The 56,454-nt window shown below is 63.6% G+C and carries 54 protein-coding genes and 1 riboswitch (2 of these 55 only partly in view); of the genes, 41 read left to right on the plus strand and 13 right to left on the minus strand.

All coding sequences use genetic code 11. The annotated features are described in order from the left end of the window. A protein-coding gene (locus GJ695_RS14045; RefSeq protein ID WP_154365714.1) for an AraC family transcriptional regulator crosses the window boundary here: on the minus strand, positions 1-338 show its start. The gene continues 550 nt to the left of window position 1, outside the view; only the first 338 of its 888 coding nucleotides appear in the window; it begins with the start codon at positions 336-338; its stop codon lies beyond the left edge, outside the window. 137 nt (positions 339-475) lie between these two features. Between GJ695_RS14045 and GJ695_RS14050 the strand changes: the two genes are divergently transcribed. Together GJ695_RS14050 and GJ695_RS14055 are read left to right on the plus strand one after the other, a co-directional pair. Further along, positions 476-1,459: a saccharopine dehydrogenase NADP-binding domain-containing protein gene (locus GJ695_RS14050; protein WP_154365716.1), complete on the plus strand. Its 984-nt coding sequence runs from the start codon at positions 476-478 to the stop codon at positions 1,457-1,459. 10 nt (positions 1,460-1,469) lie between these two features. Beyond that, positions 1,470-1,934: a nuclear transport factor 2 family protein gene (locus GJ695_RS14055; RefSeq protein ID WP_154365718.1), complete on the plus strand. Its 465-nt coding sequence runs from the start codon at positions 1,470-1,472 to the stop codon at positions 1,932-1,934. 7 nt (positions 1,935-1,941) lie between these two features. Here GJ695_RS14055 and GJ695_RS14060 read toward each other — a convergent pair whose 3' ends face one another. Continuing rightward, positions 1,942-2,367 (minus strand): OsmC family protein, encoded by a 426-nt coding sequence (locus GJ695_RS14060; RefSeq protein ID WP_154365720.1) that lies wholly within the window; start codon positions 2,365-2,367, stop codon positions 1,942-1,944. A 222-nt stretch (positions 2,368-2,589) separates the two neighbouring features. Between GJ695_RS14060 and rplM the strand changes: the two genes are divergently transcribed. The 4 genes from rplM (at position 2,590) to erpA (ending at position 5,043) form a co-directional block, all read left to right on the plus strand. Next, entirely contained in the window at positions 2,590-3,018 is a 429-nt protein-coding gene (gene rplM / locus GJ695_RS14065; RefSeq protein WP_056157909.1) for a 50S ribosomal protein L13, read from the plus strand. 9 nt (positions 3,019-3,027) lie between these two features. Further along, positions 3,028-3,420 carry a 30S ribosomal protein S9 gene (rpsI, locus tag GJ695_RS14070; protein WP_154356681.1) on the plus strand — a complete coding sequence of 131 codons (393 nt, stop codon included), beginning with the start codon at positions 3,028-3,030 and terminating at the stop codon, positions 3,418-3,420. A gap of 149 nt (positions 3,421-3,569) precedes the next feature. After that, positions 3,570-4,607: an N-acetyl-gamma-glutamyl-phosphate reductase gene (argC, locus tag GJ695_RS14075; RefSeq protein WP_154365722.1), complete on the plus strand. Its 1,038-nt coding sequence runs from the start codon at positions 3,570-3,572 to the stop codon at positions 4,605-4,607. Between the two features lie 85 nt (positions 4,608-4,692). Continuing rightward, complete coding sequence (gene erpA / locus GJ695_RS14080) at positions 4,693-5,043, plus strand: iron-sulfur cluster insertion protein ErpA (RefSeq protein ID WP_154356679.1); 351 nt, start codon at positions 4,693-4,695, stop codon at positions 5,041-5,043. 44 nt (positions 5,044-5,087) lie between these two features. Here erpA and GJ695_RS14085 read toward each other — a convergent pair whose 3' ends face one another. Continuing rightward, positions 5,088-6,170: an FAD-dependent oxidoreductase gene (locus GJ695_RS14085; protein WP_154365724.1), complete on the minus strand. Its 1,083-nt coding sequence runs from the start codon at positions 6,168-6,170 to the stop codon at positions 5,088-5,090. A gap of 84 nt (positions 6,171-6,254) precedes the next feature. Between GJ695_RS14085 and GJ695_RS14090 the strand changes: the two genes are divergently transcribed. Continuing rightward, complete coding sequence (locus tag GJ695_RS14090) at positions 6,255-6,917, plus strand: TetR/AcrR family transcriptional regulator (protein ID WP_154365726.1); 663 nt, start codon at positions 6,255-6,257, stop codon at positions 6,915-6,917. Here GJ695_RS14090 and GJ695_RS14095 read toward each other — a convergent pair. Next, a complete protein-coding gene (locus GJ695_RS14095) occupies positions 6,905-8,002 on the minus strand; it encodes an anhydro-N-acetylmuramic acid kinase (protein ID WP_154365728.1) in 1,098 nt (365 codons plus the stop codon). The genes GJ695_RS14090 and GJ695_RS14095 overlap by 13 nt on opposite strands. 102 nt (positions 8,003-8,104) lie before the next feature. Then, positions 8,105-9,499, minus strand: coding sequence for a M23 family metallopeptidase (locus GJ695_RS14100; protein WP_154365730.1), 1,395 nt, complete (start codon positions 9,497-9,499; stop codon positions 8,105-8,107). A 159-nt stretch (positions 9,500-9,658) separates the two neighbouring features. On the opposite strand from GJ695_RS14100, the gene tyrS reads away from it, so the two are divergent. The 15 genes from tyrS (at position 9,659) to GJ695_RS14170 (ending at position 21,109) form a co-directional block, all read left to right on the plus strand. Further along, positions 9,659-10,912, plus strand: a complete 1,254-nt coding sequence (gene tyrS / locus GJ695_RS14105; protein ID WP_154365732.1) for a tyrosine--tRNA ligase — start codon at positions 9,659-9,661, stop codon at positions 10,910-10,912. Continuing rightward, positions 10,909-11,355 carry a D-aminoacyl-tRNA deacylase gene (gene dtd, locus GJ695_RS14110; RefSeq protein ID WP_154365734.1) on the plus strand — a complete coding sequence of 149 codons (447 nt, stop codon included), beginning with the start codon at positions 10,909-10,911 and terminating at the stop codon, positions 11,353-11,355. Before tyrS ends, dtd begins: the two co-directional genes overlap by 4 nt. Then, complete coding sequence (locus GJ695_RS14115; protein ID WP_154365736.1) at positions 11,356-11,802, plus strand: YbhB/YbcL family Raf kinase inhibitor-like protein; 447 nt, start codon at positions 11,356-11,358, stop codon at positions 11,800-11,802. After that, positions 11,799-12,449 (plus strand): histidine phosphatase family protein, encoded by a 651-nt coding sequence (locus tag GJ695_RS14120; protein WP_154365738.1) that lies wholly within the window; start codon positions 11,799-11,801, stop codon positions 12,447-12,449. Before GJ695_RS14115 ends, GJ695_RS14120 begins: the two co-directional genes overlap by 4 nt. A 119-nt stretch (positions 12,450-12,568) precedes the next feature. Continuing rightward, positions 12,569-13,585 (plus strand): tRNA dihydrouridine synthase DusB, encoded by a 1,017-nt coding sequence (gene dusB / locus GJ695_RS14125; protein WP_166455219.1) that lies wholly within the window; start codon positions 12,569-12,571, stop codon positions 13,583-13,585. A gap of 110 nt (positions 13,586-13,695) precedes the next feature. Next, positions 13,696-13,929: a helix-turn-helix domain-containing protein gene (locus GJ695_RS14130; RefSeq protein WP_072788986.1), complete on the plus strand. Its 234-nt coding sequence runs from the start codon at positions 13,696-13,698 to the stop codon at positions 13,927-13,929. Positions 13,930-14,013: 84 nt separating this feature from the next. Continuing rightward, complete coding sequence (gene purH, locus GJ695_RS14135; protein WP_154365739.1) at positions 14,014-15,600, plus strand: bifunctional phosphoribosylaminoimidazolecarboxamide formyltransferase/IMP cyclohydrolase; 1,587 nt, start codon at positions 14,014-14,016, stop codon at positions 15,598-15,600. A 108-nt stretch (positions 15,601-15,708) separates the two neighbouring features. Then, a complete protein-coding gene (gene ruvC, locus GJ695_RS14140; protein ID WP_154365740.1) occupies positions 15,709-16,266 on the plus strand; it encodes a crossover junction endodeoxyribonuclease RuvC in 558 nt (185 codons plus the stop codon). A 27-nt stretch (positions 16,267-16,293) separates the two neighbouring features. Further along, entirely contained in the window at positions 16,294-16,872 is a 579-nt protein-coding gene (gene ruvA / locus GJ695_RS14145; RefSeq protein ID WP_154356668.1) for a Holliday junction branch migration protein RuvA, read from the plus strand. 67 nt (positions 16,873-16,939) lie between these two features. Next, the gene (locus GJ695_RS30110) at positions 16,940-17,227 is read left to right on the plus strand and encodes a hypothetical protein (RefSeq protein WP_229260526.1); all 288 of its coding nucleotides are present in this window, start codon (positions 16,940-16,942) and stop codon (positions 17,225-17,227) included. A gap of 283 nt (positions 17,228-17,510) precedes the next feature. Further along, positions 17,511-17,813, plus strand: coding sequence for a hypothetical protein (locus GJ695_RS30115; protein WP_229260527.1), 303 nt, complete (start codon positions 17,511-17,513; stop codon positions 17,811-17,813). Between the two features lie 31 nt (positions 17,814-17,844). Continuing rightward, positions 17,845-18,903, plus strand: coding sequence for a Holliday junction branch migration DNA helicase RuvB (gene ruvB, locus GJ695_RS14155; RefSeq protein ID WP_154365741.1), 1,059 nt, complete (start codon positions 17,845-17,847; stop codon positions 18,901-18,903). Next, the gene (locus GJ695_RS14160) at positions 18,903-19,364 is read left to right on the plus strand and encodes a YaiI/YqxD family protein (RefSeq protein WP_154365742.1); all 462 of its coding nucleotides are present in this window, start codon (positions 18,903-18,905) and stop codon (positions 19,362-19,364) included. The genes ruvB and GJ695_RS14160 overlap by 1 nt, the downstream gene beginning before the upstream one ends. Further along, positions 19,357-20,283: a LysR family transcriptional regulator gene (locus tag GJ695_RS14165; protein WP_154365743.1), complete on the plus strand. Its 927-nt coding sequence runs from the start codon at positions 19,357-19,359 to the stop codon at positions 20,281-20,283. The genes GJ695_RS14160 and GJ695_RS14165 overlap by 8 nt, the downstream gene beginning before the upstream one ends. Before the next feature lie 76 nt (positions 20,284-20,359). Further along, positions 20,360-21,109: an SDR family oxidoreductase gene (locus GJ695_RS14170; RefSeq protein ID WP_154365744.1), complete on the plus strand. Its 750-nt coding sequence runs from the start codon at positions 20,360-20,362 to the stop codon at positions 21,107-21,109. On the opposite strand, the gene GJ695_RS14175 is transcribed toward GJ695_RS14170, so the two are convergent. Further along, on the minus strand, positions 21,110-21,481 hold the full coding sequence (locus GJ695_RS14175) for a YbaN family protein (protein WP_154365745.1): 372 nt from the start codon (positions 21,479-21,481) through the stop codon (positions 21,110-21,112). Positions 21,482-21,551: 70 nt separating this feature from the next. Between GJ695_RS14175 and GJ695_RS14180 the strand changes: the two genes are divergently transcribed. Further along, a complete protein-coding gene (locus GJ695_RS14180) occupies positions 21,552-22,313 on the plus strand; it encodes a ThuA domain-containing protein (protein ID WP_154365746.1) in 762 nt (253 codons plus the stop codon). Here the strand turns inward: GJ695_RS14180 and GJ695_RS14185 are convergent, their stop codons facing one another. Both GJ695_RS14185 and GJ695_RS14190 read right to left on the minus strand, forming a co-directional pair. Continuing rightward, complete coding sequence (locus GJ695_RS14185; RefSeq protein WP_154356661.1) at positions 22,314-22,754, minus strand: DUF2147 domain-containing protein; 441 nt, start codon at positions 22,752-22,754, stop codon at positions 22,314-22,316. A 76-nt stretch (positions 22,755-22,830) separates the two neighbouring features. After that, positions 22,831-25,476, minus strand: coding sequence for a M1 family metallopeptidase (locus GJ695_RS14190; protein ID WP_154365747.1), 2,646 nt, complete (start codon positions 25,474-25,476; stop codon positions 22,831-22,833). A 255-nt stretch (positions 25,477-25,731) separates the two neighbouring features. Between GJ695_RS14190 and GJ695_RS14195 the strand changes: the two genes are divergently transcribed. From GJ695_RS14195 to GJ695_RS14205, 3 genes are read left to right on the plus strand one after another with little or no spacing between them, the layout of a single operon-like run. Continuing rightward, complete coding sequence (locus GJ695_RS14195) at positions 25,732-28,569, plus strand: TonB-dependent receptor (protein WP_154365749.1); 2,838 nt, start codon at positions 25,732-25,734, stop codon at positions 28,567-28,569. Between the two features lie 52 nt (positions 28,570-28,621). Beyond that, positions 28,622-29,248, plus strand: coding sequence for a helix-turn-helix transcriptional regulator (locus GJ695_RS14200; protein WP_154365751.1), 627 nt, complete (start codon positions 28,622-28,624; stop codon positions 29,246-29,248). Positions 29,249-29,266: 18 nt separating this feature from the next. Next, the gene (locus GJ695_RS14205; protein WP_154365753.1) at positions 29,267-30,232 is read left to right on the plus strand and encodes a threo-3-hydroxy-L-aspartate ammonia-lyase; all 966 of its coding nucleotides are present in this window, start codon (positions 29,267-29,269) and stop codon (positions 30,230-30,232) included. A gap of 81 nt (positions 30,233-30,313) precedes the next feature. On the opposite strand, the gene GJ695_RS14210 is transcribed toward GJ695_RS14205, so the two are convergent. Then, the gene (locus GJ695_RS14210) at positions 30,314-33,106 is read right to left on the minus strand and encodes a valine--tRNA ligase (RefSeq protein ID WP_154365754.1); all 2,793 of its coding nucleotides are present in this window, start codon (positions 33,104-33,106) and stop codon (positions 30,314-30,316) included. A 121-nt stretch (positions 33,107-33,227) separates the two neighbouring features. On the opposite strand from GJ695_RS14210, the gene GJ695_RS14215 reads away from it, so the two are divergent. Continuing rightward, the gene (locus tag GJ695_RS14215; RefSeq protein WP_154365756.1) at positions 33,228-34,043 is read left to right on the plus strand and encodes a crotonase/enoyl-CoA hydratase family protein; all 816 of its coding nucleotides are present in this window, start codon (positions 33,228-33,230) and stop codon (positions 34,041-34,043) included. Here the strand turns inward: GJ695_RS14215 and GJ695_RS14220 are convergent. Next, the gene (locus GJ695_RS14220; RefSeq protein WP_154365758.1) at positions 34,040-37,081 is read right to left on the minus strand and encodes a ligand-binding sensor domain-containing diguanylate cyclase; all 3,042 of its coding nucleotides are present in this window, start codon (positions 37,079-37,081) and stop codon (positions 34,040-34,042) included. The genes GJ695_RS14215 and GJ695_RS14220 overlap by 4 nt on opposite strands. Before the next feature lie 92 nt (positions 37,082-37,173). Continuing rightward, positions 37,174-37,287: riboswitch (TPP riboswitch) on the plus strand. 69 nt (positions 37,288-37,356) lie between these two features. On the opposite strand from GJ695_RS14220, the gene thiC reads away from it, so the two are divergent. From thiC to GJ695_RS14275, 11 genes are all read left to right on the plus strand, one after another. Continuing rightward, entirely contained in the window at positions 37,357-39,240 is a 1,884-nt protein-coding gene (gene thiC, locus GJ695_RS14225; RefSeq protein WP_154365760.1) for a phosphomethylpyrimidine synthase ThiC, read from the plus strand. A 2-nt stretch (positions 39,241-39,242) separates the two neighbouring features. Next, entirely contained in the window at positions 39,243-39,446 is a 204-nt protein-coding gene (gene thiS, locus GJ695_RS14230; RefSeq protein ID WP_154365762.1) for a sulfur carrier protein ThiS, read from the plus strand. 117 nt (positions 39,447-39,563) lie between these two features. After that, complete coding sequence (locus GJ695_RS14235; RefSeq protein ID WP_166455220.1) at positions 39,564-40,343, plus strand: thiazole synthase; 780 nt, start codon at positions 39,564-39,566, stop codon at positions 40,341-40,343. Beyond that, positions 40,340-41,290 (plus strand): bifunctional hydroxymethylpyrimidine kinase/phosphomethylpyrimidine kinase, encoded by a 951-nt coding sequence (gene thiD / locus GJ695_RS14240; protein WP_154365765.1) that lies wholly within the window; start codon positions 40,340-40,342, stop codon positions 41,288-41,290. Before GJ695_RS14235 ends, thiD begins: the two co-directional genes overlap by 4 nt. A 15-nt stretch (positions 41,291-41,305) precedes the next feature. Further along, complete coding sequence (gene thiE / locus GJ695_RS14245) at positions 41,306-41,923, plus strand: thiamine phosphate synthase (protein ID WP_154365766.1); 618 nt, start codon at positions 41,306-41,308, stop codon at positions 41,921-41,923. Positions 41,924-41,994: 71 nt separating this feature from the next. Beyond that, positions 41,995-42,627, plus strand: coding sequence for an ANTAR domain-containing response regulator (locus tag GJ695_RS14250; RefSeq protein WP_154365767.1), 633 nt, complete (start codon positions 41,995-41,997; stop codon positions 42,625-42,627). 207 nt (positions 42,628-42,834) lie between these two features. Further along, a complete protein-coding gene (locus GJ695_RS14255; RefSeq protein ID WP_154365768.1) occupies positions 42,835-43,287 on the plus strand; it encodes a response regulator in 453 nt (150 codons plus the stop codon). A 100-nt stretch (positions 43,288-43,387) separates the two neighbouring features. Then, a complete protein-coding gene (locus tag GJ695_RS14260; RefSeq protein ID WP_154365769.1) occupies positions 43,388-44,317 on the plus strand; it encodes a Gfo/Idh/MocA family protein in 930 nt (309 codons plus the stop codon). A gap of 36 nt (positions 44,318-44,353) precedes the next feature. Beyond that, positions 44,354-45,460, plus strand: a complete 1,107-nt coding sequence (locus GJ695_RS14265) for an S-(hydroxymethyl)glutathione dehydrogenase/class III alcohol dehydrogenase (protein ID WP_154356645.1) — start codon at positions 44,354-44,356, stop codon at positions 45,458-45,460. An 88-nt stretch (positions 45,461-45,548) separates the two neighbouring features. After that, positions 45,549-47,627 (plus strand): M56 family metallopeptidase, encoded by a 2,079-nt coding sequence (locus tag GJ695_RS14270; RefSeq protein ID WP_154365771.1) that lies wholly within the window; start codon positions 45,549-45,551, stop codon positions 47,625-47,627. 28 nt (positions 47,628-47,655) lie between these two features. Next, a complete protein-coding gene (locus GJ695_RS14275) occupies positions 47,656-49,956 on the plus strand; it encodes a UvrD-helicase domain-containing protein (RefSeq protein WP_154365773.1) in 2,301 nt (766 codons plus the stop codon). Here GJ695_RS14275 and GJ695_RS14280 read toward each other — a convergent pair. Genes GJ695_RS14280 through GJ695_RS14290 form a run of 3 tightly spaced genes read right to left on the minus strand, consistent with a single transcriptional unit; the run spans position 49,953 to position 52,149 of the window. Next, positions 49,953-50,735 carry a BPSS1780 family membrane protein gene (locus GJ695_RS14280; protein WP_154365775.1) on the minus strand — a complete coding sequence of 261 codons (783 nt, stop codon included), beginning with the start codon at positions 50,733-50,735 and terminating at the stop codon, positions 49,953-49,955. The two genes, GJ695_RS14275 and GJ695_RS14280, sit on opposite strands and share 4 nt — an antisense overlap. Beyond that, entirely contained in the window at positions 50,735-51,703 is a 969-nt protein-coding gene (locus GJ695_RS14285; protein ID WP_154365777.1) for a homoserine kinase, read from the minus strand. The genes GJ695_RS14280 and GJ695_RS14285 overlap by 1 nt, the downstream gene beginning before the upstream one ends. Before the next feature lie 35 nt (positions 51,704-51,738). Beyond that, positions 51,739-52,149 carry a hypothetical protein gene (locus tag GJ695_RS14290; RefSeq protein ID WP_154365779.1) on the minus strand — a complete coding sequence of 137 codons (411 nt, stop codon included), beginning with the start codon at positions 52,147-52,149 and terminating at the stop codon, positions 51,739-51,741. A 164-nt stretch (positions 52,150-52,313) separates the two neighbouring features. On the opposite strand from GJ695_RS14290, the gene polA reads away from it, so the two are divergent. The 3 genes from polA to GJ695_RS14305 form a co-directional block, all read left to right on the plus strand. After that, complete coding sequence (gene polA / locus GJ695_RS14295; RefSeq protein ID WP_154365781.1) at positions 52,314-55,073, plus strand: DNA polymerase I; 2,760 nt, start codon at positions 52,314-52,316, stop codon at positions 55,071-55,073. A gap of 12 nt (positions 55,074-55,085) precedes the next feature. Continuing rightward, on the plus strand, positions 55,086-55,970 hold the full coding sequence (locus GJ695_RS14300) for a dienelactone hydrolase family protein (RefSeq protein ID WP_154365782.1): 885 nt from the start codon (positions 55,086-55,088) through the stop codon (positions 55,968-55,970). Between the two features lie 172 nt (positions 55,971-56,142). Further along, positions 56,143-56,454 carry the start of a ZIP family metal transporter gene (locus tag GJ695_RS14305; protein ID WP_166455224.1) on the plus strand. The gene runs 393 nt beyond the window's last position, so 312 of the gene's 705 nt are visible here — the first part of the coding sequence; its start codon is at positions 56,143-56,145; its stop codon lies off the right edge, out of view.

The following is a 56,454-nucleotide window of genomic DNA, read 5'->3' on the forward strand; positions in this document are numbered from 1 at the left end:
GGCAGGTCGCGGATCAGCGCGCCGATGATCGCGGCGTCGAGCGTCAGGCTGACGGCAAGGTAAGGCTCGCCCGTCGCGGCTGGATGGACCGTACCCACGGCGGGCAGATCCACGGACATGACGAAGTAGGTCGCCGGGTCGTAGTGAAAGGTGCGGTCGCCCACCGTCATCGTCTTCGATCCCGTCAGGATCAGGTTGACCATCGGATCGTAGACGGCCGATAGCAGGTGCTCAGGGATCTCGCCCTGGACCATTGCGACGCGCGGGATGCCGGTTTCGGTGCGGCTGTTTCCGGCCCGCGAGGCCAGTCGCCTCAGTTCCTGCATTTGCTGTTCCATCTTCAGACACTAACAGAGGCTCCGTGTGCGTGCAATGCGCGAGCAGGAATAGGCAAGCTTTGAGGAGGATCCGGTGGGTGCGCCGTCGGCCACAGCCATATCATCCGGACTCCTCTACAAAGAACGGCGGCACGGACATGAAGAAACTAATGATTTACGGCGCGGCGGGCTACACCGGCCGCATGGCGGCGCAACATGCCGCGACAGCGGGCACGCCGCTGATCGTCGCAGGACGCGATGAAGCGGCGCTGGCAGCGCTTGCCACCAGTCTCGGCGTCGAGTATCGCGTCTTTGCGCTTGACGACAGTGCCGCGATCGATCAATCGCTGGCCGGCGTCGGCGTGCTCCTCAATTGTGCTGGACCGTTCGCCGGCACGGCCCGCGTGCTGATGAAAGCCGCCATCCGCAATGGCGTGCACTATCTCGACGTCGCGGCGGAGTTGGACGGCTACCGCCTGGCCGACGTGCTGGATGCGGAAGCCAAGGCGGCAGGAGTGATGCTGCTGCCAGGCAGCGGCGGCAGCGTCGCGATGCTTGGTTGCCTGGCCGGACACACCGTGGCGCGAACCAGCAATCCAGCCAGCATCCGCGTGGCCATGCATGTTTCAGGCGGGCTGTCGCGCGGCTCGGCGATCAGCGCGATGGGCAGCGTCACCGCTGAAACGCTGGCGTGCGCCGGCGGCAGTCTGGTTGCCCGGCCTGCCGGAGCGATACGGAAACTCGACTTCGGCAAGGGCGCTGTTGATTGCTTCCAGGTGACGCTGCCCGATCTCATCACGATATGGCGGTCGACCGGCGTTCCCGATATTGAAACCTTCGTCCATGTGACCGGTGACGGATTTCCGCAAGGCGACCTGTCGGCGTTGCCGGACGGGCCGAGCGAGCAGGAACGACTGGCTCACAGGTATCAGGCCGTGGCCGAGGTTACCAGCGCAGATGGCGCCGTGATCCGCTCGGTTCTCGATACGGTGAACGGCTACACCTTCACGGCCACTGCCGCCGCCGAGGCGGGCCGGCGCGTGCTGGCCGGCGAGCAACGTCCAGGCTTCCTGACCCCGGCTGCACTGTTCGGCAACGGCTTCGCCGAAACCATTGCCGATACCACCATCATCAACTTTTAAGGAGTCACTTATGTCATCCACACTCATCAACGCCGCCGCAGACCAACTGGCGGTCATCGATGCGCTGTATCGCTTTGCCGCCGGCATCGATCTGCGCGACCAGGATCTGCTGGCGTCTTCGCTGGCGGAAAACGCCGTATCGGACTTTCGTCCCGCCGCAGCGAAAGCCGGATTCGACTATCCGGTGATCGAGGGCAGGGCGATGATTGTGGCCGCGCTGACGGCGTCGCTGGCGACGCTGGATACCTCGCACTCGGTGTCCAATCCGCGTGTCGCCATCGACGGCGACACGGCGCGTCTGGATGCGCTGGTGGAAGCCCAGCACGTTCCGCGCAGCGATCCCGCGCGCCATTACATGATGAAGAACCGCTACGACGTCGAGCTGCAACGGGCGGGCGACGTCTGGCTCATTACCCGGAATACCGTCGATAACATCTGGCGCGCCGGCGATCCTGCGGTTCTGTCCGTCGTCTAGCCGCGTATCAGTCGACTTCGACGATCTCGAACGAGTGGGTGATCTCGGCGGTCTTGCCGAGCATGATGGAGGCCGAGCAGTATTTGTCGTGCGACAGGGTGATGGCGCGTTCCACCGCTTCCGGCTTCAGGCCCTTGCCGGTGACGACAAAGTGAAAGTTGATCTTGGTGAACACCTTCGGTTCGGTGTCGGCGCGGTCGGCTTTCAGCACGCACTCGCAGCCGCGGATGTCGGCGCGGCCTTTTTTCAGGATCAGCACCACGTCATAGGCGGTGCAGCCGCCGGTGCCGAGCAGCACCATTTCCATCGGACGCGGCGCCAGATTGTGGCCGCCGCCTTCGGGGGCGCCGTCCATGGTGACCAGGTGGCCGGAGCCGGTCTGGGCCAGGAAACTCATGCCCGACGGGCCATTCCAGCTAACTTTGCATTCCATCGCTCATTCTCCGTGTAAAAACTTTGTCCATATTGTAATGGACCGCGCAAACCCTGTGTTTTAGCGGTCTGCGCGCCAAACCATGCTTGACGGGGTTGGCCGTTGCCGTTTATACTTGTCGGCTTTCCATTCGCTCAGGAAAGTAAATAAAAAGGCCGAGTCCGCTGTAACAATAGCGGAACCACCATATGAGCGTGTATTTCTTAATTTGAAAGTCATCACATGAAAACTTTTTCCGCTAAAGGACATGAAGTCCAGCGCGACTGGTTCGTGATTGACGCGACGGACAAAGTCCTCGGACGTGTTGCCAGCGAAGTGGCACTCCGACTGCGCGGCAAGCACAAACCTGAGTTCACCCCTCACGTCGATACCGGCGATTTCATCGTCATCATCAACGCAGGCAAACTGCGCGTGACCGGCACCAAAGCAACCGAGAAGACCTACTACCGTCACTCGGGCTACCCAGGTGGCATCTACGAGACCAACTTCCTGAAAATGCAACAGCGTTTCCCAGGTCGCGCTCTGGAAAAAGCCGTCAAGGGCATGCTGCCAAAAGGCCCACTGGGCTACGCAATGATCAAGAAGCTGAAAGTGTACGCCGAAGGTTCGCACCCGCACGCTGCCCAGCAACCTAAAGCACTCGAAATCTAAGGAACTGACATGATCGGTAACTACAACTACGGCACCGGCCGTCGCAAGAGTGCAGTGGCTCGTGTGTTCATCAAATCGGGCACTGGCCAAATCATCGTTAACGGCAAGCCAGCGTCGGAATACTTCTCGCGCGAAACCGGCCTGATGGTTATTCGTCAACCACTGGAACTGACCGGCAACGTTGAGCGCTTTGACATCAAAGTCAACGTGCACGGCGGCGGCGAGTCCGGCCAGGCAGGTGCAGTTCGTCACGGCATCACCCGCGCTCTGATCGACTACGATTCGGGCCTGAAAGGTGATCTGGCACGCGCTGGCTTCGTAACCCGCGATGCACGTGAAGTTGAACGTAAAAAAGTTGGTCTGCGCAAAGCACGTCGCGCAAAACAATTCTCGAAACGTTAATTTTTACGCTCTGGTGCGCTGCTTGCGGCGCATCACCGAAAAAGCCGCCGGCCTTGTGTCGGGCGGCTTTTTTTCCATCTGGGCTACTGTCATACAGACGTAGCCGTTGCCTGATAAAATGGCACCTCACTCTCAATTAAGGAAGAACAATGATCAAAGTTGGCATCGTCGGCGGCACCGGATACACCGGGGTAGAACTGCTGCGTTTGTTGGCAGTCCACCCGGATGTGGAACTGACGGCAATCACCTCGCGCAAAGAGGACGGCTTGCCAGTCGCTGATATGTTCCCATCATTGCGCGGCCGCGTGAACCTGAAATTCTCGTCGCCGGAAAACGCCGACCTGACCAAGTGCGACGTAGTGTTCTTCGCCACCCCGCACGGCGTCGCCATGGCCCAGGCGCCCGCGCTGCTGAAGGCCGGCGTCAAGGTGATCGACCTGGCGGCCGACTTCCGCATCCAGGAAAAAGCCGTCTTCGAAAAATGGTACAAGATCGAGCACACCTGCCCGGACCTGCTGGAACATGCAGCCTACGGCCTGGCCGAACTGAACCGCGAAGACATCAAGAAGGCCAACCTGGTCGCCAATCCGGGCTGCTACCCGACCACCATGCAGCTGGGCTACTACCCACTGCTGAAAAACGGTTTGGTCGATGCCGGTTCGCTGATCGCCGACTGCAAGTCGGGCGTGTCGGGCGCCGGCCGCAAGGCGGAAATCGGCACCCTGTTCTCGGAAGCGTCGGATAACTTCAAGGCCTACGGCGTGGCCGGCCACCGCCACACGCCGGAAACCTCGGCCCAGTTGCAACGTTTCACTTCGGACAAGGTCAGCCTGATCTTCACGCCGCACCTGGTGCCGATGATCCGCGGCATGCACTCGACGCTGTACGCGCGCCTGACCAAGGACATCAGCAACGAAGACTTGCAGAAGCTGTTCGAGGACCAATATAAGGACAGCGCCTTCGTCGACGTGATGCCGTTCGGCTCGCATCCTGAAACCCGCTCGACCCGTGGCTCGAACATGCTGCGCCTGGCGCTGCACCGTCCGGACAACGGCAACACCGTCATCGTGCTGGTGGTGCAGGACAACCTGGTCAAGGGCGCATCCGGCCAGGCAGTCCAGTGCATGAACCTGATGTTTGGCCTGGAAGAGACGACCGGCTTGATGCAGATTGCCCTGTTGCCATAAAACCCGCTGTTTTTGCGGGGTCCGCAGCAGAACTTATGTTCAGGGTCTATAATGGACCCTAATTGTTTTCTCGTAGGAGTTAGAAATGAATGCTGTTGCCGAAATGCCAGCCCCTATCATTTTCACTGATAGCGCTGCTGATAAGGTCGCCCAACTGATCGAAGAAGAAGGCAATCCGGACCTGAAACTGCGCGTATTCGTGCAGGGTGGCGGCTGCTCTGGCTTCCAGTATGGTTTCACCTTCGATGAAATCGTCAACGAAGACGACACCACCATGGTCAAGAACGGCGTCCAGCTGTTGATCGATTCGATGAGCTACCAGTACCTGGTTGGCGCGGAAATCGACTACAAGGACGACCTGGAAGGCGCCCAATTCGTGATCAAGAACCCAAGCGCAACCTCGACCTGCGGCTGCGGTTCCTCGTTCTCGGTCTAAGCTGTTCCAGCTTTGCCCATGACGGCGGCCTTGTGCCGCCGTTTTTATTTGGTGAACATCTCGACCAGACTGTGCGGCGACTGCTCGCCGTAGAGGATGCCGTGCAGTTCCTCGGCCTCGGCGGCCGCCTGCGCGCTGCGTGGGAATAATTCCCCTTCATACGTTGTGAGCGCCGCCTCGATGTCGCCAGGGTGGGCGACGATGGCCTTGGCCAGCTCGGCGCCGTCGAACATGGCCAGGTTGGCGCCTTCGCCAGATGGCGCCATCAGATGCGCGGCGTCGCCCACCAGCGTGACGCCCGGCACGCGCTGCCAGCGATGGTTCGAAGGCAGCGCGTGGATCATGCGCACCACCGGCGCCGTGTCGCTGGCGGTGATGAGGGCGGTCAGCGCCGGCGCCCAGCCTTCGAATTCCCCGACGACGTCGCCTTCGGCAAACCACTCCTGCGGCTTGGTCAGCGCCACATAGGCGTGCAGCACGCCAGCTGGCTCGCGGTGCGCCAGGATGCCTTTGCCGGGCGCCACAGCAAACAGCGCGCCGCCGCCCACCGCTGTCGCGCTGGCCGGATGACGCCGGTCGCTGTCGTGCAGCCAGGTCTCGACCAGGGAAATGCCCGCATACGCAGGCTTGGCATTGGACAGGAGAGGGCGCACCTTGGACCAGGCGCCGTCCGCACCCACCAGCAGGCCGCAGGTGACCGTCGCGCCGTCGGTGAAGGTCAGTTCGTGGCGGCCATCGCCGAGCGGGACGGCTTGCGCCAGTTTGCGGTTCCATTGCACCGCGTCCGCCAGCAGCGATTCCAGCAGGATGCGCCGCAACTCGCCGCGCTGCACCTCGGGCCGGCCGCCGCTGCCGTAGTCCGGATCTTCGAACAACACCTTGCCGTCCTGGTCGAGTACGCGCGTGGCCTGGCCGCCGGGATGGATCAGCGCCACGAATTCCTCGTACAGATTGGCCGCTTTCAGCGCCAGTTGCCCGTTGTGGTCGTGAATATCGAGCATGCCGCCCTGCGCGCGGGCGTTGGGAGAGGTCTCCGCCTCGTAGACGGTGGCCGCAATGCCATGCACGTGCAGCACGCGCGCCAGCGTCAGCCCGCCAAGTCCTGCGCCGATGATCGCAATATTCATGTGATTCCTGTGGTTAAAACAATAATGGAACAATGTTCCATAAGAATTTTGCGGCAGCCGGTCAGTTATGTCAAGATAGCGCCCATGGTAAAAAACACACCGCGCCGCGAGGATGCGCTGACGCGTGAGCGCATTATTGAAGAAGCGATTGCGCTGCTGGACAGCAGCGGAGAGACTGGCCTGACATTTCGCGCACTGGCCGAGCGGCTCGCCACCGGCGCCGGTGCGCTTTACTGGCACATCGCCAACAAGAACGATCTGGTGACAGCTGCTTGCGACGCCATCGTGGCCCGCAGCCTGGGCGTGCAGCAGGCGGACGCGTCGCCGCAGGACATCATCCGCGTCGTGGCGCTGGAATTGTTTGATGCGATCGACGCGCATCCATGGGTAGGTCCGGCGCTGACGCGCGCGCCGTGGCAGACGCCGTTGGTGAGGATACTTGAGCGGCTAGGCCAGCAGATCCGCGCCCTCGGCATTCCGCAGGCCGAACAATTCGCCGCCGTTTCCGCGCTGCTGGGCTACATCCTCGGCGTCAGCGTGCAGAACGCAGCCAATGCGCAGACCGGCAAGCAGCTGGGTGGTGACCGCGACGCCATTCTGGGGCAGGTGGCCGGCGCCTGGTCACAGCTCGATGCGGACGCCTATCCGTTCACCCGCAGCATCGCCACGCAGTTACGCGAGCATGATGACCGCGTGGATTTCCTGGCCGGCGTCGACCTGATCCTGCGCGGCCTTCAGCGCGGGTAGAGCGCACCCAGCACGCGCTCGCCCTGTGCGCCGGTCACGGCCGGCAGGTTGCCCGCCAGGCGTTCGGTGAAGCGGTAACCGAGCCAGGCGAACGCCAGCGGCTCCACGCAGTTGGGCGCAACGCCCAGCGCCTGCGTGGACGCCACCATCACCTGATTGCCCAGTTCCTTGCCCAGGGCTTCCATCAGCACGCTGTTGTAGGCGCCGCCGCCGCAGATGTAGACCGCGTCCGCAGCGCTGCCGTAGGCCTTGATGGCGTCCGCCAGCGTGACGGCGGTGTATTGCGTCAGCGTGCGCTGCACGTCTTCCGGCGCGGCTACCGCGTGCGCGGCCAGGCGCGCGTCCAGCCATTCCAGGTGGAACAGGTCGCGGCCGGTGCTTTTCGGCGCAGGCTGCGCCAGATACGGCTCCTTCAGCAGTTCCGCCAGCAGCTCGGGAATGATCTGGCCGGTCGCGGCCCAGGCGCCGTCGGCGTCGTATTCCTGCTGGCGGTGGCGGTGGATCCAGCCGTCCATCAGCACGTTGCCTGGGCCGGTGTCGAAGCCGACCACGCGGCCATCGCCGCTCAACACGCTGATGTTGGCGATGCCGCCGATATTCGCCACCACGCGCGTCTGTCCTTCCTGATTGAACAAAGCCTGGTGGAAGGCCGGCACCAGCGGCGCACCCTGGCCGCCGGCGGCCACATCGCGGCTGCGGAAATCCGCGATCACGTCGATGCCGCATAGTTCTGCCAGCAGGGCGGGGTTGTTGGTCTGGCGCGTGAAGCCCAGTTCGGGGCGGTGGCGGATGGTCTGGCCATGCACGGCCACAGCGCGGATCTCCTGCGGCGTGCGGCCTGTGGTGCGCAGCAGCTCGGCCACGCATTGCGCATAGTGCTGCGCCAGCTGGTTGGCGGCCAGCGCCTCGCGCTCGATCTCGTTGTGGCCGGCGGCCTGCAAGGCCATCAGGTCGGCGCGCAGCGAAGGCGGGAAGCTGATGTAGGCCGCGCCGAGGGTGGTGGTGGCGTCGCCGTCAAACTGCGCCAATGCGCCGTCTACGCCGTCCAGGCTGGTGCCGGACATTAAGCCGATATACAAAGTCATACGTGCCCTCGTGATGTGTGGGGTGTCGCACAGAGAAAGCGACCTCAAGAGCGCATCATAATAAAAAAACAGGCCGACTAAGCGGCCTGTTTTGTAGAGAGTTTATTTCGACGCGACTGACGCCATACGGGTATTCCCGCCGGCTCCTGCTGGCCGCAGCAAAGCGAAGCGGTGGGTCATATCGTTGGCGTAGACCTTGAAGCGGCCCATTTCGGCGGCGGTCAGCGGCGCTTGTGCTTGCACGTTCATCTTGCTTGGGTCCTTGGCTTCGCCAGCCACGCGGAACTCGTAGTGCAAGTGCGCGCCGGTCGACCAGCCGGTGGTGCCGACGTAGCCTATCACATCGCCCTGGCTGACCTTGGCGCCTTTTTTGATGCCCGTGCCGAAGCGGCTCATGTGGGCGTAGGCGGTGGTGTAGTTGTTCCAGTGCTTGATGACGACGAAATTGCCGTAGCCGTTCTGGGTGCCGGCGAAGTCGATGGTGCCGTCGCCCGCCGCGCGAATCGGGGTGCCGGTCGGCGCCGGGAAGTCGATACCTTTGTGCTGTTTCCACTGGCCGGAAATCGGATGCACGCGCATCGAGAAACCGGACGAAATACGCGAGAATTCCACCGGCGATTTCAGGAAGGCTTTTTTCAGCGATTTGCCGTCGAAGCTGTAGTAGCCGCCGCCTTGCTTGCTCTGCGGATCTTCAAACCATACCGATTGATAAGTCGTGCCCTTGTTGGTCAGTTCGCCTGCCAGCACACGGCCCGCACGTACAAACTCTCCATCCTGCCAGAACGTTTCGTAGACCACGTTGAAGCTGTCGCCGCGTTTCAGGTCGCCGCGGAAGTCGACGTTGGTCGAGAACATCTCGATGATCTGCTTGACGATGTTGTCCGGCAGCTTGGCGCCGTCTTCGCTGGAGTCGGTTGCAGCGTACAAGGTCGAGGTGATGTTACGGGCATGCATTTCCACGCGGCGTTCCAGCTTGGCTGGTTCGGCGATGGCGACAAAGCCTTCGCCCTGGCGGGTAATCTTGATGTTGGTGACCGGATCGTCCTTGCCGTCGACCACGGTGGCGCGCAGCCACTGCAGGTTGCCTTCGTCGTCGGTCTGCGCTTGCACGCGCTTGCCGGTCTTCAGCTGCATGACGCCTTTCGCGACTTTATCTTTTTTGATAAAGTTCTCGGCCTTGTCGTCGTCCACACCCAGACGTGTCAGCAACGTTGCCAGGGTATCGCCAGCGCGGATTTTTTCCTCGTGGACGAAGTGGGCGTTAGAAGATTGTTGTTCCAGAGTGTTGATCTGCGTGCTCAGGTCCGGTGCAACCACGGCTTCCTGTACAGTTTTCACCGGCAGATCGGACGCGTCAGGCGCGAGCGGAGCCACGCCGGCGGCGCCAAAAGCAACAACTGCAAGTGACAATGCAGACGCGCTGATGATGCGCGCCTTGCGCGTAGAACCTAGCAGACTGAACAAGCGTGAGCTTGTGAATTTATGTATTTGGTTCATGCAATCAGTTAAAATTTGCCGCTTGAACTATTCAGGAACGTTTTATTTCTTCTAATTATGTGTTTTGTTAGTTTTCATGCGGCAAGATTGATGGATCGAGGATTATAACAAACTCCTGAAGCTGACTACCTTTTTCTGAAAAATACGCTTAAATAAATTATGACTACTCCTTCTTCGATACCGCCGGCTCCCTCTAAAGCGTTGCCATTGTCCGACAACGTACAAGAGGCCCTCGCCATCACCAAACGCGGTGTCGACGAGTTGCTGATTGAAAGCGAGTTCGCCCAAAAGCTGGCGCGCTCCGAACAAAGCGGCGTTCCGCTGCGCATCAAGTTGGGCCTGGACCCCACCGCGCCGGACCTGCACCTGGGCCACACCGTGGTGCTGAACAAGATGCGCCAGCTGCAAGACCTCGGCCACCAGGTGATCTTCCTGATCGGCGACTTCACGTCGATGATCGGCGACCCGTCCGGCCGCAACGCCACCCGTCCGCCGCTGACCAAGGAACAGGTCGAGCAGAACGCGATGACTTACTTCAAGCAAGCCTCGCTGGTGCTGGATCCGGCCAAGACCGAAATCCGCTACAACTCCGAATGGTGCGACCCGCTGGGCGCGCGCGGCATGATCCAGCTGGCCTCCCGCTACACCGTGGCGCGCATGATGGAGCGCGACGATTTCACCAAACGCTTTAAAAATGGCACGCCGATCGCCGTGCACGAATTCCTGTACCCGCTGATGCAGGGTTACGACTCGGTGGCGCTGAAGTCCGACCTGGAACTGGGCGGCACCGACCAGAAATTCAATCTGCTGGTTGGCCGCGAACTGCAAAAGGACTACGGCCAGGAACCTCAGTGTATTTTGACCATGCCGCTGCTGGAAGGTTTGGACGGCGTTGAAAAAATGTCCAAGTCGAAGAACAACTACATCGGCATCACCGAGCCGGGCAATACCATGTTCGCCAAGATCATGAGCATTTCCGACGACATGATGTGGAAGTACTTCAATCTGCTGTCGTTCCGTTCGATCGCCGATGTGGCGGCCTTGAAGGCGGAAGTGGCAGGCGGCAAGAACCCGCGCGACGCCAAAGTGGCGATCGCCCAGGAAATCGTGGCGCGCTTCCACTCGCAGCAGGCGGCGGAAGATGCGCTGGCCGACTTCGTCAACCGCTCGAAAGGCGGCATCCCGGACGACGTGCCGGAAGTGTCGCTGAGCGGCGCGCCGCTGGGCATCCCGCAACTGCTGAAGGCGGCCGGCCTGTGCCCATCGACGTCGGAAGCGATGCGCATGATCGACCAGGGCGGCGTGCGCCTGGACGGCACGGTGCTGAGCGACAAGGCGCTGAAGATTGACGCCGGCACTTTCGTGCTGCAAGTCGGCAAGCGCAAGTTCGCCCGCGTGACGCTGAGCGCATGATCGCCCTGCTGCAACGCGTGAGCAGCGCCAGCGTGGTGGTGGAGGGCGCCACCATCGGCGCCATCGACGCCGGCCTGATGGTGCTGGTCTGCGCCGAGCGCAACGATACGGAAAAGGATGCCGACACGCTGCTGGCGAAGCTGCTCGGTTACCGCGTGTTCGCCGACGATGCCGGCAAGATGAACCGCAGTGTCACCGATACCCAGGGCGGCCTGCTGCTGGTGCCGCAGTTCACGCTGGCGGCGGACACCAAGTCCGGCACCCGGCCGTCGTTCACGCCGGCGGCCGCGCCGGCCGACGGTCTGCGTCTGTTCAGCTATTTTGTCGAACAGGCGCGCTTGAAACATGTCAAAGTGGAAACGGGCCAGTTTGGCGCCGACATGAAAGTGTCGCTGACCAACGATGGCCCGGTCACCTTCTGGCTGCAAACCAACGCCAAGTAAATGAAGCTGACCAGCGACACCTTTCGCAACCGCGCCGCCATTCCGGCGGCGTGTGCCTTTGTGGCCGGCGGCAACCGCAATCCGCAGTTGCGCTGGAGCGAGGTGCCTGCCGGCGTGGCGTCGCTGGTGGTGCTGTGCATGCTGGGCGATGCGCCGGACGGCGATGTATTCCACTGGAGCGCGGTGGATATTCCGCCGTCGCAGACGGCAATTGCCGAAGGCGGCAGCGGTGTGCTGAGGCAGGGCCTGAACGACTTCGGCGAGGTCGGGTATCATGGCCCCTTGCCGGTGCGGAATGAAACGCACCATTATATTTTTCGCATCTACGCGCTCGACGTGGCGCGGCTGGAACTGCCGGCGCGCTTCAGCTGTGCCGATGTATTGAACGCCATGTATGGCCATATCGTCGACGAAGCACAGCTGATCGGCACTTATACACACATATGACTGACACCACCATTCTGCTGATCCGCCATGGCGAGACGGCCTGGAACGCCGTGCGCCGCCTGCAAGGCCACATCGATATCCCGCTCAACGAAGAGGGCGAACGCCAGGCTGCCGCGCTGGCGCGCGCGCTGTCCGCCGAAAAGATCGACGCCGTGGTCTCCAGCGACCTGCAACGCGCCATGCAGACCGCGCAGGCGGTGGCCGCGCAGCATGCCGGCATCATGCTGCAAACCGACGCCCAGCTGCGCGAGCGTGCCTACGGCGTGTTCGAAGGCATGTTGTACCAGGACATCCAGGACGAATACCCGGCCGACTTCACGCTGTGGCAGGCGCGCGATATCGACGCCGTGATGCCGCACGGCGAGCGCATGGCGGAAAGCTTCCGCCAGTTTTTCGACCGCGTCATCGGCGCGCTGCGCCAGGTGGCGGCGCAGCATCCGGGCCAGACGGTGGCCGTGGTCGCCCATGGCGGCGTGCTGGAATGCGCCTACCGCGAGGCGCGCGGCATCCAGCTCGACAGTCCGCGCGACTTCCAGGTCAAGAACGCCAGCGTCAACCGCTTCACTGTCGAGGGCGGCAAGTTGGTGCTCACTAGCTGGGGCGAGGTGGACCACCTTGCACCGGCTGCCATGGACGACGTCATCTAAGCGGCGTTTATAAAGTCAAGACTGCACATTTGCCGAATTCATAAAAAATAGTGCTTATTATTTGAGCAGGGCTTCGGTTAAAATAGAAGGTTCCTTCTCCCGACATTCAGGTATCGTCAGTGCAAATCGGCCCTCATTTACTGCGCAACAACGTTTTTGTCGCTCCCATGGCGGGGGTGACGGATCGTCCTTTCCGCCAGCTGTGCAAGGAGCTGGGCGCGGGTTATGCGGTGTCTGAAATGGCGGCCTCCAATCCGCGCCTGTGGGCCACGGAAAAGAGTTCGCGCCGCACCGACCACACCGGCGAGATGGAGCCGAAGGCGGTGCAGATCGCCGGCGCCGACCCGCAGGATCTGGCCGATTGCGCCCGCTTCAACGTCGAGCGCGGCGCGCAGATCATCGATATCAACATGGGCTGCCCGGTCAAGAAGGTGTGCAACGCCTGGTGCGGCTCGGCCCTGTTGCAGGACGAAGAGCTGGTCAAGCGCATCGTCGATGCGGTGGTGGGCGCGGTCGACGTGCCGGTCACGCTGAAATTCCGCACCGGCTGGGACCGCGAGAACAAGAACGCGCTGAACATCGCGCGCATCGCCGAGGACGCCGGTATCGCCATGCTGACCCTGCATGGCCGCACCCGCGCCGACGGCTACAAGGGTGACGCCGAGTACGACACCATTGCCGCCGTCAAGAAATCGGTTTCAATTCCAGTCGTGGCCAACGGCGACATCACGTCGCCGGAAAAAGCCAGATTCGTGCTGGACTACACCGGCGCCGACGCCGTCATGGTGGGCCGCGCCGCGCAGGGCCGTCCGTGGATTTTCCGCGAGATCGACCATTACCTGCGCACCGGCAAGCATCTGCCGGCGCCGTATGTCGACGAAGTGCGCGCGCTGATGGATGAGCACCTGCGCGGCCACTACGCCTTCTACGGCGATTATCTCGGTGTGCGCACGGCGCGCAAGCACATCGGCTGGTATGTGCGCGACCTCCAGGGCGGCGAAGAGTTCCGGCAGAAAATGAACCTGCTGGAATCCGTCGAAGAACAGTTGCTTGCCGTAGACCAATTCTTTGAATCCCAGTGGACCTACGGCGAACGGTTACAATACCGCCTCGCTGAAGATTTGCAGGCAGCCTGAACGGCTCCGAGAGTATAAAAAAGTCACATCATCAGAAGGGTAAACGTTTCCAGTCACAAGCCGGATCGATTTACCAGCGTCAACAGATTAATTAGCCGAACGACAAGAAAATGAGCAAAGAAAGTATCCAGGAAGTAGTCCAGAAAAGTCTCGAAGAATACTTCGCCGACCTGGGCGAGCAACAGGCATCGAACATCTACGACATGGTTGTGCTGACCGTTGAAAAACCGATACTGGAAGTGGTCATGACCCGTGCCGACGGCAATCAGTCGCACGCCGCGCAGATGCTGGGCATCAACCGCAATACCTTGCGCAAGAAATTACAGGAACACGGCCTGCTGTAAAAGCGCCCGTTCTATCCGGCATGAAGTGGCTGGGGACAGCCGCTGTTGCTGACCGAATATTTAACCACCTCGCCTTTCATCGCCATGATTAAACAAGCTCTCATCTCCGTCTCCGACAAAACCGGTGTGCTGGACTTCGCCCGCGCGCTGTCCGCCATGGGCGTCAACATCCTGTCGACCGGCGGCACCGCCAAACTGCTGGCCGATAACGGCGTCGCCGTGACCGAAGTTGCCGACTACACCGGTTTCCCGGAGATGCTCGATGGCCGCGTGAAAACGCTGCATCCGAAAGTCCACGGCGGCATCCTGGCCCGCCGCGATTTCCCGGAGCACGTGGCCAAGCTGGAAGAGCACAATATTCCAACCATCGACATGGTGGTGGTCAACCTGTACCCGTTCCAGGCCACTGTGGCCAAGGACACCTGCACGCTGGACGACGCCATCGAGAACATCGACATCGGCGGTCCGGCCATGCTGCGTTCGGCTGCCAAGAACCACAAGGACGTGGTGGTGATCTGCGATCCATCCGACTACGGCGTGGTGCTGGCGGAAATGAAGACCACCGACAATGCGCCTGGCTATGTCAGCTACGACACCCGTTTCACCCTGGCCACCAAGGTCTACGCGCACACCGCGCAGTACGACGGCGCCATCGCCAACTACCTGACCAGCCTGGACGCGACGCGCGCCCACGGCAGCCGCAGCGCCTATCCGAAGACGCTGAACGTGGCGTTTGAAAAAGTGCAGGACATGCGCTACGGCGAAAATCCGCACCAGTCCGCCGCGTTCTACCGCGACGTGACCAAGACCGAAGGCGCGCTGGCCAACTACAAGCAGCTGCAAGGCAAGGAACTGTCGTTCAACAACATCGCTGACGCCGATGCGGCGTGGGAATGCGTGAAGAGCATGGGCGGCTTCGACCAGTCGGCGGCCTGCGTGATCGTCAAGCATGCCAATCCGTGCGGCGTGGCGCTGGGCGCGAATGCGGCCGATGCGTACAAGCGCGCGCTGCAAACCGATCCGACTTCGGCGTTCGGCGGCATCATCGCCTTCAACGTGGAAGTCGATGGCGTGGCGGCGACCGAGCTGGCCAAGCTGTTTGTCGAGGTGCTGATCGCGCCGTCGTTCACCGCTGAAGCCAAGCAGATCCTGTCGGCCAAGCAGAACGTGCGCCTGCTGGAAATCCCGCTGGGCAATGGCGTCAACGCGATGGACTTCAAGCGCGTCGGCGGCGGCCTGCTGGTGCAGTCGGCCGATTCGAAAAACGTGATGCTGGCCGATGTCAAAGTGGTCAGCAAGAAGCAGCCTACGCAGCAGGAACTGCAGGACATGATGTTTGCATGGCGCGTGGCGAAGTACGTGAAATCGAACGCGATCGTCTTCTGCGGCAATAACATGACGCTGGGCGTTGGTGCCGGCCAGATGAGCCGTATCGACTCGGCACGCATCGCTTCGATCAAGGCGCAGAACGCCGGCCTGTCGCTGGCGGGTTCGGTCGTGGCGTCGGATGCCTTCTTCCCGTTCCGCGATGGTCTGGACGTGGTGGTCGATGCGGGCGCGACCTGCGTGATCCATCCGGGCGGCTCGATGCGCGACCAGGAAGTGATCGACGCAGCCGATGAGCGCGGCGTGGTCATGGTCTATACCGGCACCCGTCATTTCCGCCACTAATCTCTCGTCGCTCCCGCGCAGGCGGGAGCCCATACTCAGCATGGATTCCCGCGTGCGCGGGAATGACGGCTGCTTGCTTGCACTTGCTTTAGTGCATACAATCCGTAAATGATAATTCTCGGCATCGACCCAGGCTTGCGGACTACCGGCTTTGGCGTCATCCACAAGCAGGGCGCCAAGTTGCGCTACATCGCCTCCGGCACCATCAAGAGCGGCGAGGGCGACCTGCCGACGCGGCTCAAGGTGATCCTGGACGGCGTGGCCGAAGTGGCGCGCGTCTACCAGCCGGAGTGCGCGGCCATCGAACAGGTGTTCGTCAACGTCAATCCGCAATCGACTTTGCTGCTGGGCCAGGCGCGCGGTGCGGCGATCTGCGCGCTGGTGTCGGCCGAACTGAGCGTGGCCGAGTATTCGCCGACGCAGGTCAAGCAGGCCGTGGTCGGCACCGGACGCGCCGTGAAAGCGCAGGTGCAGGACATGGTGGCGCGCCTGCTGTCGCTGCCGGGCCTGCCGGGCACCGATGCCGCCGATGCGCTGGGCGTCGCCATCTGCCACGCCCACAGCCGCGAAACGCTGACCTTGATCGCTGGCGCCGGCGCCGGTTCCGGCGCCGCCAGCGGCCCGCTGGCGGGCTTGCGCATGCGTCGCGGCCGCCTGGTCGGCTAACTTTTCCCCAATTTAAGGTTAAACACGATGATCGGTCGTCTCTCCGGTATTTTGCTTGAAAAAAATCCGCCGCAATTGCTGGTGGACGTGGGCGGCGTCGGCTACGAAGTCGATGTGCCGATGAGCACCTTCTACAACCTGCCCGGCGTGGGCGAGAAGGTGGTGCTGTTCACGCATCAGGCGATCCGCGAGGATGCGCATCTGCTGTTTGGTTTCGGCAATGCTGAAGAGCGCGCGGTGTTTCGCCAGCTGATCAAGATCACCGGCGTTGGCGCGCGCACCGCGCTGTCCATCCTGTCCGGCATGTCGATCGCTGACCTGGCGCAGGCGGTGACGCTGCAGGAGTCGGGCCGCCTGGTCAAAGTGCCGGGCATCGGCAAGAAGACCGCCGAGCGCCTGCTGCTGGAGTTGAAAGGCAAGCTGGGCGCGGACATCGGCGCCGGCGGCGCGCACGCCGTGCCGGATTCGCAATCCGACATCCTCAACGCGCTGCTGGCGCTGGGCTACTCCGACAAGGAGGCCCTGCTGGCGCTCAAAACCGTCCCCGCCGGCAGCGGCGTCTCCGACGGCATCAAGCAAGCCCTCAAAGCGCTGTCCAAAGGCTGATCCGCCTCAAACGCATCCCCTGCGCCTCCGCCTAAGCTCGATCAACGAGCCAAGCGGAGCCGCCACCATGCCGCAAGCAACACGCTATCCCTGGGACCACTTCCCGCCGGTCTACATTCACGCTTCCGAAAGCGCAGTGCAGACGCATCATGCCTACGCCGCAGCGAAAGCCGGGGAGAGCCTGGCCGCCATGAAACTCGTCGCCGATGCGATGTCACCGCAAATCGTGGAGCGACTGTGGAGGCGTTTTGATGGCCAATCGCCCGTGTTAATCAACGTTCATGTAAAGCCTGTGGCAGGCGCGAACGCGATACCTAGCGCATTGGCGCGTGCGCTGTCGGCCTCGCTCGGATGACCCAACGAACGTCGAGTCATCAAATCAAACAATGTGAGTCACAGCGGCGCGACCGGTTATGAAAGACTGCGGCGTCAGGTGGTATTCTCTGGGCGCGTTGCGCTCGGCCTGAATTATCTTTTGGTAGATGATTTCGTTAGCCACGGCGGAACTCTTGCTAATTTACGTGGTCATATCCTTGCACAGAACGGCTACGTGAGTGGCGCTACGGTTTTAGCAGGACAGGATTACTCGGCAGAGTTGGCGCTTTCCGATGCAAAACTGGCGGAATTACGGAGGCAGCATGGACACATCGAATATTGGTGGCGGCAGCGGTTCGGCTTCGGATTCGAATCCCTCACCGCGTCAGAAGCCCGATTTCTCAGCCGCGCTCGAACGGCTGAGGGGATCTGTGAGAGCTTGGGAACAGTTGCTCGCTGAAGGCAAAGTTCAGCCGCTGGTCTTGACATCAGTTCCTGCGCCTGATCCCGAGGGCAATCCGGATCGGATGTACTCGGAGCGAGCCTTGCGGCAACTCAGGATTAACAACTGGCGGCTGGATAGATATTACACGCGCATCCTGCAAACCCCGCCCAAACTCGACTAGGCCATTCGCCGAGGCAGGGTAAAATGCTGGGATGAGCATCCAGACCGACAACTTTACCGAACAGCGCATCATCGATGCCGCCCCGTCCTCGCCCAACGAAGAGGCGATCGAGCGCGCGTTGCGCCCCAAGCATCTCGATGAATACGTCGGGCAGTCCAAGATCCGTGACCAGCTGGAAATCTTCATCTCCGCCGCCCGCAAGCGGAAGGAAGCGCTCGACCACACGCTGCTGTTCGGCCCGCCAGGCCTGGGTAAAACCACGCTGGCCAACATCATCGCGCGCGAGATGGGCGTCAACCTGCGCCAGACCTCCGGCCCGGTGCTGGAACGCCCCGGCGACCTGGCCGCCATCCTGACCAACCTGGAAGCCAACGACGTCCTGTTCATCGACGAAATCCACCGCCTGTCGCCGGTAGTCGAAGAGATCCTGTACCCGGCGCTGGAGGACTACCAGATCGACATCATGATCGGCGAAGGCCCGGCGGCCCGCTCGGTCAAGCTGGACCTGCAACCGTTCACGCTGGTCGGCGCCACCACCCGCGCCGGCATGCTGACCAATCCGCTGCGCGACCGCTTCGGCATTGTCGCCCGCCTGGAGTTCTACAACACCAGCGAACTGACGCAGATCGTCACCCGCAGCGCCGCGCTGCTGAAAGCCGTCATCGATCCGGAAGGCGCCCATGAAATCGCCCGCCGCGCGCGCGGCACGCCGCGTATCGCCAACCGCCTGCTGCGCCGCGTGCGCGACTACGCCGAAGTAAAGAGCAATGGCGAAATCACCAAGGCCGTCGCCGACGCCGCGCTGGTCATGCTCGACGTCGACACCGTCGGCTTCGACGTGATGGACCGCAAGCTGCTCGAAGCGGTGCTGTACAAATTCGGCGGCGGCCCGGTGGGCATCGGCAACCTGGCGGCGGCCATCGGCGAAGCGGCCGATACGATCGAAGACGTGCTGGAACCGTACCTGATCCAGCAAGGCTTCCTGCAGCGCACGCCACGCGGCCGCGTCGCCACGCCGGCGGCCTACAAACACTTCGGCGTGACGCCGCCGCGCATCAGCCCCAACGGCGAATTGTGGAGCGATCTGTAATGCAGATCTGGGTCGACGCCGACGCCTGTCCCGCCGTCATCAAGGAAATCCTCTACCGCGTGGCCGACCGCATGCAGATGCAGGTCACGCTGGTGGCCAACCAGCTGCTGCGCGTGCCGCCGTCGCGCTTCATCCGCTCGGTGCAGGTGCCGTCCGGCGCCGACGTGGCCGACCAGGAAATCGTGCGGTTGCTGGAGCCTGGCGACCTGGTCGTCACCGGCGACATCCCGCTGGCGTCGGACGTGCTGAAGAAGGGCGGCTACGCGCTCAACCCGCGCGGCGAGTTCTACACCAACGACAACATCGCGCAGATGCTGACCATGCGCGCCTTCATGGACGAGCTGCGCGGCAGCGGCGTCGACACCGGCGGCCCGGCCGCCTTCAGCCAGTCGGACCGGCAGAGCTTCGCCAACAGCCTGGACCGCCACCTGGCCAAGCGCAAGCGCAGCAGCCATGGATGAACTGCGCGCCATCTCGACCTTTATCCGGGCTGCCGAATTGGGCAGCTTCAACAAGGTCGCCGAAGCGCAGGGCACCACGCCGCAAGCCGTCAGCAAGACCATCCGCCAGTTCGAGCAGCACCTCGGCGTGCGGCTGTTCCACCGCACCACGCGCAACAGTTCGCTGACCGAGGAAGGCCAGCGCCTGCTGGAATCGATCAAGCCCAGCATGGACGGCGTGGTCGGTGCGCTGGCCCGCGCCCGCAGCGCCGCGCGCGAGGACGAGGGCACGATACGCGTGGCCGCCTCCGGCTCGATGGGTCGCCGCATCCTGATGCCCTTGCTGGCCGAGTTCCAGCTGACCTATCCCGGCATTCAGATCGATCTGATCCAGGAAGACGGCTTCAGCGACCTGGTCCACGACCGCATCGACGTTGGCTTCCGTGGCGGCAATGCGCCCGATGCGCAGATCGTCAGCCGCCGTTTGTTCGCGGTGCAGCAGATCGTCTGCGCTTCGCCGGATTACCTGAAGCGGCACGGCGTGCCGCGCACCTTGCAGGATTTGCAGTCGCATCGCTGTACCGCCTACCGCCAGCCCGGCAGCGGCCGCCCGATGGCCTGGGAATTCGAGATCGACGGCGACACCGTGTTCCACCACGTGCAGCCTGTCCTGCTCAGCAACGATCCGGACACCGAGATGCACGCTGTGCTGGCCGGCATCGGTATCGGCCAGATCGACAGCATCAACGCCACCGCCGCCATCCGCGCCGGCCTGCTGAAACCGCTGCTGACCGGGTATGTCAGCGAGCGCATGGGCTTTTACCTGTACTTCCCGCAGCGGGCGGACATGCCGGCCCGCGTGCGCCGCTTCGTCGATTTCATTGTCGAGCGTCTGCTCAACAGCCAGGAATTTTGCATCAACTTTAAGTTGCCGCTGTAACGGCATATAGCTACTACTTTGGTTGTGCTGGCACGTCTATAGTTCACCTGTCTTTCAACCCAACAGGAGAACTACCATGAACAATCGCGTTGCTGTCATTACCGGTGCTTTGAGCGGCATCGGCCTTTCCACCGCCAAACTGCTGGCCGCACGCGGCGCCAAAGTCGCCTTGCTGGCGCGCCGCAAGGAAGTGCTGGACCAGGCTGTCAATGAAATCCGCGCCGCCGGCGGTGAAGCGCTGGCGCTGGCGGTCGATGTCACCGACCAGGCGTCGGTCGATGCCGCTGCTGCCGCGGTGGAGAGCGCTTACGGTCCGGCCAACCTGGTCTTCAACAATGCCGGCGTGATGCTGCCGGGCGCCATCGAAGCGCGTGAAACCGCTGCGTGGGAACACCAAATAGATTTGAACGTGACCGGCGTGATGCGCGTGATCTCGGCTTTTGTCCCGCAACTGGTCAAGAGCGCGGAACAGGGCGCCACGGTGGACCTGATCAACACCTCGTCGATCGCCGCGCAGAACATCTATCCATACTTCGCGGTCTACAGTGGCACCAAGGCTTACGTCAGCCACCTGAGCCGCCACCTGCGCGCGGAACTGGGACCGAAGGACATCCGCGTATCGCTGATCGAGCCGGGCATCACCGAGACCGAACTGCAAGGTCACTGGACCTTCCAGGGCGCCAAGGACTGGTTTGCCGGCGCGGCGCAGAGCATGGAATTCCTGCAGCCGCAGGACGTGGCCGAAGTCGTCGCTTTCCTGGCCGCCCAGCCTAAGCACGTGAATCTGCAGCAGGTCGTCGTCATGCCGACCAAGCAGGCCACGTAATCACTTCTTCTCGATGCGCATGGTGGGGACGAAGCGGGTAAGGTAGATGGTCACGCCGGCGCCGATGAGCACGACCAGGAGGCGCACCCACAGGTGGTCGGTGCGCCAGATCGAATAGCTCATCGATCCCCACATGAAGATCAGCACCCAGATCTTGCCGCGCAGCGGTATGCCGCGGCCGTTTTCATAATCGCGCAGATACTTGCCGAAGACGCGGTTGGTTTGCAGCCAGTTGTGCAGTCGCGGCGAGGCGCGGGCGAAGCAGGCGGAGGCCAATAGCAGGAAGGGCGTGGTCGGCAGCAACGGCAGAAAGATGCCGAGCACGCCCAGTATCACCGCCAGCACACCTATGGTGTTGAGAATTATTTTCATTTAGCCAAATCGTATCACCTTGGGTTAGACTATGACAAAAATGATAGCGCTAACTTCAATGGAGGAGACGATGAAGAAAATCCTGCTGGCCGTCCTGGCCGGTGTCGTGATGATGTCCAGTGCCCGGGCCGACACGCAGTACAAGATCCTGGTGTTGGCCATGCCGAGCAAGTACCACTATGAATACATCCCGGTGGCGCGCGACAGTTTTGAAAAGCTCGGCAAGCTGCATGCGTTCGAAATGACCTACACCAACAAGCCGGAAGTCTTCGATGGCGACCTGAGCCAATACGCCGCCGTGATGTTCCTGAACACGCCGCCGGAAGAGCTGAACGAGGCGCGCCGCAAGAAGTTCGAGGACTACATGAAAGCCGGCGGCAACGCCATGCTGGTGCACCGCTCGCTGATCATTCCGCCGAACACCTGGCCGTGGTTTGAAAAGCTGATTGGCCGCCACGTCGGCACGCACCCGATGCTGCAAACCGGCGTGGCCGACGTGGTCGACAAAAAATTCCCGGCCGCCTTCGGCCTGCCGGACCACTGGATCTGGAGCGATGAATGGTATGTGTTCGACGATCCGTACAAGATCAGGATCAATCCGGTGCTGAACGTCGACGAGAGCAGCTACGACCCGACCAAGATCTGGCCGGGGCAGGTGTCGCACGGCATGGGCAAGGACCATCCGGTGAGCTGGTATCACTACGTCGACAAGAGCCGCGTATTCGTCACGGCGCTGGGGCATGACGGCAATATGTACAAGGACCCGCAATACCTGGCGCACCTGATGGGTGGCATCTGGTGGACCGCCACCGGCAAGGGCGTCAAGCCGTAATTACTCCTGGCGCACCCAGGTCTGCGAGCGGCCCAGCATCGGTACGCCGATGTAGCCGCGCACGCTGAGTTTCTTGCCGCCGTCGGTCAGGTGCATCTTGCTCTTGTAGACCTTGCCGTTGTTCGGGTCGAGGATTTCGCCGCCGGCATATTCATCGCCGTCTTTCTTCAGGCCGGACAGGATGGTCATGCCGAGGATGGGCTGGTCCTTGCGGGCGTCGTCGCATTTTTCGCATTTCGGCGACGGGTCTTCGTTCGGCTCGCGGAACAGTTGTTCGATCTTGCCTTGCAGAACACCGTTGTTTTCGGTGATGCGGATCAGCGCCTTCGGCTTGCCGCTGACGTCGTCGATGTTTTTCCACAGGCCGACTGGCGAGCTGCTGTCGGCAAAGGCCGGCGAGATCGACAGTACGGCTGTGGCGATGAAGGCGATGAATTTCATGGAGGTCTCCTATGGTTGTTGTGTGCCAATGATGGCACACACAGGAGCACTCCGATTAGAGGGCTTCGTCGGTTTTCTAGCCTCCGGTGATCTGGTTGGCGGCCTGCACCAGGCGGGCTTTTTCATCGAGGCGGAAGCGGGCGTAAGCCAGATTGTCCTCCAGCGTCGACGTCATGCCGGCGTCCAGATGCGCCTTGATCCACTCCGACATCTTATCCAGCGGCACGCTGCTCCAGTAGACGCCCGGCGTGCTCTTGGCCAGCACGTTCGGACGGTTGCCCGGATTCGATGCGGTCAGCCGGTCGACATTGGTGGTGAAGGTCTGCCACGACAGTTGCGGATTGGCGTCGTTCAGGCCGAACACCAGTCCCAGCCGCAGCACTTCGGCCTGCGCCGGAATCTCCGGCGACAGCGCGATGGCCGCCGCCTGCGCCGCCAGTTGCGGATCGCGCACGCGCATCAGGATCGGATAATAGCGGCGCACCTCGGTTTCATTGGCGGCGCCCTTGGCCACCGCGTGCAACTGCTCGAAGGTGGCGGCGTCGGCGTTCTGCGCGACGATGGTCAGGATCATGCCCTGCTCGTCGGGCGTGATGCTCTGGCGGTCCTTCAGGAAGGCGGCAAAGCGCTGCCGCGCCTGCGCCACGATTTCCTGATCGCCCCAGGCGCCGAGCCGGCCGATGATGCTGCGGCGCAGGCGCTGCACGCCGGCGGTCTCGTCGGCCGCAGGCTGCCAGCCCAGGCGCGTCGCCACCGGTTTCAGCAGCTTGCTGGCGTAGGCCAGGTAGGCCGCATGGCCGGGCGTGCCGCGCTCGGCCTGTTCCACCGTCGATAGCGCTTCAATGATCTGGTTCCAGGCCCGCTCGTTGGGATCGTCGCCCATGGCGGCCACCAGCGACAGGTAGGAAGCCAGCGGCTGCGTGCCCTGTTCCACCTGTGCCCACTGGTCGTCCAGCAGCGCGATGCGGTCGCCGGCCGGCAGGCTGCGGAACTGCTGGGCATTGGTGTGCAGCGTGGCGTCGTCGTAGGCGGTGCGGAAGAAGCCGTCGGCGCCGGCGTTGATGCTCAGCGCCTGGTCGCAGCGGCCGGCCGCCACGCGTTGTCCCGGTTCGGTGAACAGCAGCGATTGCGGCTGGGCGTCGGCGCCGATGCGCAGGCGCAGCGGCACGTTCCAGTGCTGATGTGCCGTGTCGCTGCCTTGCAGCAGGAAGCGTTGCTGCGTCAGCTGGATGGTGCGCGCGCCGGCGGCGTCACAGGTGGCCGCCACCGAGACGATCGGGAAGCCGGGCTGGTTGATCCACAGATGCGCCAGTGCGCCGATATCGCTGCCGCTGGCCTTGCTCAAGGCGTTCCACAGATCGACGCTGGTGGCGTTGGAATAGGCGCGGTCCTTCATGTAGGCGCGGATGCCGGTGCGGAAGGTGTCCGGGCCGATATACGCTTCCAGCATGCGCAACACCGCCTGGCCCTTGTTGTAGATGATCAGGCCGTCGGCGCCGTTCTCCGGCGCCAGTTCGTCGATGACCGGGTTGTGCACCGGTTTCGAATCGATGCGGGCGTCGACGCGCATGGCCGCTTCCTTGCCGCCGTCTTCCTGCTCGCGCACATGCCAGGTCGGATTGCGCATCTCGGTTTCCTTGGCGGTGAGCCAGGAAGCAAAGCTTTCGTTGAGCCAGATGTCATCCCACCAGCCCATGGTCACCAGGTCGCCGAACCACTGGTGCGCCATCTCGTGCGCCTCGATGCTGAACACCAGCTGGCGGTTGTCGATGGTGGAGGCCGGCGTCAGTAATAAAGTCTGGTCGTTGTAAGTGATCGCGCCCCAGTTTTCCATCGCGCCCTGGAAGCCGCCCGGCACGGCGATGGCGTCCAGCTTCGGCAGCGGGAACGGGTGGTCGAAATATTCGTTGTAATCGAGCAGGATCTGGCGCGCATTGCTCAGCGCTACGGCGCCGTTCTGTTCCTGGCCGCGCACCGCCCACACATTGATGTCGGTGTTGCCGGCCTTGGTGCTGATGCTGGCCATGTCGCCGCTGGTGAGCTCGATCAGGTAGGACGGCATCTTCGGCGAGCGCGCGAAGCTGGTGGTGGCGGTGTCGCCTTTCACCGTGCGTTTGGTCACCGGCATGTTGGAGATCGACACCCACTTGGCCGGCGTGGTGGTGGTCAGCTGGAAGGTCGAGCGGAACGCCGGCTCATCCCAGCACGGGAACATGCGGCGCGCATCGGTGGCTTCGAACTGGGTCGACAGCAGGATGTCCTTGCTGCCATCCGGTTTGACGAAAGGCTGGGCGAACAGGCCGCGCGGGCCGGTCTCGATCTTGGCGGTGTAGGCCAGCGTCAGCGTGTGGTTGCCGGGCGCGGCCGGCTTGGGCAGGGTGACGGACACGATCTGGCGCTTGGCGTCGATCACCGTGCTCTTGACCGGCTTGCCGTCAAAGCGCACCTGCTGGAAGCGCATGTCGATGGCGTTGAACTGGATGGTGGCGCTGGCTTCACGGAACAGCAACTCGACGGTTTCCTTGCCGCGCAAGGTGCGTTTGTCCACGTCGGGCACGATGCTGACGTCGTAGTTGACGGGGATGACATTCTTCGGCAAATGCCCCGGCGCCTGGTCGAAGGAGAACGGGGCTTGCTGCGGCGCGGGCGCGGCCGATGCGGCATTCAACAGCAGCGCGGCGGCGCTGGCAAGCAGGGTACGGGGCAAAAGCAAACTGTGCATGACGAAGACATCTCCTGAAGGCGCGTGAAGTAAATCCGACTAAATCTATGCCGGAAATATCGCTATCGTCAACCGTTGTTGCAGAGTTTGTGTTTGATGCGTGCAGATTCACTAAACACAACGATGCTTGCATGTTGCATTTGACATGCGAATTTCGCATACCTATATTTTATTCGATCTAAACCGTTTAGCACGCTGCAGGACGCTGCGCGTATCCATCTGAAAGGTATTAAATAATCTAAAAAGGGAGTTTTGATGTCCAGAAATTTGAAAGCTATTCCGCTGGCGATCACGCAACTGATCACCGCCGGCGCGTTTTCGGCTGTCTTCATTTCACCGGCGATGGCGCAGGCGGACGCGCAGGCCGAGCCACCGATCACCAAGGTTGAAATCACCGGCAGTTTCATTCGCCGCGCCGACGCCGAAACGCCCAGCCCGGTGCAGGTGCTGACGGCCGCCGATCTGAAAAACTCCGGTTACACCTCGGTGGCCGACGTGCTGCAACACATCACCGCCAACGGCGCCGGCACGTTGAGCCAGACCTTCTCGGGCGGCTTTGCCGCCGGCGGCGCCGGCATCTCGCTGCGCGGCCTGAACGACAACGCCACGCTGGTGCTGATCGACGGCCACCGCATGGCGCCGTATCCGCTGGCGGACGACGGCTCGCGCTCGTTTGTCGACATCTCCAACATTCCGTTCGACTCGGTCGAGCGGATCGAGATCCTGAAGGACGGCGCCTCGGCTGTCTACGGCTCGGACGCGATGGCCGGCGTGGTCAACGTGATCCTGAAGAAAAACCTGACCGGCACCTTCCTCTCGGCCGAGGGCGGACGCGCGACCCAGGGCGGCGGCCAGACCAGCCACGCCACCATCACGCACGGCCTGGGCGATCTCGACAAGGACGGCTACAACGCCTACTTCAGCGCCGAATACCGCCATCAAGATTCGATCCGCTACAACCAGCGCGCCGACGGCGGCACCTGGCAGGCGCTCGACATGTCGGCCTACGGCGGCAGCAACAAGGCCACCGGCGTCATCACGCCGCAGAACACCGCGCCGCTGACCTTGTCGCCATACTTCCTGAATCCGAACGTGACGCGCGTGCCCGGCGCCAACAACAGCGCCGCCTTCGGCTTCTTCCCCGGCTCGGCCTGCAGCAGCTACGCGCAACTGGCGTCGGGCGGCTGCGCCTATGACGATCCGTACAAGGAAATCCAGCCGAAGACCGAGAACATCAACCTGATCGCCAGCCTGACCAAGAACCTGGGCAACGGCTGGCAGGCCGACATCAAGGCGTCCATGTTCGAGAGCAAGGTGCGCCTGCCGCAGGGCTTCACCAACTTCCCGTCGTCGTATGGCCAGCAGCTGGAAATGCTGTCCGGCGTGCCGCCGCACTATCTGGCTGGCACCGCGATTCCGACGATCCGCGTGCCGGCCAATTATCCGGGCAACCCGTTCGGCGTCGCCGCCATCCTGCGCGGCCCGATCCCCGGCGCGCCGGACCGCAACATCACCACCGACTCCAAGGCCTACCGCCTGGTGGCGGATGTGACCGGCAACTGGGCGTCGTGGGACATCGACGCCTCGATCGGCTACACGCGCAACAACCTGGACCGCAACAGCACGGGCAACCTGAACGTGCCGGCGCTGAACGCGGCGCTGAACCGCGCGACCAATCCGTATCTGGTGTATGGCCAGAATACGCCGGAAGACATGGCGGCCATCTTCCGCAACGTGTCCTCGTATGACACCTCGGAACTGAGTTTTGCAGAGCTGCACGGCTCGCGCCCCGTGGCCAGCCTGCCGGGCGGCGACCTGATGGTCAGTATCGGCGCCGAAACCTTCAAGACCAAGCTGTCGGCGCCGGCCATGCCCAACGCGGACGGCAACACCAACGGCGCCTATGCCTTCGGTTCCGAGACCGCGAGTTCGGCCTACATGGAATTCGTGGCGCCGGTGCTGAAGAACCTGGAAATCGACGGCGCCGTGCGTTTCGACCACTACAGCCTGGCCGGCAATTCGACCACGCCGAAGCTGGCGTTCAAATACATGCCGACCGACGCCATCGCCTTGCGTGGCACGCTGTCGAAAGGCTTCCGCGCGCCGGGTCCGGCCGAGAACGGCAACTCCGCCAGCAGCGGCGGCGTCGGCAGCAATGCCGACCCGATCCTGTGCGCCTCCGGCTACCAGGCCAACGGCCAGTATCCGCGCGGCACCGTGATCGCTTCGTGTAACGAATCGCTGATCGGCCTGACCACCACCAATCCCGACCTGAAGCCGGAGAAATCGGTGTCCGCCACGCTGGGCCTGATCCTGGAACCGGTCAAGGGCTGGAGCACGGCGATCGACCTGTATCAGATCACCGTCAAGGACCAGATCGTCGGCGGCCCGCTGTCCGGCACGCCGGTGCGCAATTCGCCGGAGCCGAGCGATTGCGCCGACGGCAACGGCGGCACCTACACCTGCACGCCGACTGTGGGCCGGATCGCCTACTACCCGGCGACGCCGATCAACGCCAACAGCACCCGCACGCGCGGCATGGAATTCGACACCCGCTACCGCTTCAACCTGGGTGATTACGGCCGTCTGAAAACCGAGTTCCAGTTCGCCCACGCGTTCAGCTATGTGATGAACATCGGCGGCGTGGCGTATGAGCTGGCCGGCGGCCACGGTCCGGCAGGCATTGGCGCCGACACCGCCAATCCGAAGGACCGTGCGCAACTGGAGCTGACCTGGGAAAAAGGCAAGTGGGATGTCGCCACCACCTTCCACTGGATTTCCAGCTACAACCTGACCGACCCGACCAGCGGCCAGCTGACCTGCGCCGACGGCGGCACCATGAACGGTATTTTCCCGGAGGGGAATACGCCTGCGCAGTTCTGCAAGGTGCATTCGTTCCTGGAAACCGACCTGTCGGCGCATTACAAGCTGGACAAGCAGTGGACCTTCCACGCTTCGGTGACCAACCTGTTCAACCAGGCGCCGCCGGTGGACGTCAGCACCTACGGCAGCGGCCGGCCATACAACCTGTCGCTGCACTCGGCCGGTGCGATTGGCCGCTTCGTCAACGTGGGGGTGAACTACACGTTCTGATGGTTTTGATCTAAAACTGCACATATTATCTAAAATAAGATAATATGTGCAGATGAAAAAAACAGCTGAACATCAGAATCTGCTCGCGCAGATGCAGCAAGTCGCGGAAGGGCTGGGCAAAACGCTCGCGCCCTTCTGCGAAGTGGTGCTGCACGACCTGACCGAGCCGGAACACGCCATCCTGGCGATCCACAACAACCTGTCGGGCCGCGATGTCGGCGCGCCGGCGACCGAGCTGGGCCTCGCGCGCGCGGCCGATCCGGCGTTCGAGCAGGTCATCGCCAACTATCCCAACACCTTCCCCGACGGCCGCCTGGCCAAGAGCACCTCGATCGGCATCAAGGACAGCCAGGGCCACTACATCGCCGCGCTGTGCCTGAACGTGGACCTGACCGTGTTCCGCAGCCTGAACACCATGCTGACGCAATTCGGCAGCGTGGATACGGCCGCCGCCATCACGGAAACCATGGCGCCGAGCGGCGCCGACGCCATCCGCCAGCGCATCGACCAGTTCGCCGCGCGCCTGGGCACCACGCCGCGCGCGCTGAAGTCCGAGGAGCGCAAGGCGCTGATGCGCGAACTGAAGGAATCCGGCCTGAGCGAAGTGCGCCGGGCGATGGACATCGTCGCCGCCTACCTCAACGTCTCCCGCGCCACCGTCTACAACGATGCGCGCTAATCCACTACAGGAAAAATCATGAGTGAACTGAAACTGCCTACCTTTGAAGACGTGGTTGCCGCTTCCGAGCGGATTGCCGGCGTCGCCCACCGCACGCCGGTGCTGACCTCGACCACGGCCAATACCGAGCTGGGCGCGGAAATCTTCTTCAAGTGCGAGAACTTCCAGCGCATGGGCGCGTTCAAATTCCGCGGCGGCTACAACTCGCTGGCCAAGTTTACGCCGGAGCAGCGCAAGGCGGGCGTGGTGGCTTTCTCGTCGGGCAATCACGCGCAGGCGGTGGCCCTGTCGGCCAAGCTGCTGGGCATTCCGGCGACCATCGTCATGCCGCATGACGCCCCGGCCGCCAAGATCGCCGCGACGCGCGGCTACGGTGCGCAAGTGGTGATCTATGATCGCTACACGGAAGACCGCGAACAGATCGGCCGCGACCTGGCCGCCAAGCACGGCCTGACGCTGATCCCGCCCTACGACCATGCGGACGTGATCGCCGGGCAGGGCACGGCGGCAAAAGAATTGCTGGAGGAGGTGGGGCGTCTGGACTACGTATTCGCGCCCTTGGGCGGCGGCGGACTGCTGAGCGGAACCGCGCTGGCAACGCGCGCACTGTCGCCGGCGGCGAAGATCTACGGCGTGGAGCCGGAAGCCGGCAACGACGGCCAGCAATCATTCCGCAGCGGCAGCATCGTGCACATCGAGACGCCGAAGACGATTGCCGACGGCGCGCAAACCCAGCACCTGGGCAATTTGACGTTCCCGATCATCCAGCGCGACGTGGATGACATCCTGACGGTGAGCGACGAACAGCTGCGCGCCGAAATGCGCTTCGTCGCCGCGCGCATGAAAATGGTGATTGAACCGACTGGCGGCCTGGGGCTGGCTGCCGCACGCGCCATCAAAACCCAACTGCAAGGCAAGCGCGTCGGCATCATCATCAGCGGGGGCAATGTGGACATCGCCCGCTACGCCGAACTACTGGCCTGAGACCCGCAAGCCAAGCGATACGCATGCCGTACCACTTAGGGGTCTGACCCAAAGGGTCAGACCCCACCTGGCCGTGCGGGTTTAAGCCGGCAACTTGGCAATCTGCTCGCGCATCTTGTCCAGCGTCGCCGAGAAGTTGGCCACGCGTTCCTTCTCCTGCGCCACCACCTCAGCCGGCGCACGCGCCACGAAGCTCTCATTCGACAGCTTGCCGTTAGCCTTGTTGATCTCGCCTTCCAGACGCGTGATCTCCTTGCTCAAACGCTCACGCTCGGCCTTGACGTCGATCTCCACCTTCAGCATCAGCTTGGTCGTGCCAACCACCGCCACCGCCGCTGGCGAATCCGGCAGCGCATCAACAATCTGCACTTCCGCCAGCTTGCCCAGCGCCTGAATATACGGCGCGCACAGCGCCAGCGCTTCCTTGTCGGCCGCATTGCCCGGCTCGACGATCAGCGGCACGCGCAGCGACGGCGCCAGTTGCATTTCACCGCGCAGATTACGGGTCGCATCGATCAGCGCCTTCAGCTGCTGCATCCACGCCTCGGCCGACTCGTCGATGTTGGCGGTATTCGCGATCGGATACGGCTGCAGCATGATCGAATCGCCGGTCTTGCCGGCCAGCGGCGCAACCGCCTGCCACAGCGCTTCGGTCACGAACGGAATCACCGGATGGGCCAGACGCAGCACCACTTCCAGCACGCGCAGCAGCGTATGACGGGTGGCGCGCTGCTGGCCTTCGGTGCCGTTCTGGACCTGCACCTTGGCCACTTCCAGATACCAGTCGCAGTACTCGTCCCACACGAACTTGTAGATGGTCGAAGCGATGTTGTCGAAGCGGTAGTCTTCGAAGCCCTTGGCCACGTCCAGCTCGGCCTTTTGCAGCAGCGAGATGATCCACTTGTCGGCGTTCGACAGGTCGGCTTCGGAAGCGGAGCAATCCTTCTCTTCCGTGTTCATCAGCACGAAGCGGGTGGCGTTCCACAGCTTGTTGCAGAAGTTGCGGTAGCCTTCGGCGCGGCCCAGGTCGAAGTTGATGTTGCGGCCCAGCGAGGCGTACGACGCCATCGTGAAACGCACCGCGTCCGTACCGTAGGCAGCGATACCTTCCGGGAATTCCTTGCGGGTGGCCTTGGCGATCTTCTCGGCCGCTTTCGGGTTCATCAGGCCGGTGGTGCGTTTCTCCACCAGCGCATCGATGCCGATGCCGTCGATCAGGTCGATCGGGTCCAGCGTGTTGCCCTTGGACTTGGACATCTTCTGGCCCTGCGAGTCGCGCACCAGGCCGTGCACGTAGACGGTCTCGAACGGCACCTTGCCGGTGAAGTGCAGGGTGAACATCACCATGCGCGCCACCCAGAAGAAGATGATGTCGAAGCCGGTCACCAGCACCGACGATGGCAGGAAGGCTTTCAGGTCCGGCGTTTCTTCCGGCCAGCCCAGCGTCGAGAACGGCACCAGCGCGGACGAGAACCAGGTGTCCAGCACGTCGTTGTCGCGGCGCAGCGGCGTGGTGACGCCTTGCGCGGCGGCCTTTGCGACAGCTTCCGCCTCGGTCTTGGCGACGTAGATGTTGCCGTTGTCGTCGTACCAGGCCGGAATCTGGTGGCCCCACCACAGTTGACGCGAGATGCACCAGTCCTGGATGTTGTTGAGCCACTGGTTATAGGTGTTGCTCCAGTTTTCAGGGACGAACTTGATGTCGCCGCTGGCGACTTTTTCCAGCGCCGTTTCGGCGATCGATTTGCCCGGGAAGAAAGTGCCTTCCGGCGCCGGCTTGCTCATGGCGACGAACCACTGGTCGGTCAGCATCGGCTCGATGACGACGCCGGTACGGTCGCCGCGCGGCACCATCAGCTTGTGCGGCTTGACTTCGACCAGCAGGCCCTGCGCTTCCAGGTCGGCGACGATCTGCTTGCGGGCCGCGAAGCGGTCCATGCCGCGATAGGCTTCCGGCGCGTCGTCGGTGATCTTGGCTTCCAGCGTCAGGATCGACGGCATCGCCAGCTTGTGGCGCTGGCCGACAGCGTAGTCGTTGAAGTCGTGGGCCGGCGTGATCTTCACGCAGCCGGTGCCGAAGGCCTTGTCGACGTATTCGTCGGCGATGATCGGGATTTCGCGGCCGACCAGCGGCAGCGTCAGCATCTTGCCGACCAGCGCCTGGTAGCGTTCGTCGGTTGGATCGACCGCCACGGCGACGTCGCCCAGCATGGTTTCAGGACGGGTGGTGGCCACGGTCAGCGAGCCGCTGCCATCGGCCAGCGGGTACTTGATGTACCACATCGAGCCGTCTTCCTCTTCCGACACCACTTCCAGGTCGGAAACGGCGGTGCCCAGCACCGGGTCCCAGTTGACCAGGCGCTTGCCGCGGTAGATCAGGCCTTGCTCGTGCAGGCGCACGAAGACGTCGGTCACCACTTTCGAGCGCGTCTCGTCCATGGTGAAGTATTCGCGCTGCCAGTCCGGCGAGGCGCCCAGGCGGCGCATCTGGCCGGTGATGGTGGAGCCGGATTTCTCTTTCCACTCCCAGACCTTCTTGATGAACTCTTCGCGGCCCAGGTCGTGGCGCGAGATTTTCTGCGCGTCGAGCTGGCGCTCCACCACGATCTGGGTGGCGATGCCGGCGTGGTCGGTGCCCGGAATCCAGGCCGTGTTATGGCCCAGCATGCGGTGGTAGCGGGTCAGGCCATCCATGATGGTCTGGTTGAAGGCATGGCCCATGTGCAGGGTGCCGGTGACGTTCGGCGGCGGCAGCTGGATGCTGAAAGAAGGCTTGCCGGCGTCGAGGGTGGCGGTGTAATAACCGCGCGATTCCCACTCGGTACGCCAGAACTGTTCAATGTCGGCAGGCTCGAAAGACTTGGCTAATTCCATGATATGGCTGATATATTTTAGTAAATGCGTTTGCGGAGACAGCCATTATAGATGACGCAGCCCCTGCTGCGCATTATTGTGGCAGTGGCAAAATATCATAATCACAACGAGGAGACCTGGCATGCCTGACTTTGAAACATTGACGCTGAGTGTGGAAGACAAGATCGCGACGGTGCGGTTGAACCGGCCGGACAAGTTGAATGCGATGAATGCGGCGATGTGGAACGATATCCGCAGCGCCTTCCGTTACATCGATGAGACGCCGGACATCCGCGTGGCGATCCTGGAAGGCGAGGGCAAGGCCTTCACCGCCGGCATCGATCTGCAGATGATGCTGGGCGTCGGCGCCCAGGTGCGCGACGAGTGCGACGGCCGCACGCGCGAGAACCTGCGCCGCGTGATCCTCGACCTGCAGGACACGCTGACCAGCCTGGAACGCTGCCGCAAGCCGGTGCTGGCCGCCGTGCACGGCGCCTGCGTCGGCGGCGGCATCGATCTGATCAGCTGCGCCGACATGCGCTACTGCTCGGCCGACGCCTGGTTCACCATCAAGGAAATCGATATCGGCATGGTGGCCGACGTCGGCACCCTGCAACGCCTGCCACGGCTGATCGGCGACGGCATGGCGCGCGAACTGGCCTACACCGCGCGCAAGTTCGACGCGACCGAAGCGAAGGACATGCGCCTGGTGAACCGCGTGTTCGAATCGCCCGAAGCGCTGCGCGCCGGCGTGCGCGAGATCGCCGCCGGCATCGCCGCCAAGTCGCCGCTGTCGGTGCGCGGCGTCAAAGAGATGATCAACTACGCCCGCGACCACAGCGTCGCCGATGGTCTCAACTACGTCGCCACCTGGAACGCCGCCATGCTGATGTCGGCCGACCTGCAGGCGGCGATGATGGCCGGCATGAGCAAAAGCACGCCGCAGTTCAAGGACTAGTCGGCCAGGCGCCAGCTGTCGCGGCCGGCCGCCTTGGCTTCGTACAGGGCCACGTCGGCGCGCTTGTACAGCTGCTCGTGGCTGTCGCCCTCGCGGTAGACGGCGGCGCCGATGCTGGCGCTGATGGCGATCACGGCGTCGCCGTGCGGCAGCGGCGAGGCCAGGTGGGCCAGGATGCGGGTGCACACCGGTTCCAGCATCTCGCTGTTGCCGGTCCGGTTCAGCAGCACGGCGAATTCGTCGCCGCCCAGGCGGAACGGGCGGTCGGCTTCGCGCACCGCCGCGCGCAGATGGTCGGCGGTGGCCGCCAGCAGCGCGTCGCCGGCGTCGTGGCCATAGGTGTCGTTGACCGGCTTGAAGCGGTCCAGGTCGATCAGCAGCAGCGTGAACGCCGGGCCGCCGCGCTCGGCCTGCGCCACCAGGTGGCGCAATTCGTCGTTGAACAGGCGGCGGTTGGCCAGGCCGGTGAGCGGATCGCCGTAGGCCAGCGTCTCCAGCTGCGCCTGGGTGGCGCGCAGTTCCGCCGTGCGCGCCTCGACCATCGCCTCCAGCTCGCGCTGGCGGCGGCGCAGGAAGGCGGTGCGCATCTGCACCAGGCCGGCGCCCAGCACCAGCACCAGCGCGATCATCGCCAGCCGCGCCACCGGTTCCTGGTGCCAGGCCGGCAGCACCCGCACCGGCACTTCCAGCGGCGCGGCCCACTCGCCGTTGCGGTTGGAACCGCGCAGTTGCAGCACATAGTCGCCTGGCGGCAGGTTGTTGTAGCTGGCGCGGCGCGAAGTGGCCTCGCTGTCGACCCAGTGGCGGTCGAAGCCTTTCAGCTGGTAGGCGTAGCGGTTGCGTTCAGGCGCCGAGTAGTCGAGCGCGGCAAACTCCACCGAAAAGCCGCGTTCGCGCGCGGCCGTGGTCACGGTGATCGGCGCGGCCTTGCCGGCCAGGCCCGCGTTATACGGCCCGATCGGGACTTCCTTGTCGTTGAGCTGGATGCGCGTGACCACCACCGGCGGCGTGTAATGCCAGTCCACCAGCGCCTTCGGCCGCACCACGGTCAGGCCGGACAGGCCGCCGAACACCAGTTCGCCCGCCGGGGTGACGGCGCCGGAATTGGTCCAGTAGGTCGGCACGTCCACGCCTTCGCCGGGACCGAGCGCGCGCACCGCCAGCGAGCGCGGATCGATGCGCGCCAGGCCGGCGTCGGTGCTGGCCCAGACCATGCCTTGCGCATCCTGCAGCAGCTTGTTGGCGCCACTGTCGGGCAGGCCCTGCTGCATGCCGATGCGGCGGAAACGGCGCCGGCCATCGGCGTCGGTGCGCTCCATGATGACCACGCCGGTGCCGAAGTTCGACAGCCACAGGCGGCCCGCCTGATCCAGCAGCAGCGAGGATACATAGCCGGGCGGCAGCCGGTCCGGCGTCGCCAGGTCGGTGGGAATCGCCTCCACCGCGTCGGCGCTGACGCGCGCCAGGCCGGTGCGGGTGCCGACCCAGACGTCGTCGCCGGCCGGCAGGATGGCGGTCACGCGCGAATCGCCCAGGTTCTTTGCCTCGTGGCGCAGCAGGCGCGGCGCGGCGCCGGGCGTCAGGTCGAACCCCCACAGGCCGTCCAGGCCGCCCAGCCACAGCGTGTTGCCGGCCACCGCCAGCGCATAGACTTCCTCCTCGGCGCGCCGCTGCGGCAGCGGCAGCCGCTGCGCGCTGCGGCCATCGGCGCCGGCGCGGAACAGGCCGTGCTGGGTGCCGAGATAGACGTCGCCGCCGGGACCGGTCACCAGCGTCAGCACGCGGCCCTGCGGCAGGCCGGCGCTGGCGGCCAGGCGGCTGCTGTAACCCTGGTAGGGATCGATGATGTCGATGCCGCCACTAATCATGCCGAGCCACAGCCGGCCGTCAGGGGCGACCATCACGCCGGGCACGCTGGCGACGCCGCTGCGGGCGGCGTCCACGTGGCGGATGGTGGCCACGGCGCGCGGCTTCGGCGCGTGCTGGCTGATGCCGGCCATGTCGGAGGCGTAGATGATGCCGCTGCGCTCCATGAACATGGCCATCACATCGTTGTCGGCCAGGCTGTCGGGCGTGTCGGCGCGGTGGCGGATGCGGCGCGAGGTGCCGTGCTCCACGTCGAGCACGACGATGCCGCCATTGGCGCCGTCGGTGCCGAACCAGATTTCGCCGGGCGCCGCCTCGACGATGGCCGAGATGCGTTCATTCTGCAGCGTCGGCTGCGCTCCGCTTTCCAGCACCGGCGCCGCCACCGCCGCGCCGGGCGCCAGCACGAAGGCGCCGCTGGTGCGGCTGCCGATCCACAGGCGTCCGGCGCTGTCCTTGAACAGCACGCCGATGGCGATGCCGGACTTGCCGGCCAGCGGCACCGGCCGCGCCGGCTGGTCTTGCTGCAATTGGAACAGGCCGCGCCGCGTGCCCACCCACAGCGCGCCGTCGGCATCGCGCACCAGGGTGTCGATGCCGCCCTCGGGCAGGGCCGTGGCGCCCCAGCTGTCGCCGCGCCGGGTGAAGCGGCCGTCGGCGGCCAGGTGATCGAGGCCGCTGCCGGTGGCGATCCACAGGCCGCCTTCGCCGTCGTCGGCCATGGCGGCCACGCGCGGGTCGCGCAGGCCGGTGGGCGAGGCGCGGTAGCGCACGAAGTTGTCGTGTTCAGGATCGTAGCGCGCCAGGCCGCCGGAATTCATGCCGGCCCACAGGCGGCCCCGGCTGTCGACATGGACGCTGATGATGTAGCTGTCGGGCAGGGCGTCGTCGCGGGCGTCGGCCACGTACTTGACGTGGCGGTTGCCGTCCCAGCGCGTCAGGCCGGACTGGGTGCCGATCCAGATGAAGCCCTGGGCGTCCTGGGCGAAACACAGGCCGCTGCTGATGTCGTTGTGCACATAGCGCTTGAAGGCGGTATGGGTCATGCCGGCCCAGCGTTCGCCGGGTTCGGCGCGCACCGGTACACCCTGCATCAGCAGGCAGAGCAGCAGGCTCAGCGAGGCGAAAATGCGCGGCAGAATGTTGAGTCGGTGACAATTGCTATGTGGCATCAGACAACTATACCTTAGTGTTCGCGCGCAGAATGTAGGATTTTTGCCACTTTTCAAATGGCGGGCGTATAATCGGCGCGCTGCCGCAAGGTAGCACACGCTAGGGGTCCTGCGTCGCGCATGTTGTACATGCGCGGCGCGGGTGAGAAATACCCTCCGAACCTGATCTGGATAATGCCAGCGAAGGGAAGCTCAGGATGCCGCCGCACCGTTCATGGGTGCGGGCTGTCGTCCTCCCTCCTTTGCTGGCTCCTGTAGCCCAACAAAGGAGCCAAATGAACGCCAACCCGAAATTCGTGTCCGCCACCGCAACGGTGGACGAGGCAGCGATTCAGCCACTACCCAATTCTCGCAAGATCTACGTGCCAGGCAGCCGCGCCGACATCCGCGTGCCGATGCGCCAGGTATCGCAGGCCGACACGCCGGCGTCGTTCGGCTTCGAGGCCAATCCGCCGGTCTACGTCTACGACACCTCCGGCCCGTACACCGATCCGGACGCGCGGATCGACATCCGCTCCGGCCTGGCCGAAACGCCGCGCCTGCCGTGGATACTGGAGCGCGACGACACCGAGGAGCTGGACGGCCCGACCTCCGTCTACGGCAAGGCGCGCCTGGCCGATCCGGCGCTGGCGGAGCTGCGCTTCAACCTGCACCGCCAGCCGCGCCGCGCGCGCGAAGGCAAGAACGTCACGCAGATGCATTACGCGCGCCAGGGCATCATCACGCCGGAGATGGAGTTTGTCGCCATCCGCGAAAACCTGCGCCGCAAGGAGTACATCGAGAGCCTGAAGGTGTCCGGCCCGATGGGGCAGCGGCTGGCCGACCTGATGGGCCGCCAGCATCCGGGGCAGAACTACGGCGCCAGCATTCCCGATGAGATCACGCCGGAATTCGTGCGCTCGGAAATCGCCCGTGGCCGCGCCATCATCCCGGCCAACATCAATCACCCGGAAGTGGAGCCGATGATTATCGGCCGCAATTTCCTGGTCAAGATCAACGCCAACATCGGCAACTCGGCGGTGACCTCGTCGATCGGCGAGGAGGTCGAGAAGATGACCTGGTCGATCCGCTGGGGCGGCGACACGGTGATGGACCTGTCGACCGGCAAGCATATCCATGAAACGCGCGAGTGGATCATCCGTAATTCGCCCGTACCTATCGGCACGGTGCCGATTTACCAGGCGCTGGAAAAGGTCAACGGCAAGGCCGAGGACCTGACCTGGGAAATCTTCCGCGACACGCTGATCGAACAGGCGGAGCAGGGCGTCGACTACTTCACCATCCACGCCGGCGTGCTGCTGCGCTATGTGCCGCTGACGGCCAAGCGCATGACGGGCATCGTTTCGCGCGGCGGTTCGATCATGGCCAAGTGGTGCCTGGCGCATCACAAGGAATCGTTCCTGTACACGCACTTTGAAGACATCTGCGACATCATGAAGGCGTATGACGTGTCGTTCTCGCTGGGCGATGGCCTGCGTCCGGGATCGATCTACGACGCCAACGACGAGGCGCAGCTGGGCGAATTGAAAACGCTGGGCGAGCTGACGCAGATCGCCTGGAAGCACGATGTGCAGGTGATGATCGAAGGTCCGGGCCACGTGCCGATGCAGCTGATTAAAGAGAACATGGATCTGCAGCTGGAGCAGTGCCACGAGGCGCCGTTCTACACGCTGGGGCCTTTGACCACCGACATCGCGCCGGGCTATGACCACATCACCTCCGGCATCGGCGCAGCGCAGATCGGCTGGTATGGCACGGCCATGCTGTGCTATGTGACGCCGAAGGAGCATCTGGGGCTGCCGGACAAGAACGACGTCAAGGACGGCATCATCACGTACAAGATCGCGGCGCATGCGGCGGATCTGGCCAAGGGGCATCCGGGCGCGCAGATCCGCGACAACGCGCTGTCCAAGGCGCGCTTTGAATTCCGCTGGGACGACCAGTTCAATCTGGGCCTGGACCCGGACAAGGCGCGCGAATTCCATGACGAGACTCTGCCGAAGGATTCGGCCAAGGTGGCGCATTTCTGCTCGATGTGCGGGCCGCATTTCTGCTCGATGAAGATCACGCAGGAGGTGCGCGCATATGCGGAGAACGGCATGCAGGTCAAGGCGGTGGAGTTCATCAAGAATGGCGCCGAGTTGTATAGCAAGGCCTGATCATGATCGAGATTGAACTGAATGGGACGCCGCATCTGGTGCCGCCGGAGCATACGCTGCACCAGCTGGTGGATGCGCTGTCGTTGACCGGGCAGGCGCTGGCGCTGGCGGTCAATCGCAATGTGGTGCCGCGCCAGCAGTGGCAGCAGCGCGTGCTGCAGGCGCAGGACAAGGTGGATATCGTGCGCGCTATTGGCGGCGGCTGATTTTTCTTTCACCCGCACGGCCTGGTGGGGTCTGACCCCTGCGGGGGCAGACCCCTAAGTGGTGATGCTGATGTCGTGGCTAAAGCGTGCGGGGTAAACGTTTTGAGGATGATTTTGATGACTGATTTTTTAACCATCGCGGGCAAGCAGTACGCCTCGCGGCTGCTGGTGGGCAGCGGCAAGTACAAGGACCTGCAACAAACCCGCGAGGCGACCGATGCCGCCGAAGCGGAAATCATCACGGTGGCGATCCGCCGCGTGAATATCGGCCAGGATCCGAAGGCGCCCAGCCTGCTGGATGTGCTGCCGCCATCGCAGTACACCATCCTGCCGAATACGGCCGGCTGCTACAACGCCAAGGACGCCGTCTACACCTTGCAGATGGCGCGCGAACTGCTCAACGGCCACAAGCTGGTGAAGCTGGAAGTGCTGGGCGACGAGAAGACGCTGTTCCCCAATATGCCGGAAACGCTGGTGGCCGCCGAGGCGCTGGTGAAGGACGGCTTCGACGTCATGGTCTACTGTAGCGACGACCCGATCCAGGCGCGCATGCTGGAGGATATCGGCTGCGTGGCGGTGATGCCGCTGGCGTCGCTGATCGGCTCCGGCATGGGCATCCTCAATCCATGGAACCTGTCGCTGATTATCGAGCAGGCCAGGGTGCCGGTGCTGGTCGATGCCGGCGTCGGCACCGCGTCCGACGCGGCCATTGCGATGGAGCTGGGCTGCGACGGTGTGCTGATGAACACCGCCATCGCCGGCGCGCAGGATCCCGTGCGCATGGCGCGCGCCATGAAGCTGGGCGTGCAGGCCGGCCGCGAGGCTTATCTGGCGGGCCGCATTCCGCGCAAGTTCGCAGCGTCGCCGTCGTCGCCGATGGCGGGCCGGTTGGCATGAGTGGCGCCGACGCGCGTCCCTGTGTGCTGGTGTTCGCCGGACTCGATCCGTCCGGCGGCGCTGGGCTGACGGCGGACGCGCAGGCGATTGCGGGGCAGGGCGCGCACGCACTCACCGTCTGCACGGCGCTCACGGTGCAGGACAACGACTGTGTGTACGGCGTGCGGCCGGTGGAGGCGGAGCTGGTGCTGCGGCAGGCGCAGGCTTTGGCCGGCAAGATGGCGATCAGCGCGGTGAAGATCGGCATCACCGGCAGCGCCGCCAACGCGCAGGCGATTGCGGAGTTCATCGTGTGGCTGCGCGCGCGCGGCGATGCGATGCCGCGTCCGGAACTGCCGGTGGTGCTCGACCCGGTGCTGGCCAGTGGCCATGGCGACCTGCTGTCACGCGACGACGCGGTGCAAGCCGTGTCGCCGCTGCTGCCGCTGACCACCGTGCTCACGCCGAACGGACCGGAGGCGCAGGCGCTCGGCGGCGTATTGCAGCCGGCCGCGCAGGCCGCCGCGTTGCGCGCGCGCGGCTGCCGCCACATCCTCATCACCGGCGGCCACGGTGACGGCGACGAAGTCGTCAATCGCTGGTACGGCCCCGGCGCCCCGATCGCTGGCGCGGCATCCGGCGCTGCCGCTGTGAGTTCGGCGTCGGCTGGCACAACGGCGGCGGCCCTTTCCATCGCGGCGAGCGCTGCGTCGACTCGTGCGACGGCGGCGGCCTTGACTGTCGCGGCGGATGGCAGCGGGCCGGCGCCGTGCCCGCGCGAATGGCGCTGGCCGCGCCTCGATGGCGCTTTTCATGGCAGCGGCTGCACGCTGGCGTCGGCCATCGCCGGCCAGCTGGCGCTGGGCCTGCCGACCGCCGTGGCGCTCGAATACGCCCAGCACTACGTCTACCACGCGCTGCGCGACGCCTACGCCATCGCCGCCGGCCAGCGCATTCCGCTGCGCTAACCATCAGGAGAAATCATGCAAGGACTCTACCTCGTCACGCCCAACTGGGACGACACCGACCGCCTGCTGCACGTCAGCGAACAGGCGCTGAACGCCGGCCATATCGCGTTGCTGCAATACCGCCACAAGGAAGCCGGCCCGGACCAGCGCGCCGAACAGGCGGCCGCGCTGCTGGCGCTGTGCCGCCGCCACCGCGTGCCGTTCATCGTCAACGACTTCGTCGACCTGTGCGAGCAGCTGGACGCCGACGGCGTCCACCTCGGCGGCACCGATGCCGAAGTGGCCGACATCCGCGCCCGTCTTGGCGCAGAAAAAATCATCGGCGCCTCCTGCTACGGCGACCTGCCGCGCGCGCTGAACGCCCAGCAGGCCGGCGCCAGCTACGTCGCCTTCGGCGGCTTTTATCCGTCGCGCGTGAAGAAATACGCGGTCACCACGCCACCGTCCATCCTCGACCTGGCCCGCGAACGGATCCACGTGCCGACCGTGGTCATCGGCGGCATGACGCCGGAAAACGCCGCGCCGCTGGTCGCCCGTGGCGCCGATATGGTGGCCGCCATCAGCAGCATCTATCAAGCTGAAAGTGTGGCGGATGCGGTAGACCAATTCCAGTTGCTATTTACGCAGCAATAAAACGCTTGGAGTACAGACGGTTTTCGGCTTTATAATGGACTCGTTAGCAATAGCCCGAGGTAGCCGCCCCTATGCCTTTATCTTCCGTCAGCCCCAAGCGTCTCATTCTCATTGTCGACGACGATCCTCTGCTGCTCGACTTCCTTGGCGAAGTCCTGAGCCATGCCGGCTACGACGTAGCCAAGGCGCCTTCCGCGGAACAAGCCCTGCAAGCCATTGCCCAGCGTGAGCCGGACCTGGCCCTGCTGGACATCCACATGCCCGGCATGAACGGCCTGGAACTGGCCAAGCAGCTGCACGCCACCAGTTCGGTGCCGTTCATGTTCCTGTCCGGACGCGGCGACGCCGACGCCGGCAAGCAGGCCGCTTCCTACGGTGCGGTCGGCTTCCTGGTCAAGCCGGTCGACGAGAAGCAGCTGATGCCGGCCTTTGCCGCCGGCCTGGCGCGCGCCGACGAGATCCGCCAGCTGCGCCGCACCGAGCTGAACCTGAATGCCGCGCTGGCTGCCGGCCGCGAAACCAGCCTGGCCGTGGGCCTGCTGATGTGCAAATTCCAGACCGACCGCAACACCGCCTTCGAGGTGCTGCGCGACCACGCCCGCTCGAACCGCCGCAAGGTGAACGAGGTGGCGGACCAGCTGCTGGCGGCCGAGGAAACCTTGAACAGTCTGCACGGCGCGTTCAATAACCGTCTGAAAAAGTAAACGACCAGGGCAATTTTCCTTGCTCTGGGGCATTTTTGATATACACTACTGTCTGAGCGGCGGATAAAACATATCCGTCCGCCTCAGCAGCGACATGGCCTCATCTGCGCCTGTCGCCTCAATGGCCGCCTGTACCCTGCGCCACCCCCCGATTCCTTCGGCCCAACTCCGCCGAGCTTGCACCTAGCTTATCAAGCGGAGACAGTCATGACCAATGATCATCCAAGCAGCACCTATCGCCCTTTTACCGAAGAGAGCGGCGGCGCCATCGGTTTTTCCATTTTTGCCTCGGCGCCGCGCGTGCTGCACGTCGACAGCGACCATGACGCGGCGCTGGTGCTGGCCGCGCTGCTGGTGCCGGAGACCCAGGTCACCCACGTGCCGACCCTGGCGGCCGCGCAGGAACTGCTGCATCGCGAGAAGTTCGCGCTGGTGGTGCTGGACCCCGACCTGCCGGACGGCGACGGCGTCGACCTGCTGGCCGAACTGCGCGCCTACCAGGCCGACGCGCGCGTGCTGATGTATTCGGCGCGCCATCCGGAACACCACAACGCCGGCAGCGCCTTCCTGCCCAAGCCGTGGACTTCGCCGCGCCAGCTGTGGCGCACCGTGTCCGATCTGCTGGGCATCGGCTCTGCGATGCCGGTTGAACCCCAATAATCGGCTTATTGATAATAAATACAAGGTGGCGTCCATCCGCGCTTGTTGCGCGGCTGGCTGAGGTGATAGTCTGCCGGATCAACTCAACCAGGAAACATTGATGACGTCACCAATCAAACTCGCCATCGTCGGCGTGGGCAAGATCGTTTACGACCAGCATCTGCCAGCCATCACCGCGAACGCCGACTACGCGCTGGTCGCGACGGCCAGCCGCAACAACACCATCGACAACGTCCCCAGCTTCCCGACCATTGAAGCGATGCTGGCGGCCGATCCGTCCATCGAAGCCGTCTCGCTGTGCATGCCGCCGCAGTACCGCTACGCCGCCGCGCGCAAGGCGCTGGCCGCCGGCAAGCACGTGTTCCTGGAAAAGCCGCCGGGCGCCACGCTGTCGGAAGTGGCCGACCTGGAAGCCTACGCCGCCGCGCAGGGCGTGAGCCTGTTCGCCAGCTGGCACTCGCGCTATGCGCCGGGCGTGCAGCCGGCCAAGGCCCACCTGGCCGTCGACAAGCCAACCGCCATGCACGTGATCTGGAAAGAAGACGTGCGCCAGTGGCATCCGAACCAGGACTGGATCTGGCAGGCCGGCGGGCTGGGCGTGTTCGATCCGGGCATCAATGCGCTGTCGATCGTCACCGAAATCCTGCCGTCGGCCGTGTTCCTGACCCAGGCCGCGCTGGAGTTCCCGGAAAACCGCGACGCGCCGATCGCCGCCGACCTGCGTTTCCAGGACGCCGACGGCGTCAAGGTGCACGCCGAGTTCGACTGGCGCCAGACCGGCAAGCAAAGCTGGGACATCATCGTCAGCACCGCCAGGGGCGAAGTGCGCCTGGCCGACGGCGGCTCGCGCCTGTGGATCGACGGCGCCGAGCAGACGCTGGAGAAGGAAGCCGAATACCCGTCGCTGTACCAGCGTTTCGCCGCCATCATCCGCGCCGGCAAGTCGGACGTCGATGTGGCGCCGCTGCGCCACGTGGCCGACGCGTTCATGCTGGGTCAGCGCAAAGTGGTAGAGGCATTCCACGACTGATTTGTTATCATGATGTTCCAACGCGAAAGGAACATCATGAAAACCAAAGCAGCCGTTGCCTGGCAAGCGGGCAAGCCCCTGACGATTGAAGAAGTCGAATTGGGCGGCCCGCGCGAGGGCGAAGTGCTGGTCGAGATCAAGGCCACCGGCATTTGCCACACCGATTACTACACTCTGTCCGGCGCCGATCCGGAAGGGATTTTCCCGGCGATCCTGGGCCATGAAGGCGCGGGCATCGTGGTTGACGTCGGTCCCGGCGTCAAATCGCTGAAAAAAGACGACCACGTCATTCCGCTGTACACGCCGGAATGCCGCCAGTGCAAATTCTGCCTGTCGCAAAAAACCAATCTGTGCCAGTCGATCCGTTCCACGCAGGGCCGCGGCCTGATGCCGGATGCGACCAGCCGCTTCTCCATCGACGGCAAGCCGATCTATCACTACATGGGCACGTCGACCTTCTCGAACTACATCGTGGTGCCGGAAATCGCGCTGGCCAAGATCCGTGAAGACGCGCCGTTCGACAAGGTGTGCTACATCGGTTGCGGCGTCACCACCGGCGTCGGCGCGGTGCTGTTCACCGCCAAGGTGGAAGCGGGCGCGAACGTTGTCGTGTTCGGTCTCGGCGGCATCGGCCTGAATGTGATCCAGGCCGCCAAGATGGTGGGCGCGGACAAGATCATCGGCGTCGACATCAATCCGGCCCGCCAGGAAATGGCGCGCAAGTTCGGCATGACGCACTTCATCAATCCGAACGAAGTGGAAAACGTGGTCGACCACATCATCCAGCTGACCGACGGCGGCGCCGACTACAGCTTCGAGTGCGTCGGCAACACCACGCTGATGCGCCAGGCGCTGGAGTGCTGCCACAAGGGCTGGGGCAAGTCGATCATCATCGGCGTGGCGGCGGCCGGGCAGGAAATCTCCACCCGTCCGTTCCAGCTGGTGACGGGCCGCGAGTGGAAGGGTTCGGCCTTCGGCGGCGCGCGCGGCCGTACCGACGTACCGAAGATCGTCGACTGGTACATGGAAGGCAAGCTGAACATCGACGACCTGATCACCCACCGCCTGAAGCTGGAAGACATCAACCAGGGCTTCGACCTGATGAAGAGCGGCGAATCGATCCGCTCCGTCGTTCTGTACTAAAACAGCCCGCCCGGAAGGATGTAGAAAAAAAGTTCTAGACTTCGCAATCTAGATAATTTATTCTACATCCATCTACCCGGAGCGCGGCATGAATCCACAACTCACTTCCCTGTTACAAGCATTGGTGCCCGCCACCGGCTGGGCGCTGCTGCATTTCGTCTGGCAAGGCCTGTTGATCGGCTGGGGCGTGGCGTTGGCCATGCAGCTGCTGCGCAAGGCGCGTCCGCAAACGCGCTACGCCGTGGCCTGCGCGGCCATGCTGCTGTGCGCGGCGCTGCCGCTGTCGAGCATCATTCTGCAACTGGCCGATGCGCAGGCTGCTGACGGCTTCGGCAATGCGGTGCAGACCGTGGCCGCCTCGGATGCCGGCGCCAGCGTCCCCCTGATCGACGACAGCACGCTGGATGGCGTCAAGTCCGTGCTGCGCCGCCAGCTGCCGTGGATCGTCGGCCTGTGGCTGGCCGGCGCGGCGTTGATGTCGCTGCGCCTGGCGCTGGGCTTGAAGTGGGTGGCCGACCATACCCGCGCCGATCAATACACCACCAATCCTTACTGGCAGCGCCGCTTGTCCGAGCTGGCACGCCGTTTCGACATCGAGCAATTCGTCCAGCTGGGCGTGTCCGAGCGCATCGACAGCCCGGTCACCGCCGGCTGCTGGAAGCCGGTCGTGCTGGTGCCAGGCGCGCTGATCACCGGCATGCCGGTCGATCTGCTGGAAGCGCTGCTGGCGCACGAGCTGGCGCACATCAAGCGCCACGATTATCTCGTCAACCTCATACAAAGCGCGATCGAGATCGTGCTGTTCTATCACCCTAGTGTTTGGGCTATATCGCGCAGGATACGGATCGAGCGGGAACAAATCGCCGACGACCTGGCCGTGGGTATGCTCGGCCAGCCGCAAAAGCTGGCGCAAGCCCTGTCGCAACTGGATCGATTTCAGTTCGACACAACACAACTAGCCCACGCGGCTCACGGAGGAAATCTCATGTCTCGTATTAAACGCCTGCTGCGTCCCGATGTTGAACCGGTCAGCTGGAAGATGGCTGTGCCGCTGGCAGGCCTGTTTGCCGCCGGCGCGGTGTTCTATGCCCATGCCTCGCCGCCACCGCTGCCCATGCTGCCGGCCGCGCCTGCCGTCGCCATGATGGAGCCGCCAGCCATTGAGGCTCCTGAAGCGCCTGCCGCACCGGAGGCGCCGGCCATGGTGGCCGAACCAGCGCCAGTCGCACCGGTTGCGCCAGTCGGGCCAGTCGGACCAGTTGGTCCAGTCGGACCAGTCTCGCTGCTGGTCGCGCAAGCCGCATCAGCCGCCCCAGCCGCCCCAGCCGCCCCAGCCGCCCCGGCCGCGCCCGCTGCCGCACCGGCACCCGCTGCCGCACCTGCGCCGGCTGCCGCGCCGTCGCCCGTCGCCAGCCCTGCGCCATCCTCCCGCAGCAGCTACGCCATCGTGCACGCCGGCCGCGACAACATCACCGTTTCCGCCACCACGCAGGAAATCAAGCAGGTCGCCAGGCTGCGCGACAGCGTGAAAGGCGATTTCCTCTGGTTCCGTGACGGCGACAAAACCTATGTAGTGCGCGACCCTGCCGTGCTGGCCCGCATCGACCAGGCCTGGACGCCGGTTGAACGCATCGGCGCGCAAATGGACGAGCAGGGCAAGAAAATGAACGCCCAAGGCAAGATCATGAGCGACGTCGGCACCGAAATCGGCATTGCAGCCGGCGAGTTCGGCAAGAAATCCGCCCAGAACGCTGAAGTGAATCAGCGTGCGATGGAAAAACTGGCGCGCGCCCAGGAACGCATCGGCCGCCGCATCGAAGCAGCGGCACGCGAGCTGGGCCCGGACAGCAGCCAGGAAAAGATCCGCGCCTTCCAGGAGAAGCAGGCCGCCCTGCAAAAGGAAATGGAACCGCTGCAACGCCAGATGGCGGAACAGCAAAAGGAACTCTCGGCCAAGATGGAAAAAGTGCATGAACTCGATGCACCGCTGCGCGAGCTGAACAAGAAAATGGCCGCCGTCAGCCGTCCGATGGGCGAACTCAGCGGGCAGATGGCGCAGCTGAGCCTGAAGCACGCCGACGCCGTCCGCGAAGCCGAACGCGCCATCCGCGCGCTGATGGAGGAAAGCTTGCAAAACGGTAAGGCCGTTTCCGCACCATCCGCATGATGAAGAGGCATCCCGGTATAATCACGGGATGCATAATCTTCTCCACAACCTCAACGACGAACAGCTTGCCGCTGTTACCTTGCCCGCGCAGAGCGCACTGATTCTTGCGGGAGCCGGTTCTGGTAAAACCCGCGTTCTGACCACCCGCATCGCCTGGCTGATTCAAACCGGCCAGGTGTCGCCTTCCGGTATCCTGGCGGTGACCTTCACCAACAAGGCCGCCAAGGAGATGCTGACCCGTCTGTCCGCCATGCTGCCGATTAACACGCGCGGCATGTGGATCGGCACCTTCCACGGCCTGTGCAACCGCCTGCTGCGCACCCACCACCGCGACGCCGCGCTGCCGCAGACTTTCCAGATTCTCGATACGCAGGATCAGCTGTCGGCCATCAAGCGCCTGCTGAAGGCGAACAACGTCGATGACGAGAAGTTCCCGCCGAAGGACATCATGTACTTCATCAACGGCGCGAAGGACCAGGGCCTGCGCGCCGACAAGATCGATCCGTACAACGCCGACGAGCGCAAGAAGGTCGAGCTGTACCAGCTGTACGACGACCAGTGCCAGCGCGAAGGCGTGGTCGACTTCGCCGAACTGCTGTTGCGCACCTACGAGCTGTTGAGCCGCAACCAGCCGCTGCGCGAACACTACCAGCAGCGCTTCCAGCACATCCTGGTCGACGAGTTCCAGGATACCAATGACCTGCAATACAAATGGCTGAAGCTGATGTCCGGCCACGGCACGCAGAGCAGCAGCGCGCTGTTCGCCGTCGGCGACGATGACCAGTCGATCTACGCCTTCCGCGGCGCCAACGTCGGCAATATGAGCGCCTTCGAGCGCGAGTTCCACGTCAAGAACCTGATCAAGCTGGAGCAGAACTATCGCTCGCATGGTCACATCCTGGACGCCGCCAACGTGCTGATCGCCAATAACAGCAAGCGCCTGGGCAAGAACCTGCGCACCGACGCCGGCCACGGCGAGCAGGTGCGCGTCTACGAAGCCAACTCGGATCTGTCCGAAGCGTCGTGGATCATCGAGGAAACCAAGAACCTGATCCACGACGGCGCCTCGCGCAGCGAAATCGCCGTGCTGTACCGTTCGAATGCGCAGTCGCGCGTGATCGAGCATGCGCTGTTCTCGGCCGGCATTCCGTACCATGTGTATGGCGGCCTGCGCTATTTCCAGCGCGCCGAGGTCAAGCATGCGATCGCCTACCTGCAACTGATGGACAATCCGCACAACGATTCCGCTTTCCTGCGCGTGGTCAACTTCCCGGCGCGCGGCATCGGCGTGCGCTCGATCGAGACCTTGCAGGCGGCGGCCGACCAGTACCGCGTGTCGCTGTACGCGGCCGTGCCGTATGTGACCGGCAAGGCCGGCACCTCGCTGGCCGGCTTCGTCAAGCTGATCGAGGGCGCGCGCTTTGAAACGCAGCAGATGGCCTTGCCGGAACTGGTGCGCGTGGTGCTGGAACAGTCGACGCTGCTGACCCACTACGCCACCGAAAAGGAAGGCGCCGACCGTATCGAAAACTTGGAGCAGATGGTCAGCGCCGCCACGCAGTTCGTGTCGGAAGAAGGCTTTGGCCAGGGCGCGCCGGCGCATCTGGGGCCGCAGTCGCTGCCGCAGTCCGGCCTGCCGGTGGTGAACGAGGACGGCTTCGAGATTCTGGATGCCGATGCGCCGCTGGCGACCGTGATGTCGCCGCTGTCGGCCTTCCTGTCGCACGCGTCGCTGGAGGCGGGCGACAACCAGGCCACCGTCGGCCAGGAAGCGGTGCAGATGATGACGGTGCACTCGGCCAAGGGCCTGGAGTTCAACAACGTCTTCATCACCGGGCTGGAAGAGGGCCTGTTTCCGCACGAGAGCAGTTCGCGCGAGCATGACGGCGTGGAAGAGGAGCGCCGCCTGATGTACGTGGCGATCACCCGCGCACGCCAGCGCCTGTACCTGAGCTTTGCGCAGACGCGCATGCTGCACGGCCAGACGCGCTACAACATGAAGTCGCGCTTCTTTGACGAGTTGCCGGAAGATGCGTTGAAGTGGCTGACGCCGAAGGTGCAGCAGGGCTGGTTCGCGGCCCGCAAGTCGGCCTGGGACGAAGCGCCGCTGGTGGGTTCGGACAAGGCGCTGGCGCAGAAGATGGCCAGCAAGGCGGCCGAGGCCAGTTCAGGCTGGCGCCTGGGCCAATCGGTGGCCCACGCCAAGTTCGGCGAGGGCGTGATTGTGAATATCGAAGGCAGTGGCAATAACGCCCGCGCCCAGATCAACTTTGGCAGCGCCGGCATGAAGGTGCTCGATCTGAGCATCGCCAAGCTCGACAAGATTTAAGGCTTGTCGAGATTGACCGTCGCAGGCGCAGGCGTCTGCGGCGGGCCGAACAGCTGGACGTAAGCCGCGTACAGCGTGCAATGCACCATCACCAGCGAAAACAGGAACAGCGTCAGAATGCCGACAATGCCTATTTGCGACGTGCCAAACACCAGTATCACGATCTGAACGCCGACGAAGTACAGCAGGTGCAGCACCACCACGGCGGTGAAGAACGCCTTGGCCGCGCGCAGCACCGACACCACGCTGAAGAACAGCGCCTTGTTCAAGGCCATCTTCTGCCAGAAAATCAGCGGCGCCGTCATCGATGTCAGCGTCCAGCCGACCAGGAAAATGGCCGATGACGCCAGCAGGCCGCCCAGCAGGCCATCGGTATCCTCCGGCTTGATGACGCCCCTGGCTTGCGCCTCCTTCAGCGCGGTCAGCGCGTCGCCGGACATGGTGTACAGCGCCACCATCGCCAGCACCATCAGCAGGAAATTCAGCCCGCCCAAGGCCAGCAGATGCTTGCGCATCGGCGACTGAAAACCGGACAGCAGCAGATGTGGCAGCGCGCGCCGGCCCTGATCGATTTCGGCGCAGCCCTGCAACAGGGTGACGGAGAACAGCGGCATCAGCACGCACCACAGGATCTGCCCCAGCACCGGCAACAGCAGGATGAACAGCGAGACGAACATGCAGACAAACAGCAGCGCCATCATGGCGCCCGGCTGCTTGCGGAACACCGTCCAGCCTTGCTTGACCCAGTGCAGGCCGACTCGTGCGGGTAGCTTTTCCATCAGAACAGCTCCGGCGCCGGCGTGGCGATGCGTTCGCGCAGGATGCGCTCGAAGTGGCCCGGATCATGCGGCGTCAGCATCTCCGCCTCGCGCGGGCGGTAGAAGTCGTACAGGCGCGACAGCCAGAAGCGCAGCGCGCCGGCGCGCAGCATCGGCTGCCATGCGGTGTGCTCGGCGGCGGTGAACGGCCGCACGGCGTGGTAGGCGTCCACCAGCGCGCGCACGCGGGCGGTGTCCAGCACGCCGGTGTCGAGGTCGATGCACCAGTCGTTGACGGTGACCGCGACGTCGAACAGCCAGGTGTCGCAGCCGGCAAAGTAGAAGTCGAAGAAGCCGGTCAGGCGCTCGCCGTCGAACATCACGTTGTTGCGGAACAGGTCGGCGTGTATCGGGCCCACTTGCAGCTGCTTGTGGACGTCGCAGGCGGCAAACGCATCCTGGAAGTGCACTTCGGCCTTCAGCAGGTGTGCCTTGTCTTCCGGAATGAACGGCAGCACTTCCGGCGTGGTTTCATGCCACCACGCCAGGCCGCGCAGGTTCGGCTGCTTCAGCGCGTAATCCTGGCCGGCCAGATGCATCTTCGCCAGCATGGCGCCAACCGCGGCGCAATGCACCGGCTGCGGCGACATTTGCGACTGGCCTTCCAGCTTGGTGACGATGGCCGCCGGCTTGCCGTGCAGGGCGACGATCAGCTCGCCCTTGTCATTGGCGACCGGCGCCGGCACCGCCACGCCGCGTTCGGCCAGGTGACGCATCAGATTGAGGTAAAACGGCAGTTGTTCGAATGACAAATTCTCGAAGATGGTGAGCACATACTGGTGTTGTTCACCATTGCGCTCGGTAGTCAGGAAGAAATTGCTGTTCTCGATGCCGGAACTGATGCCTTTGAGCTCAAGCGCTTGGCCGAGCGGAAATTGGGTGATCCACTGGGTGACATCCTCCAGCGATACCGGGGTAAAGACTGCCATGTGCGAATTCTAAGGTTCCGTGTAGGTGATGTGGCTTATTTGGCTGGCGGAGATTGCGGTGGGGTATTGAACTCCTGCTCGGCTTCCTCTTCGACAGATTTCTTTTTCTTCTTGCCGAGGTCGAACTCCATCACCGTCCATTGCGCGCCGCGCAGGTTGCCGCTCATGACGTCACCCGGCATGGCGGTGCCGGCCGGATGGTTGGGACGCAGGGTGTAGGTGCTGGGACCGCTTTTGACGGTGGCTTCGGTCACGTTGCCGCTATTGTCGCGTTTTTCCGTGATTTTGTTTTCGGCCGGCTTGGCGGTGATGGTGACGCCGTCATCGGTCACTTCTTCCAGTTTTTCCAGTTTTGGCGGGGCCTGGCTCGGGGTCGACTGGGCGAACGCCGTATGGGCGCCGAGCGTCAGGAGGAGGGCAGGCCAGAGAAGGGAAGTGCGCGTCATGATGGATCGCCTTTAGCAGAGAAATAGCCGCAGAATTTTTATGTATGATCCATTGTAACAAACAGACACCCATCGCTGTGCTTTCCCTTGGAGGGATGCCGCCGGACCCCGGTCAAAACCTGCGATAATGTTGTCTTCACGCTCAGCACCCTCATCTAGTTCCTATGCAAAATACCCTGTTGTTAGTAGACGGCTCCAGCTATCTTTACCGCGCTTTCCACGCGCTGCCCGACCTGCGCAGCGCCGACGGTCACCCGACCGGCGCCATGCACGGCATGGTCAACATGCTGCGCCGCCTCCGGGCCGACTACCCGGCCGCCTACATCGCCTGCGTATTCGATGCTAAAGGAAAAACTTTCCGTGATGACATGTATCCGGAATACAAGGCCACGCGCGCCTCGATGCCGGACGACCTGCGCCTGCAGATCGAGCCGATCCACGAGGCGGTCAAGGCCATGGGCTGGCCGATCCTGATGGTGGAGGGCGTGGAGGCCGACGACGTGATCGGCACCCTGTCGGTCGAGGCCTACAAGGCCGGCATGAACGTGGTGGTGTCCACCGGCGACAAGGATCTGGCGCAGCTGGTCAACGACAAGGTCATGCTGATCAACACCATGACCAACGAAAAGATGGACGAGGCCGGCGTGCTGGCCAAGTTCGGCGTGCCGCCGAACCGCATCATCGATTACCTGACCCTGATCGGCGACACCGTCGACAACGTGCCGGGCGTGTCCAAGTGCGGCCCGAAAACCGCGCTGAAATGGCTGACCCAGTACGATTCGCTGGACGGCGTGATGAGCAACGCCGACAAGATCACCGGCGCCGTCGGCCAGAACCTGCGCGATGCGCTGGAGTGGCTGCCGAAAGGCCGCGAACTGATCACCGTCAAGCTGGACTGCGACCTGACCGGCCACATGGTGTCGATCAGCGAATCGCTGATCGCGCGCGAGGAAGACAAGGAAGGGCTGCTGGCCTTCTTCAGCAAGTACGGCTTCAAGACGCTGCTGCGCGAACTGGGCACGGCTGCCAGCACGCCGGCGTCGACGGTCAAGGTGTCGCTGGATGCGCCGGTGGGCGGCGCCGCCTCGCTCAATGGCGACCTGTTCGCCGAACCGGTCATCGCCACCTACGAAACGGTGTACACCGACGAGCAGCTGGACAAGTGGATCGAGCGCATCAACGCCGCCGAGCTGACCGCCGTCGACACCGAAACCACGTCGCTGGAGCCGATGACGGCGCAGCTGGTCGGCATTTCGCTATCGGTGAAGGCGGGCGAGGCCTGCTACATCCCGGTCGCGCACAACTACCAGGGCGTGTCGCAGCAGCTGGAGCGCGAGCATGTGCTGGCCAAATTGAAACCGTGGCTGGAAGACGTCACCAGGCTGAAGGTCGGCCAGAACCTCAAGTACGACAGCCACATCTTCGCCAACCATGGCGTGTCGTTGCAAGGCATCCATCACGACACGCTGCTGGAATCGTATGTGTTTGAATCGCACCGCACGCACGACATGGACAGCCTGGCGCTGCGCCACCTGAACCACACCACGATTCCATTCGTGGACGTGTGCGGCAAGGGCGCCAGCATGATCACCTTCGACCAAGTGGAAATCGGCCGCGCCACCGAGTACGCGGCGGAAGACGCCGACATCACGCTGCGCCTGCATCAGAAGATGATCGGCGAAGTGGAGCCGGATGCGAAGCTGAATTTCATCTACCGCAATATCGAGCTGCCGACCGCCGTGGTGCTGCAAAAGATCGAACGCAACGGCGTGCAGATCGACGCCGCCTTGCTGGAGCAGCAATCGGCCGAGCTGGGCGCGCGCATCATCGAACTGGAAGCCAAGGCGCACGAGCTGGCCGAGCAGCCATTCAACCTCGGCTCGCCGAAACAGATCGGTGAGATCTTCTTCGAGAAGCTGAAACTGCCGGTGGTGAAAAAGACGCCGAGTGGCGCGCCATCCACCGACGAGGAAGTGCTGCAGAAGCTGGCCGAGGATTACCCGCTGCCGAAAGTGCTGCTGGAATACCGCAGCCTGTCCAAGCTGAAATCGACCTACACCGACAAGCTGCCGAAGGGCATCAACAAGGATACCGGCCGCGTGCACACCAACTACGCACAGGCGGTGGCGGTGACGGGGCGCCTGGCATCCAACGACCCGAACCTGCAAAACATTCCGATCCGCACCAAGGAGGGTCGCCGCATCCGTGAAGCCTTCGTGGCGCCGGCGGGTTCGCACATCGTGTCGGCCGACTATTCGCAGATCGAGCTGCGCATCATGGCGCACATCTCGGAAGACGAGAACATGCTGCGCGCGTTTGCCGAAGGCGTGGACATTCACCGCGCCACCGCCGCCGAGATCTTCGGCGTGGCGCCGGAATCGGTCGAGAGCGAGCAGCGCCGCTATGCCAAGGTGATCAACTTCGGCCTGATCTACGGCATGAGCGCGTTCGGCCTGGCGAGCAACCTGGGCATCGAACGCGGCGCGGCGCAGAGCTATATCGAACGCTACTTCGCGCGCTTCTCGGGCGTGAAGCAGTACATGGACGACACGCGCCTGCAGGCCAAGGCGCGCGGTTACGTGGAGACGGTGTTCGGCCGCCGCCTGTGGCTGCCGGAGATCAATTCGCCGAACGGCCCGCGCCGCCAGGGCGCCGAGCGCGCGGCGATCAATGCGCCGATGCAGGGCACGGCGGCGGATCTGATCAAGCTGGCCATGGTGGCGGTGCAGAACTGGCTGGAAACGGATAAGCTACAGACCAAGATGATCATGCAGGTCCACGACGAACTGGTGCTGGAAGTGCCGGATGCGGAGCTGGAGCTGGTCAAGCAAAAACTGCCGGAGCTGATGGCTGGCGTGGCGCAATTGAAAGTGCCGCTGATCGCCGAAGTCGGTGTCGGTTCTAATTGGGATCAAGCACACTAAGGAGCTTACAGGATGGACGATTTGACGCGGGATGCAGAGAGTTTGCTGGCTAAAACGAATTTGTCGGACGGCGTCGACCGCCGCGATTTCCTGAAGGTGGCGCTGGGCACCGGCTTTGCCGCCGCCACGCTGCCGGTGATGGCGCAAAACGTCATCAAGACCGACACCGTCGGCCTGACCGCCGGCACCATTACGCTCAACGTCAACGGCCAGAACGTCCCGGTCTACCGCGCCCAGCCTGAAGGCAAGACCAACCTGCCGGTGATCCTGGTGATCTCCGAAATTTTCGGCGTCCACGAGCACATCGCCGACGTCGCCCGCCGCTTCGCCAAGCAAGGCTACCTGGCGCTGGCGCCGGACCTGTTCGTGCGCCAGGGCGACGCGACCAAGGTGGCGTCCATCGCCGAACTGCAGCGCGACATCATCGCCAAGACCCCGGACGAGCAGGTGCTGACCGACCTCGACGCCGTGGTCGCCTGGGCCAAGGCCAATGGCGGCAATGCCGACAAGATCGCCATCACGGGTTTCTGCTGGGGCGGCCGCATCACCTGGCTGTACGCGGCGCACAATCCGTCGATCAAGGCCGGCGTGGCCTGGTATGGCCGCCTGATGGGGGACACCAACGCCAACTTTCCCAGGCACCCGATCGATGTTGCTGGCACTCTGACGGTTCCCGTGCTGGGCCTGTATGGCGCCAAGGACACCGGCATCTCGCAGGAGTCGATCACCGTCATGAAAGCGGCGCTGGCCAAGGGGCCGAACAAGTCCACTTTCGTGATTTATCCGAACTCCGGCCACGCCTTCCACGCCGACTACCGCCCGAGCTACGTCGAGGCCGACGCCAAGGACGGCTGGGGCCGGACGCTGGCCTGGTTCAAGCAAAACGGCGTCATGTGAGCGGTTTTTAAGCAAAATCAGCAAAAAAGCATGCCGGGGAGTAAAATAACGCCCCGGCCTGCGCGGTAGCGCGCGCGGCTTCAGCACCAGAGGCTATAACATCGATCCCGTACTCATCTCCATCTTATTGGCAACCACACTGGCTGGCGTAGTGAGCATCACTGCGGCGGCCGTGTTCTCGTTTACCTTGCTGTCCAAGGTGGTCGAGCGCATGGTCAGCCTGTCGGTCGGCATCATGCTGTCGACGTCGCTGCTGCATGCCTTGCCGGAGGCGTTTGAATCGACCGCCAGCGCGCGCAGCCTGTTTGCCACCTTGCTGGGCGGGCTGCTGGCGTTCTTCCTGCTGGAAAAGCTGGCGATCCTGCGCCATTCGCATCACCACGAGGGCGACGGCCACCATCACCACCATGGCCACGACAAGCACGAGGCCGGCAAGGCCGGCTGGATGATCCTGGTCGGCGACGGCATGCACAACTTCACCGAC

The sequence above is a fragment of the Duganella alba genome, from assembly GCF_009674495.1.
Classification (GTDB): Bacteria; Pseudomonadota; Gammaproteobacteria; order Burkholderiales; family Burkholderiaceae_D; genus Rugamonas; species Rugamonas alba.

Coding starts and splice junctions, on each gene's coding strand:
- GJ695_RS14050 (WP_154365716.1), top strand. CDS start 476: ATGAAGAAACTAATGATTTACGGCGCGGCGGGCTACACCGGCCGCATG.
- GJ695_RS14055 (WP_154365718.1), top strand. CDS start 1,470: ATGTCATCCACACTCATCAACGCCGCCGCAGACCAACTGGCGGTCATC.
- GJ695_RS14060 (WP_154365720.1), bottom strand. CDS start 2,367: ATGGAATGCAAAGTTAGCTGGAATGGCCCGTCGGGCATGAGTTTCCTG.
- rplM (WP_056157909.1), top strand. CDS start 2,590: ATGAAAACTTTTTCCGCTAAAGGACATGAAGTCCAGCGCGACTGGTTC.
- rpsI (WP_154356681.1), top strand. CDS start 3,028: ATGATCGGTAACTACAACTACGGCACCGGCCGTCGCAAGAGTGCAGTG.
- argC (WP_154365722.1), top strand. CDS start 3,570: ATGATCAAAGTTGGCATCGTCGGCGGCACCGGATACACCGGGGTAGAA.
- erpA (WP_154356679.1), top strand. CDS start 4,693: ATGAATGCTGTTGCCGAAATGCCAGCCCCTATCATTTTCACTGATAGC.
- GJ695_RS14085 (WP_154365724.1), bottom strand. CDS start 6,170: ATGAATATTGCGATCATCGGCGCAGGACTTGGCGGGCTGACGCTGGCG.
- GJ695_RS14090 (WP_154365726.1), top strand. CDS start 6,255: ATGGTAAAAAACACACCGCGCCGCGAGGATGCGCTGACGCGTGAGCGC.
- GJ695_RS14095 (WP_154365728.1), bottom strand. CDS start 8,002: ATGACTTTGTATATCGGCTTAATGTCCGGCACCAGCCTGGACGGCGTA.
- GJ695_RS14100 (WP_154365730.1), bottom strand. CDS start 9,499: ATGAACCAAATACATAAATTCACAAGCTCACGCTTGTTCAGTCTGCTA.
- tyrS (WP_154365732.1), top strand. CDS start 9,659: ATGACTACTCCTTCTTCGATACCGCCGGCTCCCTCTAAAGCGTTGCCA.
- dtd (WP_154365734.1), top strand. CDS start 10,909: ATGATCGCCCTGCTGCAACGCGTGAGCAGCGCCAGCGTGGTGGTGGAG.
- GJ695_RS14115 (WP_154365736.1), top strand. CDS start 11,356: ATGAAGCTGACCAGCGACACCTTTCGCAACCGCGCCGCCATTCCGGCG.
- GJ695_RS14120 (WP_154365738.1), top strand. CDS start 11,799: ATGACTGACACCACCATTCTGCTGATCCGCCATGGCGAGACGGCCTGG.
- GJ695_RS14130 (WP_072788986.1), top strand. CDS start 13,696: ATGAGCAAAGAAAGTATCCAGGAAGTAGTCCAGAAAAGTCTCGAAGAA.
- purH (WP_154365739.1), top strand. CDS start 14,014: ATGATTAAACAAGCTCTCATCTCCGTCTCCGACAAAACCGGTGTGCTG.
- ruvC (WP_154365740.1), top strand. CDS start 15,709: ATGATAATTCTCGGCATCGACCCAGGCTTGCGGACTACCGGCTTTGGC.
- ruvA (WP_154356668.1), top strand. CDS start 16,294: ATGATCGGTCGTCTCTCCGGTATTTTGCTTGAAAAAAATCCGCCGCAA.
- GJ695_RS30110 (WP_229260526.1), top strand. CDS start 16,940: ATGCCGCAAGCAACACGCTATCCCTGGGACCACTTCCCGCCGGTCTAC.
- GJ695_RS30115 (WP_229260527.1), top strand. CDS start 17,511: ATGGACACATCGAATATTGGTGGCGGCAGCGGTTCGGCTTCGGATTCG.
- ruvB (WP_154365741.1), top strand. CDS start 17,845: ATGAGCATCCAGACCGACAACTTTACCGAACAGCGCATCATCGATGCC.
- GJ695_RS14160 (WP_154365742.1), top strand. CDS start 18,903: ATGCAGATCTGGGTCGACGCCGACGCCTGTCCCGCCGTCATCAAGGAA.
- GJ695_RS14165 (WP_154365743.1), top strand. CDS start 19,357: ATGGATGAACTGCGCGCCATCTCGACCTTTATCCGGGCTGCCGAATTG.
- GJ695_RS14170 (WP_154365744.1), top strand. CDS start 20,360: ATGAACAATCGCGTTGCTGTCATTACCGGTGCTTTGAGCGGCATCGGC.
- GJ695_RS14175 (WP_154365745.1), bottom strand. CDS start 21,481: ATGAAAATAATTCTCAACACCATAGGTGTGCTGGCGGTGATACTGGGC.
- GJ695_RS14180 (WP_154365746.1), top strand. CDS start 21,552: ATGAAGAAAATCCTGCTGGCCGTCCTGGCCGGTGTCGTGATGATGTCC.
- GJ695_RS14185 (WP_154356661.1), bottom strand. CDS start 22,754: ATGAAATTCATCGCCTTCATCGCCACAGCCGTACTGTCGATCTCGCCG.
- GJ695_RS14190 (WP_154365747.1), bottom strand. CDS start 25,476: ATGCACAGTTTGCTTTTGCCCCGTACCCTGCTTGCCAGCGCCGCCGCG.
- GJ695_RS14195 (WP_154365749.1), top strand. CDS start 25,732: ATGTCCAGAAATTTGAAAGCTATTCCGCTGGCGATCACGCAACTGATC.
- GJ695_RS14200 (WP_154365751.1), top strand. CDS start 28,622: ATGAAAAAAACAGCTGAACATCAGAATCTGCTCGCGCAGATGCAGCAA.
- GJ695_RS14205 (WP_154365753.1), top strand. CDS start 29,267: ATGAGTGAACTGAAACTGCCTACCTTTGAAGACGTGGTTGCCGCTTCC.
- GJ695_RS14210 (WP_154365754.1), bottom strand. CDS start 33,106: ATGGAATTAGCCAAGTCTTTCGAGCCTGCCGACATTGAACAGTTCTGG.
- GJ695_RS14215 (WP_154365756.1), top strand. CDS start 33,228: ATGCCTGACTTTGAAACATTGACGCTGAGTGTGGAAGACAAGATCGCG.
- GJ695_RS14220 (WP_154365758.1), bottom strand. CDS start 37,081: ATGCCACATAGCAATTGTCACCGACTCAACATTCTGCCGCGCATTTTC.
- thiC (WP_154365760.1), top strand. CDS start 37,357: ATGAACGCCAACCCGAAATTCGTGTCCGCCACCGCAACGGTGGACGAG.
- thiS (WP_154365762.1), top strand. CDS start 39,243: ATGATCGAGATTGAACTGAATGGGACGCCGCATCTGGTGCCGCCGGAG.
- GJ695_RS14235 (WP_166455220.1), top strand. CDS start 39,564: ATGACTGATTTTTTAACCATCGCGGGCAAGCAGTACGCCTCGCGGCTG.
- thiD (WP_154365765.1), top strand. CDS start 40,340: ATGAGTGGCGCCGACGCGCGTCCCTGTGTGCTGGTGTTCGCCGGACTC.
- thiE (WP_154365766.1), top strand. CDS start 41,306: ATGCAAGGACTCTACCTCGTCACGCCCAACTGGGACGACACCGACCGC.
- GJ695_RS14250 (WP_154365767.1), top strand. CDS start 41,995: ATGCCTTTATCTTCCGTCAGCCCCAAGCGTCTCATTCTCATTGTCGAC.
- GJ695_RS14255 (WP_154365768.1), top strand. CDS start 42,835: ATGACCAATGATCATCCAAGCAGCACCTATCGCCCTTTTACCGAAGAG.
- GJ695_RS14260 (WP_154365769.1), top strand. CDS start 43,388: ATGACGTCACCAATCAAACTCGCCATCGTCGGCGTGGGCAAGATCGTT.
- GJ695_RS14265 (WP_154356645.1), top strand. CDS start 44,354: ATGAAAACCAAAGCAGCCGTTGCCTGGCAAGCGGGCAAGCCCCTGACG.
- GJ695_RS14270 (WP_154365771.1), top strand. CDS start 45,549: ATGAATCCACAACTCACTTCCCTGTTACAAGCATTGGTGCCCGCCACC.
- GJ695_RS14275 (WP_154365773.1), top strand. CDS start 47,656: ATGCATAATCTTCTCCACAACCTCAACGACGAACAGCTTGCCGCTGTT.
- GJ695_RS14280 (WP_154365775.1), bottom strand. CDS start 50,735: ATGGAAAAGCTACCCGCACGAGTCGGCCTGCACTGGGTCAAGCAAGGC.
- GJ695_RS14285 (WP_154365777.1), bottom strand. CDS start 51,703: ATGGCAGTCTTTACCCCGGTATCGCTGGAGGATGTCACCCAGTGGATC.
- GJ695_RS14290 (WP_154365779.1), bottom strand. CDS start 52,149: ATGACGCGCACTTCCCTTCTCTGGCCTGCCCTCCTCCTGACGCTCGGC.
- polA (WP_154365781.1), top strand. CDS start 52,314: ATGCAAAATACCCTGTTGTTAGTAGACGGCTCCAGCTATCTTTACCGC.
- GJ695_RS14300 (WP_154365782.1), top strand. CDS start 55,086: ATGGACGATTTGACGCGGGATGCAGAGAGTTTGCTGGCTAAAACGAAT.